The organism is Streptomyces sp. NPDC006458 (genome assembly GCF_040612135.1).
Classification (GTDB): Bacteria; Actinomycetota; Actinomycetes; order Streptomycetales; family Streptomycetaceae; genus Streptomyces.
In genome coordinates this window covers 1-57,671 of the sequence record NZ_JBEXPR010000025.1, presented here as the reverse complement: position 1 = coordinate 57,671, position 57,671 = coordinate 1, and the positions used below count along the sequence as shown (strand labels likewise).

Here is a 57,671-nt window from a genome sequence, read left to right as displayed (position 1 = left end):
CACGGTCTTCGGCAACGACTGGTTCCTCGTCCCCCTGGAAGTGCCGACCGCCTCCCTGACCGTCCTGGACCGGCTCCTGGTGCGTGACGTCTTCGGCCGCCACCACCTGGTCCAGCGCTCCGGGCGCGACGACCCGTCCTGGTCGATGTTCACCCTCGACGGCCCCGACCCGGACCTCCCCGCCGCCTCCGGTCTGCTGGTCCTGCCCTCCGAACGCGGCCAGCCGGGGCAGCCCCTCGAACGGGTCCTGCTCACCCGCGACGAACTGGCCAACCTTGCCTGGGCCGTTCAGCACCACTACACCGACGGCCGCGGCGAACCGGTCGACCGCCGCGACCACTGGGCCCGCACCGCCCCGCCCGAGGCGGCCCCGCCCGGCGAACTGCCCGCCTACGCCGTGCAGACCATCGTCCCGGACTACTGGTTCCCCCTGGTCCCCGAAGCGGTGAGCGCCGACCAGATCCGCTTCCGGCTGGCCACCCTCACCGGCCCCGGCCTCGACTCCCGCCCCGAAGGCCGTCTCATCACCCCCGGACTCTGGTTGCACGAGGAGGAAGTCCCCCGCGACGGTGTCCATCTGACCCGCCGCCCGGTCCTCGCCCGCTGGTTCGACGGCTCCTGGCACAGCTGGGTCCGCCGCGAGAAGGCACCCGGGACGGGGGAGAGCTCCAGCGGGCTGGCCTTCGACACGGTGCGGCCGACGGAGCCGTGGCCGTGACGGCGGCGCCACCGTTTGCGCCGCGGAACCCTGTCGGAAATCCTTACCCGCCGGTAAGGTGCGGACCCGTCCACGATACGGGGAGTGGGATGGGTACCGTCACGGAGTTCGACGCCGTCGCCGAGCACGAAAGTACCCGGGCCGCGCTGGCCGACGCGATCACCCGGCTCGTCGCACTGCTGCGTGAGGTCCCGGACCCGGACGCGGCCTCCGGAGTCCCGGTATGGACGGTGGGAGACGTCGGGGCGCACCTCGCGGCCGTGTACCTGGCGTTCACCTCCGCGGTCCGCACCGAGGAGTCGGTGGACTGGGACGGGCTCCTGCCCCCGGGCGACGTGGCGTTCGCCGACCGGATCACTGCCCTGAACGCCAGGTCGATCGCCCTCTTCGGTGCCGCCGAACGCGCGCGGCCGGGCAAGTTCGTCGCCGAGCGGGGCGAGAGGTTCCTGCGGTCGACCGAAGGGCTCGCCCCCGACACCCCTGTGCCCGCGCCCTGGTACGGGCCCGAGACGGTGCTGACCCCGGCGACGGCGACCGGCATGCTGCTCAGCGAGAGCCTCCTGCACGGCCTGGACATCGCCCGCGGCGCCGAACGCCCCTGGCCCATCGGCCCGGACGAGGCCCGCCTGGTGCTCGGGCAGACCCTGCCGACCATGATGCCGCTCGCCCTGGACAAGGACCGGGCCCGGGGCGTCAGCCTCGCCTTCGACCTCGCGATCAAGGGCGGACCACGCCTGGCGGTCGTCGTCGACGCCGGGACGATGACGGTGACCCGGGACGCCGCGCCGCGTTCCTACGACTGCCGGATCACCGCCGTCCCGACCGCGTTCCTCCTGGTCGCCTTCCACCGCACACCCATGTGGAGGGCGATCGCCCTGGGACACCTGCGCGCCGGCGGCCGCAAGCCGTGGCTCGCCCCACGCCTGAGCACACTGACCGCAACGCCCTGAGCCGCCGCCCGGGAGGCCGATGATCACCCCTCCCGTGAAGCTGGTGACCATCACGCGCCACTGACATTCGCACATCCGTCTACGTCTGGCGTGCGCGGCCGCCGTCGGGGCACTGTGGACCCACCATGCCCCGGCGTACCCGACCGTCGCCGGAGCGCGGTGGCACGACCGTGCGACACCGCCGCCTCAGCGACACAGGGGAGTTGCCCATGCGGCAAGGGGACGTCGAGGACCCGGATCGGGCCGAAGCCGCGTTGCGGCGCGCGGAGGCCGACGGGGTGAGCGGGGAGGCGCTCGCCGAGCGGCTGGACGAGGTGGCCGTGGCGCACCGGCGGCGGTTCTGGGACGCGGGCGACGAACGTCACCTGGAACGGGCGGTGGAGGCGTACCGGCGCGCCATGACCGTGGACGCGGCCAACCGTACGGCGTGGGCCCATGAGTTGGCCCTCGTGCTCACCGATCGCTACGACGTGTCCGGCGACCTCGACGTTCTGGCCGAGGCCCGGCGGATCGCGCGGGAGGCGCTCGACGGGGCCGAGGAGGGCTCCGAACCGTGGGCCCACCGGGCGGCCACCTTGGTGCTGTGCCTGTGGGACCTCTACGACGCCACCGGCGCGCTCACCGAGCTGGACGCCGCCCTCGGCCTCGGTACCCGCGCCCTGGCCGCCCTGCCCCGGACCGCCCGTGGGTGGGCGCGGGTGTGCAGCAACCTCGCGATGCTGCGGCTCGACCGCCATGAACGGCTGTGCGAGGACGAGGACTTGCAGGCGGGAGTGCGTCTCGCCCAGGACGCGGTCACGGCCGCACACGAGGACGATCCGGAGCTGGCGGGGTGGCTGAGCAACCTCGGGACCGCCCTGCTGACCCGCTTCGGCACGCAGTTCCCCGACCGCGCGCTGCCGATGCCGGGTGAGCGTGTCGACCTGACGGACCTGGACGCGGCGATCGCGGCCTACCGCAGGGCGATCGAGGTCTCGGAGTGGGGCATGGCGGGCCGGGCCACCTTCCTGTCCAACCTGGGCAACGCACTGGTCGACCGGGCCGAGATCCTCCGCCTGGGCGGACTGGTGGAACAGAGCGAGCCGGCGCTGCGCGAGGCGGTGGACGCGCTCGCCGAGGCCGTCGCCATCACCGCGTCGGCCGCGCCGTACCGGGCGAGCAGGCTCAACGTGCTCGGTGAGGCCCAGCGCGCGGTCTCCGAAGTGAGCGGCGCCGAGGAGGACGTGGAGGCGGCCCGTACGTCGTTCCGGGAGGCGTGCACGACCGGTCTGAGCATCGCCCCGGAGATGACGCTGGCGGCCGCGGACAACTGGATTCGCTGGTCGGTGCGGCGGGCGGCCTGGGACGAGGCCGGCGAGGCCGACCGGTATCTGCTCCGGGCCGCCGAGGCGCTGCATCGTGCCCAGGCCCTGCGCAGCCATCGGGAGGCGTGGCTCGTGGCGTCCCGGGGCCTCGCCCAGGAGGGTGCGTACGCGCTGACCAGGGCGGGGCGGCCCGAGGCGGCCGCGGTCCGGCTGGAACGGGGGCGCGCGGTGCTGCTCAGCGAGGAGCTCGGGCTGGTGCCCGCGCTGCTGGGCCGGCTGCCGGACGCCCTGCAACGGCGCTACACGGAGGCCGTGCGGCGGGTGCAGTCGGCTCTACGGGATGCCGGGTGACTGGCGGGTGACCCCGGGCGGCGTCGGTGACTCCGGGCCGGGCTGGGTGGCTCCGGGCGGTGTCGGGTGAACCGTGCGGTGTCGGGTGACTCCGGGCCGGGCAGGGTGGCTCCGGGCGGTGTCGCGTGAACTGTGTGCCGCCGGGGCGAACCGTGCGGCGTCGGCCGGAGAGCATCTTGTAGGAAAAGTCCGCTGCCCTGTGGACAATGGCGATTCGGTCCCGGTTCGCCCAGGGTATTCCTTGATACGGACCGCAGGGGGCGTGTCCGGAAAGCGAGGGGGCGGCAATGGACCAAGGCGTGTTGTCCCGCGTGCTCGACCCGTACACCTGGCGGGCGCGTGTCCGCCCGGTGCTGATCGCGGCGCTGCCCGTCGCCCTGCCGTTGGCCGTACTGGTCCCGGCGTGGTCGTCGGCGCGCCGGGTGTGGATGCTCGTCCTGGTGTGCGGACTGCCCTTGCTTCTCGGCCAGTTCAGCCGGAGCCGGGGGCGGCGGCTGGAGCCCGGACTGTTCGACCGCTGGGGCGGGAAACCCACGGTGCAGTTGCTGCGCTGGCGCGGGCCGACCGCCGCCGCCCAACTGGCCTATCTCCACGCCCGTATCGAGCAGATAGCCGGGCCACCGCTGCGCATGCCGTCGGCCGAGGAGGAGCGGTCCGATCCGCGGACCGCCGACGCGGTGTACGAGGCGGCGGGCTCGGTGCTGCGCACACGGGCTCGGGCACTGCCGGGCGCCGACCTGGTGGCGGAGGAGAACAGCGAGTACGGCTTCCGCCGCAACACCCTGGGCCTGCGGCCCCTCGCCCTCGGGGCCGGCGCGGCCGGGCTGCTCGCCGCCCTGCTCCACGCGACCCTGGGCCGACCGCCGTCCGACACCACCCAGGCCGCCGTGTCCGCGGTGCTCGTCCTCGCCGACCTCGCCCTGCTGGCCTTCTGGATACGCACCGTCCGGGTGTCCTGGGTGGAGGAGGCCGCCTGGACGTACGCCCGCCGCCTGATCGAGACGGCCGGGCTCCCGGACCCCGATCCCGGTCGGCCCTAGGACGCGGGCACGGGCGCGGACACGGGCCGTTCCGGCAGGGGCCCGATGGCGGGGCGCAGGACCGTGTCCCCGTTGCAGTACAGGGCGTAGAGCAGCCCCAGCGGATTGCGGTGCTCGGTGACGAAGTGCTCGCGGGTGGCGCGTACGGCCGCCCCGATGCGCTCGCCGGCGAGGAGGCGGTCGAAGAAGGCCGTGGCCCAGGCCGCGGCGAAGGGCGCCGGGATGTCCGCCTCGGTGCCCAGCACGCCGCGGGAGCGGGCGAGGAAGTGAGTGAGGAAACTCAGCGTGGACAGGGAGGAGGCGAAGGTCGTGCCGCACGCGTTGAGCACGATCACGGGCGGGCCGGGCAGGGCACCCCCGCTGTCGTGCAGGCTGCGCAGCAGAATGCCGCCGTCGGTGCCCTCCACGGTGAGCCGGGCGTGCTCGGGGCCGTCGTCGTCCGGGTCGTGGGCGGTGGCGTGGCAGTAGAGATAGACGATCTCGGCCGGTGAGCCGTACCCGCACAGGGTTTCGAGGACGGAACGGTGCTCGTCCTGGACGGTGAGGCCGACCAGACCTTTCTCGACGTACCCGCGCCAGTACGCCTCCTGCTTCGCCACCAGGTCGCGTTCGCCGCCGCGGTCGATGCTGCGGTTGAGGCCCAGGGTGACGTTCACTCCGGGGCCGGTGTCGATGGCCACCTCGGTGACGGCACGGGTGGCGTTCGGCACGAGCGGGACGCAGTCGACCTCGTGCCGCAACCCCAGGATGTGCCGGACGTCGGCGTCGCGCAGGTGCTCGACGGGGCACATCAGATGCCAGGGAAGGAGAGGTTCCTCAGTGATGAACTGCACGCTGCGGGGCGCGTCCGCGGCGAGGTAGCGCTCGATCTGCCGCCCCACCGCCTCCAGTTGGGCGTCCCCGTCGAAGAAGAGGCGGCGGAACATCCGGCAGCCGGCCTCGGCCAGCAGCCTGGTGTGCCGCTCGAAGACGTCCTCGGCCAAGGACGGTCCGGGCCACGGGGAGGTGTCGGACGTCCGGGCGCACGCATCGGCCAGCGCGCGCAGAGGTTCGCGCACTTGCCTGGCGATGTCGTCGAGGTCCCTGTCCTTGAGCGTCAGCGCGGCCCGGCACGCCTGACCGAAGCCGCTCACGACGAGTTGGTGGCCGGTCAGGCCGCGTAACACCTGGATCGTCAGGCCGCGTTCACGGACCTCGGTGGCCGCTGTCCGGGTCAGGCCCTGTGTCCGGGCGCGTACCCCCTGTTCGCCGAGGTTGACGGTCATCCACTGCACGAGGTTGCCGTCGCGGCGGAAGAGGGCCAGGACCTGGACGGGGCCTGATCGGGCCGGTGTCACCAGGAAGTGCGCACGGTCCGGCGAGGGGCCCTGGCGGGGCACGGTGAGCGTGTCGGTGCGGACGTCCACCTGGGCGTCGGTGCTCGCGACCTCCACGGTCAGTGTCACGGGTCCGCCGAGATCGCCGAGCGGCGCGGCCGCGGCCGCGCGCCCGGGTGCCTCGGCGACGGCGAAGGCCAGGGACCAGGACCCCGGGTGCTCCGCCTCGGCGGACTCCGCCTCGGCGGTGAGCCACCGGCCGGCCGGGTTCTCGTCGCCCGGCAGCACGATGCCCGCGCGCCGGGCCAGTTCCAGTGCCGGGCGGCCGCCGGTGCCCGCCCCGGAATCGGCGGAGCGGTCGGTGGGGATCGTACGGCCGATCAGCGCCGGGGCGAGACGCCGTCTGACCTCCGCATGTCCGCGCAGCAGACCCAGCAGCGCGCGAGCCCGACGCTCGTACTCCTCGGGCGGCGCGGTGGCCACCTCCTCCACGGCGGCCAGCAGCCGGGGGCGCAGCTCGGGCCAGGCGTCGCCGACCAGGCCGGGCAGGCGGTACCAGAGGTCGGTGAGTTCGACGAGAGCCGGATCGGGATTCACGGCGCCCTCCCTGCGGTGGTGTCGGTCGGTGCGACCCGGCCGCCCGACACCGTCAGATCGATGCCGGGACGGTCCTCGGGCGGGTGCACGGCGGTGAAGCCGCGTTCGGCCGCCAGCTCCGGGCAGGCGAACTCGGCGGTGCTGGGGGACAGGTAGTTGAACCACAGTGTGGGTCGCTCGCACCGCTCCACGAGCCGGGCCACGGCCCGCCGGTCGGGGTGCCCGAACCGCGCGCCGTTGGTGGAGAACAGCCAGTGACGGCAGTCGAGTTGCGCGAGCAGCAGCGGGCTCAGGTTGCGGCTGCTGCCGTGATGGGGCACCTTGCACAGGTCCACCCGGTACGGCCGCCCCCACGGCGTGCCGTCCAGGCGGCGCAGGCCGGCGCGCAGTGTCTCGGCGTGCGCGTCGGCGGCGAACAGCACCCGGGAGCCGTCCTCGTGCTCGGCGAGGAAGGCGATGCTCGACCTGTTGGGCAGGGACTCGTCGCGTTGGTACGGGGCGTCGGTCAGTTCGTCCCAGGTGAGCCCGGCGTCGCCGCCGCGCAGGACGTCCGGGTCGGCCTCCGGCGTCGGCGCGAGCCGCTGCCGTTCGACCCGGGCCACCTCCCGTGTCCAGTCCCGGCCAAGCCTCACCAGCGTCCTGCTCGTGGGGGAGAGCAGGGTCAGACGCAGGCCAGGCAGGGGGACGACCGGCAGTTCTCCGCTGTCCGGCACCTCGACCTGGCGTCCGGCGAACCACCTGTTCCAGGGCTGGTCCCTGAGTAATCGGGAGAGCGCGTCCGCCTGGGCGTAGCTCAGCACGTCACCGAGGAGCTGCCGGTCGCCGTTGAACCACACGTCCTCGGCGGCGAAGCCCTCGGGCGGGTGCCGGAACAGGGGGATCAGGCCACCGATGTGGTCGGCGTCCAGGTGGGTGCAGACCACCAGGTCGAAGACGCGCTCGGTGACCGGACGGCGGGCGAACCGGGCGGCCAGTCCTGCGGGCAGTGTCCCGCCCCGGCCGCCGCGCCCGCCGTCGACCAGCATGCGGTGGACACGCCCCTGGTGCGTCCACTCCACCCACAGGCAGTCGCCCTCCTGGGCGGGCAGCGCCTCGACTCTGATCATGTCGCTCCGTCACGCCCCGAAGTAGCCGAAACCCGCCCAGGAGTGCAGGGTGTCGAAGCACCGCCCGCCGGGCTCCTGGAACTCCAGCATGAGCAGCAGGCCCTCGGTCGTCTCGTCCCGCGGCAGCCAGGGCTCGCCCGCGTCGAGCGCCTGCTGGAAGAAGGCGAGCTTCTGGCCGTCGGTGGCGTCGCGCAGCCACACCTGGGCGTCGCGCAGCGCCCTGGCCGCAGACACGCCCTCGGTGCGCCAGCGCCGGTAGAAGTCGATCAGCAGCGGCGCGGTCGGCTCATCGGGCAGCGACCACATCGCCGCGGCGACCCCCGCGACGCCGGCCTGCAGAAGCCCGCTGGGCAGCGACACCACCTCGTCCGGCAGCACCGTGCCCGGACGGAACGTCTCGCAGGCCGACAGGACCGCGAGCCGCAGCCGCAGCCGGAGTTCGAGCAGATCGCGCAGGCGCAGCGTGTCCGATCCCGCGAGCAGCAGGCGGCTGTCCAGCGGGGTGAGCAGGTCGGCCCGGCCGTGGCAGGCGAAGTGGGCGGCGTCGGCGACGGCGAGGGCTTCGCGCGTGGCGCGCGCGTTCGCCTCCGGCCCGCGCAGCACCCGGGTCCGCCCGGGAAAGGCGGCGGCCGCCGCCCGCGCCTCGCTCTCCGCCGCGCCCAGCGGGTCACGGCCGTCGTCCCGGGGCGGGTCCACCACGACCAGAAGATGCTCCACGGGCCGTCGGGCGAGGGCGCGTGCGGTGGTCAGGGAGCGTGCGTTGGGAACGTAGCTGACGACGAGGTCGTCGAGGACGTGGCGGCGTCCGGTGGGCGCTGTCGCGTCCTGCGTCCATGCGGCGTGCAGGGGGAGCAGGCCCAGCAGTCCGCCGGCCACCAGCACGGCCTCGTCCGCGTCGGACAGCGCGGCGCACACGGGACCCATGAGGTCGTCCCAGAGCCATTTCGCCGTGTCCTCAAGGGACTTCTCCCACTCGGTGAGCCGCCCGACGCGGTCCGCCCGGTAGGCCGTATGGGTGTCGTCGTGCGTCTGGAAACGCGTGCGTACCGCGTCGGCGGTCAGCCGGGGCAGCTCCACCGGCCGTACGTCGCCCCCGTGCACGACGAGCGCGACACCGCCGCGTTCCGCGGCCGAGAGGTACACCAGGGGCTGTTCGCCCGCCGCGCCGTGGACGTCCTGCTCGGTCGGCTCGGGCAGGAAGCCCTCGAACCCCTCCAGCTGCCGGATCTCCTCCACGACGGCGTCGAGTTCGCGCCGGGCCGCGCGGATCTCTTCGAAGCGGTCCACCCGTCACCCCCTGTTCTCGGGCTGCATGCCGGTCCGCCGGTACTCAGCGTAGAGGAACCCTCAGACTGGGAAGGCGATCCGACGCCCGAAGGGGGACGTTCCCGTGACCGACGACTCCGCCGCCGCCGCGGCGTACCGCGCTCGCGACGCCTACGCGGAGACCGGCGACCCGGAGGCGGCTCGTGAGGCCGTACGGCTGCTGAGGGAACTGCTCCGCGAGCACCGGACCCGGGACTGTCTGGAGGAGTTGGGCGGGGCGCTGCTCGACCTCCACGAGGCGGAAGGGGACGCGGCACTGCTCGACGAGGCGCTCGCCGCGCACGAGGAGCACGCCGCGCTCGCCCCCGACGCCGACTCGCTCAACAACCTGGGCAACTGCCTGCGCGCCTGCCACGCGGAGACGGGCGATCGGTCACAACTGGAGCGCGCACATGAGGTGTTGGCGCGGGCTCTCGTCCTGGAGCCCGGCGACTGCACCGTCCTGGACAATCTGGGCCTGGTCCTGTCCGACCTGTACGACCTCGAAGGCACGCCCGACCTGCTCGACCGCTCCGTGGACCTGCACTCCCGCGCCGTGGCACTCGGCGGACCGCACGAGCCCAACCACCTGCTCCACGTGACGAACCTGGCGTCCGCCCACATGTACCGCTACGGGCGCGACGGCGCCGCGGCCGATCTCGACGCGTGGGTCGAGGGCTGTGGCCGTGCCGTGGCCCTCACCCCGCCCAGGTCGCCCCACATGCCGCTGCGTCAGGCGAATCTCGCCCTGGCCCTGCTGGAACGCCACGAGGACCTCGGCGACCCGGACGACCTCGCCGAGGCGGTGCGTGTCGCCCGGCAGGCCCACGACACCAGTCCCGCCACGGCCGCGGACGGCCCCAGACAGGCCGGAGTCCTGGCGAGCGCGCTCACGCGGCGCTACTACCGGGAGGGCCGCGGCGAGGACCTCGACGAAGCCACCGAACTGCTTCGCCACGCCACCGCGGCCCGCCCCGACGGCTCCGCGGGCGCCCCGCACCACTGGAACAACCTCGCCCTGACCCACCTGGACCGCTATGAACGGTCGGCGGACCCGGCGGAGCTCGAAGAGGCCGTCGACGCCGGGGAGCACGCGCTGGAACTGCTCGACGAGGACGCTCCCCTGATGCCGCTGTGCCTGAGCACCCTCGGTCAGGTCTTCGCGGCCCGCTATCTGCACCACGGCGACGAGGAGGACCTGGAACGCGCCGTCGCCTGCCTGGAGAGCAGTGTCGCCCTCAGCGACGACACGGCCCCGTCCCTCGCGAGCAGACTCACCCACCTGGCGACGGCCCTGGCCTACCGCTACGAACACACCTGGGACCTGCCGGACCTCGACCGCTCGGTGGAACTGTTCGACCGGGCCGCCGAACTGCGGCCGGGCACCGCCACCTCCCCGGGGGACCTGAACAACACCGCACGCAGCAGGCTCAGGCGCTACGAGCGTACGGGCGCGCCGGAGGATCTCTCGTTCGCCCTCGGCCGACTCGACCGCCTGGTGACAGACACCCCACCCACGGCCCCGGCTCTTGCCCTGTACCTGGAGAACCTCGGCTGGGCCCTGCGTCTGCGGCACGGGACGGCCGGTGACATGGCCGACCTGGAGCAGGCCGTCACCGTTCTGCGCCGGACCGTGGACCTGCTCCCGCCGCACGCGTCCCAGCGGCCCGACACCCTCGGAAACCTGGCCAACGTCCTGCTGGACCGCTTCACCCGGACGGGCTCGGTCGTCGACCTCGACGAGGCCGTCGCGCTGCACCGCCAGGCGCTGGCCGCCCTTCCCGACTCCGCGGTCGGCCGGGCCGGGGTGCTTAATGATCTGGCGAACGTCGTCCGCGAGCGCTACCAGCACCTTGAGGAGCGGGACGACCTGGACGAGGCGATCACCCTGTTGCGCGAGGCCGTCGGACTGGTCGTCGCCTCGTCGCCCGACCGGCCGGTCTTCCTCGACAACCTCGGCAACGCCCTGATGGACCGCTACGAAGACGCGGCCGACCCGAGCGACCTCGACACCGGCCTCGCGGCCCATACCGAGGCACTGGAGCTGCTGCCCGGCAAGGCCATGGAACGCGTCCGCGTCGCGGGGAACACGGGAGGCGCGCTGTGGCGGAGATGGCTGCTGCGCGGTGAGGTCGCCGACCTGGAGCGGGCGATCGAGCTCCTGCGCGAGGCGGTGGACGCCACGCCCGTGATGTCCCCGGACCGGCCGCTGCGGCTCAACAGCCTCGGCTGTTTCCTGCGCGACCTGCACGCGCACACCGGTGAGGACGCCCACCGGCGGGCCGCCGCCGCGGCCCTTGAGGAGGCCTGCCGGTCCGGGATCGAGCGCGGGATGCGCTGGGCCCTGGAGGCCGCCCGCAACTGGGGCAGCTGGGCCACATTCCGTGAGGAGTGGACCGAGGCGTCCGACGCCTACCGGCTCGGGCTGGACGCCCTGGCGACGGCCTATCGCCGCCAGGGCGTCCGCCTGCACAAGGAGAGCTGGCTGCGCGTCGCCGACACGCTGCCGGCCGACGCCGCCCACACCTACGTCCGCACCGGCGATCTCTCCGGTGCCGTACGGGCGTTGGAGTCCGGCCGGGCGGTGCTGCTCAGCGAGACGCTGGACACCGAACGCACCGGCCTGGCGCGGCTCGCGGAGTCCGGACACGGCGAGCTGGCCGCGCGCTACCGGGAGTTGACGGAGAAACTCTCCTGGCTGGAGGAGACCCGGGGCCAGAGCTGAAGTTCCAGCGTCACGAGGGCCGGGGTGAGGGAGTTCGGCGCGGCACGGCTCGAACGGCTCGGCGAGACCGCCACGGTCCGGCGCCGCCCGATCTCCAACTGCCGCGGCCCTCTGCGGCATTTCGGGGAACGCTTCCCGGCCTCGGACCAGGTGGCCCGGACCGGGCGCCCAGCACCCGGACGTGTCCGAGGACCGTGTCAGGGCCCTGCTCAGGGAGCGCGCGCCAACCCGGACCGGGGCCCGACCGGCGGAAGCGGCCGCGCCTCACCGGATCGGCGACCGCTCCTCAGCGGGTCAGCAGGTGATCGTGCCCTTGCGCAGGGCGTGACCGCCGTCGTTGGCGTCGTCGGCCCAGTAGACGGGCTTGGAGCCGCCGACGCATGCGTCCGAACCGGCCACGGCGAAGCCCTCGTTGTTGTAGTCGGGCATACCCGTGGGACGGTTGTAGACCGCGACGGTGGCGAGGGCACCCGAGGCGTTGACCTGCATCGTGCGGTGCTGTCCGCCGCACGTGTCGTCGCAGACGACCCACAGGCGGGAGGCCGCGGGCTCCCACTGGAGCTCCATCACACCGCTCATGCCGCTGCTGACGGAGGCGACGCGGGTGAACGTGCCCGAGTCCTGCAGGACGTAGCCGTACACCATGCCGGTGCCCTCGACGCCGACGAAGAACACGCCGCCGCTGTGGGCGCCGTAGCGGGCCGGGTCGTACGGCGCGCCGGTCGAGGCGTCCTGGAACGCGGCGCCGGTCAGGGCGGAGTCCGGGACCCAGGTGACGGCCTCGAAGCCGGCGTTGGAGCCCACCGCCGGGAGGTCGGCGGTCAGGTTCCACTCCTTGGCGGCGGTGAGCGAGGTGCCCGTGCCGCTGACGTCGTACTTCAGGACGGACAGCCGGCTGGTGCCCGAGGCGTCGCCGTTGCGCTCGCTGGCGACGAACACACCGGCCGCGGAACCGCCGCCGGTGACGGTGACGCCCTCGCTGTCGGCGGTGCCGGTGCCGCCGGTGAAGCGCAGGGTCTTGCCGGAGGACCAGCCGTTCGTGGTGTCCGGGGTCCAGCCGCCGGAACCGTTGGGCAGCAGGCGCCACAGTCTGCCGCTGTTCTGGGCGCCCCACAGCACGCCGCCCTCCTGGTGGAGGCCGCTGAGGTCGGTGCCGAAGACGCCTGAGGCGTCGGCGTTCGCGACGGAGCCGCCGCCCGGCCAGGCCACCGGCGTGGGCCCGCCCCCGGTGCCGCAGTTGTTGGCCGCGCCCAGCGTGAGGGCGGCCGACCGGAACGCGCCGGTGCCGTCCGGACAGCGCGACCAGGAGGGCGCGGAGTGCGAGCTCCAGGTGAAGCTGTCGACCAGCGTGCTGCCGTCCGCCAGGTACAGGCGGGCCTTGTCCGAGGAGCCCAGACCGAACTTGGCGTGCACGTCGAAGGAACGGAACGCGCCTGGGGCCAGCGTGGTCCCCGAGGCGATCTTGTACGAGGAGCTGTTGTTGTCGTCCTTGAGGACCCAGCCCGAGACGTCGATCGTGGCGGTGCCCTTGTTGTACAGCTCGATCGAGTCCTCGACGCTTCCGGTGGTCACCACCTCGTTGACGCGGATGTCGTCGGCCGGGGCCGCGTGGGCCGGCGCGGCGGTGAGGGCACCGGCGGCCAGCGCCGGTACCGCGACGAGGGAGAGGGCGAGGTTACGGCGCTTGCGGCGGGTGCGCGCTGCGGTCACGAGGTCCGTCCCGATGTGAGGCATGAACAGGGCGGGCATGACGGTCGCGGTGACGGTGGAACAACACCCCTCCCCCGGGGAGGTGTTCCGTGAACGATGGCCGAAGTGATCGTTCTCCGCGCGGCCGGAGCACCGGCACCGCCGGCGGTGAGGACGCGCGGTGCGCTGCCGCCTCAGGCCAGGACGTTCAGTGCCCCGGGCCGCACCCGTACCGTCACCGGAAGGGCCGCGTCGACCTCTCCGTCCGCGCCGTACGGGACGGTGCGGTCGGCCTCGATGCGGATCTCCTTGCCGCGCAGCACCTCGACCTGGGGCCGCCGCACATGGGCGCCGGTCTTCAGCTCGTTCATCATGGTGAAGAACAGCCGCTTCGGGGCGTGCGAGATGACCACGACGTCCAGCAGTCCGTCGTCGAGGCGGGCGCCCGGGGCGATGTTGCGGCCGAAGCCGTAGTAGCCGGAGTTCGCCGCGACGACGGTGTAGCCGGTGCGCTCGTACGGCACGCCGTCGATGGTGAGCCGGTAGGCGGCGGGCCGCCAGCCGAGGACCGCGCGCAGGCCGCCCGCGTAGTACGACGCCGCTCCGCGCAGCAGCCGGGAGGTGTTGGCGTGGTGGTTGGCCACCGCGTCGACACCCGCGTACACGCTGCCGAGGACGTGGACCCGGTCGTGCACCGCGGACTCCACCTCGATGGTGTCCACGGCGCGGGGTGTGCCCTCCAGCAGCACCCGGGCGAGGCCGGGGGCGTCGGTGGGCAGGCCGAGAGCGCGGGCGAAGTCGTTGCCGCGCCCGGCGGGGACCAGGCCGAACACGGTGTCGGTGCCGCTGAGCGCGCCGCCGACGCAGCCGGCCATGCCGTCACCGCCGACGGCGAGCACGACGTGTCCCCGCGCCCCGGCCCGCCGGGCGAGCTCCTGGGCGTGCTCCAGGCTGCGGCTGTACTCGGTGTCGAGCCGCGCGCCCGCCTCCCGCAGCAGTCTGGCCAGCGGGAGCAGGCCCGCCGCCCCGCTGGAACCGCCTGCGGCGGGGTTGACGACGGCGGTGAACTGTCGCATGGATCAGGCCTCCGGGCGGCAGGGAACGGGACGGACGGCGGGAAGTCGAACGGCGCGGGGAGAGGGAACGGCGCGGGGAGAGTGAACGGCGCGGGGAAGGGGCGCGCCGGGGTCAGCGGACGGGGAGGAGGACGCCGGGGCTGAGCACCCCGGCCGGGTCGACCTCGGCCTTGACGGCCTGGAGCATCCGGATGCCCAGCGGGCCGATCTCCCGGGCGTACCAGTCGCGGTGGTCGGTGCCTACGCCGTGATGGTGGCTGATGGTGCCGCCGGCCGCCAGGATCGCGTCGTTCGCTGCCTGCTTCACCGGCTCCCAGTGGGCGACGGCGTCCTCGCCCTGCGCCGAGACGACCGTGAAGTAGAGCGAGGCGCCGTTCTCGTAGGTGTGCGAGATGTGGCACATGACCAGCGGCGGCGTGCCGGCCGCGGTCAGGGTGGCGGTCAGGGCCTCGCGCACGGCCGCGTACAGGCCCGGCAGCGCGGACCAGAATCCGGCCGTCTCCAGCGTCTCGGCGAACGCGCCGGCGTCGAGCAGCGCGTCGCGCAGGTAGGGGGCGTTGTAGCGGCCGTGCTCCCAGCGGTCGCCGGGCTCCTCGCCGAGGTACTCGCCGCCGCAGGCGAGCAGGACCTCTCGGGCCGCGGCGCGCCGGGCGGCGGTCTCCTCCTCGGTGCCCTCGTAGCCGGTGACGGCCATGCAGCCGGAGGGCTGCGGGGCGTCGGCGGAGCCGATGGCGTCGGGCTGGGCGAGGCCGATGAACGTCTCCGTCTCGTCGGACAGACGCAGCACGGTGGGCCTCGGGCCGTCCTGCGCGAGGCGGCGCAGCGCGGCGGTGCCCTCCTCGAAGGAGGCGAAACGCCAGCCCTCGTAGACCCGCTTGCGCGGCAGGGGGCGGATGCGCACGGTCACGGCCGTGATGACGCCGAGCGCGCCCTCGGAGCCGAGGACGAGCTGGCGCAGGTCGGGGCCCGCGGCCGAGCGGGGGGCCCGGCCGGTCTCCAGGGTGCCCTCGGGCGTGGCGACGGTGAGGGCGAGGACCATCTCGTCGAAGCGGCCGTACCCGGAGGAGGCCTGGCCGCTGGAGCGGGCCGCGGCGAAACCGCCGACGGTCGCCCACTCGAACGACTGGGGGAAGTGGCCGAGCGTGAAGCCCCGCTCGTTGAGCAGCGCCTCGCACCGCGGTCCGCGCAGTCCGGGCTGGAGCGTGGCGGTGCGGGACACCTCGTCGACCGCCAGGAGACGGTCGAGGCGGCGCAGGTCGAGCGCCACGAACGGCCGCTTCGTCTGCGGAGTGAGCCCGCCGACGACGGACGTGCCACCGCCGAACGGGACGGCGGACAGGCCGTGCGCGGCGCAGACACGCAGGGCGGCCAGCACCTCGTCGTGGTCGGCGGGCAGCAGGACGGCGGCCGGGATGTCGTCGACCTCGCCCGCGCGGATGCGCAGCAGGTCGGGGGTGGACTTGCCACGGGTGTGCCGGATGCGGCTCTCGGCGTCCTCGCGCAGCGCGTCCTCCGCGGCGACGGCCGCCCTCAGCGCGGCGCGCGCCTCGTCGGTGAGCGCCGGGGCGGGTACCGCGATGTCGCCGAGGTCCGCCGGGCCGCTCGCGCCGGGGGTGACGCCGAGCAGGTCCCGCAGCAGGCCGGTCACCGAGTCGGGCAGCGGGGCCGCCTTGGCCGGGTCGCCCCAGCCGCTCCACAACATGTCCACTTCGAAAGGTTCCTCACGGTCGGTCCACGGACGGCGCCGGCGCTCGCCCCGCGCTGCATTACACTGTGACACATGACGCCCATTCGTCACAACGCCTCGGACGCCGATCCCGTACTCGACGCCGCCCGCGACTGCGTGCTCGCCGTCGGCGTACGGCGCACCACCCTCACCGATGTCGCCCGGCGCGCGGGCGTCTCCCGGATGACGCTCTACCGGCGCTGGCCCGACGTGCGCACCCTGGTCGGCGACCTGATGACCCGTGAGTGGATCGGGGTCGCCGTCGGCGCCATGCCGCCCGCCGACGAACCCCGGCCCGTGCGCGACCGCATCGTCGACGGACTCGTCGAGGGAACCGCCGCGTTCCGCGCCCACCCGCTCTTCCACAAGATCGTCGACGTCGACCCCGAACTGCTGCTCCCCTACATCCTCGACCGAAGAGGCGCCAGCCAGGAAGCCCTCCTGGAGCTCCTCGCCGCCGCACTCGACGAGGGCCATCAGGACGGATCCGTACGGCGCGCGCGGACGGACCTCCAGGCCCGCTCCCTGCTGCTCGTCGTCCAGTCCTTCACGCTCTCGCTGCGCACCATGACCGACGAGACCGACCCCGAACTGAGCGAAGCCGCCTTCCTCGACGAACTGCGCACGCTGCTGGAGAGGACCCTCACGCCATGAACCCCACGAGCAGCCCCGACCTGCCCGGATCCTCGCTCGACGCCGAACGCCGCCGGCGCGAACTCGCCGAACTCGCCGACGGCACCCAGGTCGACGTCCTGGTCGTCGGCCTCGGCGCGACCGGAGCCGGCGCCGCCCTCGACGCCGCCACCCGCGGGCTCACCGTCGCCGCGATCGACGCCCACGACCTCGCCTTCGGCACCTCCCGCTGGAGCTCCAAGCTCATCCACGGCGGGCTGCGCTACCTCGCCTCCGGACAGCTCGACGTCGCCCACGAGAGCGCCGTCGAACGCGGCATCCTCATGGAACGCACCGCCCCGCACCTGGTCCGCGCCCAGCCCTTCGTGCTGCCCCTCACCCCGCTGGTCGGCCGCAGTCAGGCCGCCCTCGCCCGAGCCGGCTTCCTGGCCGGCGACATGCTGCGCGCCGCCGCCCGCACCTCACGCCGCACGCTGCCCGCCCCCCGCACCCTGTCCGCCGTCGAGACCCGCCACTTCGCCCCGGCCCTGCGCCCCGGCGGCCTGCGCGGCGGCCTGCTCTCCTGGGACGGCCAGCTCACCGACGACGCCCGTCTGGTGACCGCCGTCGCCCGCACCGCGGCCGCCCACGGCGCCCGCGTCCTCACCCGCACCCGCGCCCTGGAACTCAGCGGCGACGGCGCCCTCGTCCGCGACGAGACCACCGGCCGGGAACTGCGCATCCGCGCCCGCGCCGTCGTCAACGCGGCCGGCGTCTGGGCCGGCGGCCTCGTCCCCGGCATACGCCTGCGCCCCTCCCGCGGCACCCACCTCGTGCTGCGCTCCGAGGCCCTCGGCCGGCTCGCCGCCGGACTGCACATCCCCATCCCCGGCGAGACCAACCGGTTCGTCCTCGTCCTGCCCCAGGGCGACGGCCGGGTCTACGTCGGCCTCACCGACGAACCCGTCGACGGCGACGTCCCCGACGTGCCGGAGGTCCCCGAGACCGACATCGGCTTCCTCCTCGACGTCCTCGGCTCCGCGCTCGACGTCACCGTCCACCGAGACGACCTGGTCGGCGCCTTCGCGGGTCTGCGCCCCCTGCTCGACACCGAGGGCGCCCGCACCGCCGACATCTCCCGCAAGCACGCCGTGCTGACCTCGCCCGACGGCGTCGTCACCGTCGTCGGCGGCAAGCTCACCACCTACCGGCGCATGGCGCAGGACGCCGTCGACGCCGCCGTGGCCGCCCGGCGCCTGCTCGCCGGCCCCTGCCGCACCGCCTCCGTCCCCCTCGTCGGCGCCGCCGACCCGGGCACCCTCGCCCGGCTCGACGTCCCCGCCCGCCTCGTACGCCGCTACGGCACCGAGGCCCGAGCCGTGCACGCCCTCGGCCTGAAGGACCCGTCCCTCGCCCGCCCGGTCGTCCCCGGACACCCCGTCACCGGCGCCGAACTCCTGTGGGCCGTCCGCCACGAAGGAGCCCTCGACGAGGCGGACCTCCTCGACCGCCGCACCCGCATCGGCCTGGTCCCGACGGACCGCGCCGTCGCGGAGACGGCGGCCCGGGAGGTGTTCGCGCACACGGCCTGAGCAGTCGCCTGGGCGCACCCGCCTGCGGGCCGGGCGGCCACGGCGGCCGCCTCCGCGCGGTGGAGCGCTCCGGTCGGCTCGCCAACGACCGTGCCACCGCGACCGCCGTCGGCCCCTCCCGCACCAGCTCCAGGAAGCGGGGGTCGGACAGAAGCCCGGCGAAGCACGGGTCGTTCCGCGCGATCCTTCTGGCGGTGTCGTTGACGAGGGCACGGCGCAGATCCTCGATCGCATGGTCCCGCTGCTCCCGGCCGGCCGCCGACGTCACGTCGAAACGCCGTGCGACGAGCATGTTCAGACAAGAACGGCCGCGGTCTCCTGCCCGGCGCCCCGGACCCGTCCGGCGCCCCGGAGTCCGACGCTGTCGATCAGCACGCGGAGTTGGAACCGCACGACGACTTCGAACACGGGCCCGACGAGGCTCCGGACACGGAGGAAGCGTGGGACGGCCTTGATACGGACGGCCCGGGTGGCGAGTGACTGACCTCTCCTTATTCGCTGCCGCTGAACTAGTTTTCAGTGCACCCTCACGGGAATGAAGAACACCTGAATCAAGCGCCCCTCGTGCGAGGGGTGTTGACGGTGGGGGAGCGGAAGGCAGGCCACTTCTCGAGTGGTTGGGGCGACGTGATCTTTTAGTTGCGGACCGGCTCGGACGACGCGGCTCGGCATGCCCTCGTCGGGGCTCAGGGGGACAGTATGAGTGTTTCAACAGGCGTGTTCGTGCCCAAAGTCGTGGTGGCTATTGATTTCGGCACACATGGATCCGGGTTCGCATGGGCGACCGTGTCGAATTTGCAGGACGTGACCAACAATCGCTACATCGCCTACCAGGACTTCGTGAAGCACGGTGGCAGCAGCCGCTATCCGAAGGACCTGACGGCCATCCTGGTGGACGGGCAAGGGGTGGTGAAGGAGTTCGGCTACGAGGCGCGAAGGCGCTGGCAGATCGAGCTCAACCAAAAGAATCCGAACAAATTCGGATACGCGAGCCGATTCAAGATGGCGCTGAGGTCGGACGCCCCTCCCTCCGACGTGCCGCGCTTCCTCGGCAGGCTCGCCCGGGCCGACCGCCGGATCGTGCGGTCACTGATCACCGCCTACCTCGGCAAGCTGTACCGGACGGCGCTGGAGGAGATCGGCGCGACGAGCTACCGCGGCAGTGGCCTCGCCTACGAGGGGGACGACATCCGCTGGTGCATCACCGTTCCCGCGATCTGGAAGGACGCCGAGAAGCGCGCGATGCGTGACGCCGCGGTGGCGGCCGGCCTGCCCGCCGACGAGGAGCGGCTGCTGCTGGTGAGCGAGCCGGAAGCGGCGGCCGTGTACTGCGCGCTCACCTCCGGCACCCTGCTCGGTCCGGCGCGGCCGGAGGGGCGGCTCGACGTCTGGACGGCCGGCAGCAGGTTCATGGTCGTCGACTGCGGCGGCGGCACCGTCGACATCACCAGCTACCAGATCCGCGCCGATGGCGTCGGGGACGACCGGCTGGCCGAGATCGGCCTCGCCGACGGCGGAGCCCACGGCTCGGCGTACATCAACCAGCACTTCGTCGACCGGGTCCTCGCCGACCGGTTCGGGGTCGAGGAACTGAAGGCGTTGACGGTCTCCCACCCGAAGGAGATCGCGCTGCTGGAGGACCGCTGGGAGGAGTGGAAGGTCGGTCTGCACTCCGAGACGGCGCCCGGCGGCGCGCCCGTCATCACCACGCCCTGCGACATCGAGATCCCGGGCCGGCTGTGGGAGGCGCTGCCCCGGGCCACCCGGGATCGGCTCGCGGAGGAGGCCTACGGCGACCCCTATCACCTCGTGCTCACCCCGGCCGAGGTCGCCATGCTGCACGAGGCGGTGGTCGGGCCGGTCCTGGACACCATCGAACGCCAGCGGCAGCTCGTCATCGACGGCGGCCCGCTCAAGGGTGTCAACCAGATCGTCATCGTCGGCGGCTTCGCCCGCTCCACCTACCTGCGTGACCGGATCGCCCACCGCTTCGGTGACGAGGTCGAGGTGCTGATCCCCCAGGACCCCGCGGTCGCCGTGCTGGGCGGAGCCGTCCACTTCGCCTACGACCCCTCGGTGGTCTGGGGCCGCCGCTCGAAGTACACGTACGCCTACGCCTGTTCGAAGCCCTTCCGTGACGGTGTCGACCCCCAGCGCAGGCGCTTCATCGACGAGGACGGCGAGATCATGTGCAGCGGACGGATGCATGTGGTGGTCCGGCGCGGTGACGTGGTCGAGACCGGCGCACTCAAGAACTCCTCCCTGCGGATCCCCCAACGCGACCTCCAGTCCTTCGACATCGGGCTCTACGCCACCTACAGCGACGACCCGCAGTACACCGACGATCCGGGCTGCGAGCACCTGGGCACGGTGGTGGCGGACGTCTCCGGTTCGGTGAATCAGGACTCGTCCAAGCGACTCGTTGATGTGTACTACGCGTTCGGCGGCACGGAGATCGCGGTGGAGACCAGGGACCGCATCAGCGGGGTGCGCCGCAAGGCGACGATCGAGTTCACCGAGCTGTACGGACGTCACGGCAAGGCGGGGAGCTGACCCATGCACGAAGACACGTACAGAACCGGCCAGGAGGGTGAGGACGAGGCGAGTCTGTACGCCGACACGCGCGTCTGGCGGGGAGGCAAGGGCGCTTCATCGTCCAAGCGGGACAAGGACCAGCGTGACCTGGAAACCGGGTTCCACTCGCTGCGCACCGAGTTGCACGAGGGCCTGCAGCGGCAGAGCGAATTCCTCGTCACGCAGACGCGCCTCAGGGGAGAGGCCGTGCTCAAGGCCGTGGACGCCCTCGCCGAGCGGCTCGACGGGGTGGCCCAGAAGTTGGACCTGCTGCTGGACGCCCTGCGGGACAAAGGGGTGCGCGACGCGATCGACGACGGCCGAGCCACCTCGGACAAGCACCACCGGCACCTCGAACTGGCCCAGAAATACCAGACGCTGGTCCGGCAGGACCTGCTCACCCTGGGGCGCCTGCTCTGTCCGAAGCAGGCCGAGGAGGACGACATGGAGCTGGCGCGGCGCCGTGCCCGGGCTGTCGCCCAGCTCGTGGAGCAGCTGTTCCAGCCGCTCGGCGAGCCGCTGACCAAGCAGCCGGAAGACGTCCTCGCCCGGCTGCGCGAGCTCGGGCACGCAACCGATGAGGCCCAGTTCAGGGGCCAGTTCAGCGCGGTGTTCCGCAAAGCGGCCGACCTGCGCGGCACCGTGGCCGACCTCTCGCTCACGGCCGAACTGGACTTCTCGGTGGACGTGACGGACCTGCCCACGGGTGAGTACCAGGTATGGAACCCTTCGCCGCCCGAGGGCGCCTCGCCCGAGTTCCTGGTCGCGCCCTCCTACGGCGTCGTCGGCGACCGCCCGCAGACCTACAGCGCCCCCTTCGTGTTCGTGGCACCGGCGGTCGGCCCGTGAAGAGAGCGCTGAACCCGTCCGACGTCGCCAGCGGGGTCCCCCTCGTGGGCGACCGGCTCCTGCTCGAACTCCTCAACGACCTGCACACCGCCGACGACCTGGTACGCGCCACCGTGCGTGAGGGCTTCTTCGCCAGGTTCCTGGGCCAGGTCACCGGCCACAGACGCCGCAGGGACCTCATCGTGAAGGGCTCCCTGATCGGCGCCCAGCGCGACACGCTCTCCTGGGTGTCCAGCCTCACCGGACGACTGGCGGTCACCGACCTCGCGGTCGCCGAGGTCGCCGACGAGGTCGGCCGGGTCGGCGGCCGGACGGAGGAGCTCGACGCGCGCCTGCGGGGGACGGAGAAGGGCGTGCAGGAACTCGCGTTCGTGGTCGCGGAACTGGCGGAACGCACCGGGCACGCCTTCGGGGAGCACGACGAGCGGCTGCGCAAGATCGAGAGCAGCCTGGCCATCGACAACGCCGTACGCCGCTGGCGCCACCCCCTGCCCGATCCGAAGCTGGGGTGGCTGTTCGGCGCGGTGCTGCTGGCCCGTGAGGTCGCCACCGGCCCCGCCGGGGAGCTCTCCACCGACAAGGGCGGCGGGCACATCGAGCGCGAGCTGGTCGGTCGCATGCTCCAGGACCCGCCCACGCCGTGGTACCAGGGCGTGCGATCCGTCGCGGGGATGCTGGCCGAGGCGACCCGCCATCTGCCCAGCGACGACCACCGGCTCATGGTGGCCGAACTGCTGGGCGAGGGCCTGCCGGACGGACTGTCCTGCGAACGCGGCCCGTTGAGCGCCGCGCTGAGCGGAACGGCACAGGCGAGCGCGGCGTCGGAGGCGGACCCCGAGGCCGTCGCGGGAACGGCACTCAGGAGAGCCGTCGGCAACGGCAGCAGCTATGTCGCCGCCAGCCTGACCGTCGAGGAACTGCTCCGCCAGGTCGTCAGGGAGCAGTTCACGGAGGCCGCTGCCCGCCGCTCCCGGCTCCGGGGGCTCGGAGGTGCCCCATGACCGGGCCGGGGGACTTCGCCCGCCTCGGACGCGAGGCCCTGGCGGTGGCCCGTGACCCGCTGTCCCCCCGAGCTGCCCCGTCCCCCGGCCCCGCCGACCGGACACGGCCGCCGCGCGCCCCGCGCACGCCCGTACGCATCGGCCTGGTGCTGGCGGGCGGCGGGGCCAAAGGCGCCTATGAACTGGGCGTCCTGGACTACATGGCGGAGCGGGGCGCCCAGGTGTCCGCGATCGCGGGCACCAGCATCGGCGCCCTCAACGGTGCCGTCCTGGCCGGCGCGGAGTCGTTCCTCCACGGAGTCGAGCGGCTCGCCGCCTTCTGGGAGCGCTTCACGACCCGCATGGGCATCGCGCCGTCCGACAGCCGGGGGCTGCCGCTGGACGAGGCGGGCGTCGCCGTGGAGGGCACGGCACGGCAGATGCGACGCCTTCTCCCGCGCCTCCTGGCACTCAAGGAGCGCACCGCCCTGCTGGAGGAACTGATCGACGAGGCGGTCGACCCCGAACGCATCCGGGCCGGGCTGCCCGTGTGGGTCACCGCCTATCCGCTGATGGACCACCAGGGCCTCCCCGAGGAACTGCGCCACCTCGTGGAGATCGCCCGGTGGATGGGCGGGTCCCGCGCCAGCATCATCAGGCTGAACGACCTCGCGGCGTTCCAGGTCCGTGAGGCGGTGCTGGCCAGCGCCGCCCTGCCGTTCATCTTCCCGACGCGCGTGATCGACGGCTGCGCCTACCTCGACGGAGGGCTCGGCCGCGGGGACCGTACCCCCGTGCGCGCCTTCGCCTCGGCCGAGCACTGCGACATCCTCGTCGTCCTGCATCTGCACCCCGACGCCCCCGTGGCGCCGGGCGCGGCGACCGGTCTTCTGCGGGTCGACATCCGGCCCAGCGTGCCGGTCGTCCCGCCCGGCCCCTTCGGACCGCTGACCGGCCTGATGGATTTCGCCCCCGACCGGGTCGCGGCCCTGCGCGCCCTGGGCTACCGGGACGCGACCGTGCGCTTCGACGAGATCGAGCACCTGCTGTCCCGCCGGGGCGCCCTGGACGAGGCCGAAGCCACGATGCTCGCCGCCGTGCAGCGTCTCAGAAACGGATCACCCGGACCCGGCCCGGACACGCCGTGACCTGGCCGCGCGAACCGGCCGACAGGCGCGGCCGAGGGGCCCGCGGCAAACCGGAGCGGTCCGCGCGGACCTCGTGAAGACCGCCGGTCCCGTCGACCGAGGAGACCTCTTGTCCGACCGCCTGCACGTGCTCACGGCCATCTACCAGTCCGACCGCGCCGACCGCTCCAGCACCCTCACCGTCAGCCTCGCCACAATGGGCGCCGCCGTCACCTATCTCGTCGGCACCATCGCCTTCTACGACAAACTCGACCTGCTGGGCTGGGCGATCAGCCTGCTGCCCTTCCCCCTGGTGTGCGTACTGGCGTTCCAGGCGCAGCTGGTCAACCTGGCCGGCGTGCGGGCGCGTTCCATCCTCACCCTCGAACAGGCCCTTCTGGACGCGGTGGAGCCCGCCACCGGTTCCGGGCTGGACCGCACCACCATCGGCGTCACGGCCAGCGAGCGGGCCCTGAACCTCCACACCGCCGTCCGCTGGCAGCGCGCCGCGATCCTGATCGCCTATGCGGGCGTCGGCCTGATCGACGTGCTGTACATCGTTCTGATGCTCGTCAAGGCCGCCCCGTATCTCGACGGGTGGATCGCCGTCCCCGCCACCTCCTACGGGGTGTTGCTGGTCCTCATCGCCCTGGCCTGGCATCACAGCGTCGCCAATCTCGACCTCGGCGCGATCGGCGGCCCCTGACCCTCGGCGGCTCCTGACCCTCGGCGGCTCCCGGGCCCTGGCGGCCCCCGAGCTCCGGCGGACGCGCGTGACCTGCGCGGCGGAAGGGTTTCCGGTCGATTCCCGTTTCGATTGAACACTCGGGCGCACCACCGCGTATGACACCCCAGGGGGAACTCATGACCGCGTAGACCAACGCGTAGGAGTACGAACGTGGGACGCAACACGCGCAGACGCCCGACCGGTGCCAGACGCGCGACCTTTGCAGCCGTCGCCCTGATGCTGGGCGGTGGAGGACTGGTGGCGGTGAACGTGTACGCCTCCGCCACGGACAGTGGCGCGGGCGGCAACGCCGTTGAGACGACGAGCGCGTGGGGCGCCGCCACGATCGACTGCCCCGACGTGGGCGAACGGCTCACCTCGGTGCCGGCCGCCGCGCGCGAGGCAGTGGACAAGGAACTCGCCCTGCTGGACCAGCAGATCGCCGACGCGTACCGGCAGCTCCAGGAGCAGAGCGGAGGTTCGGCCTCGGGTTCGCCCGAGGAACTGATCGTGAAGCCGCTGTCGGACCAGCGGGCGGCGACGATCGAGCGCATCGCCGCGGTGCTGGAAGGCGCGGGCGAGCGGCCGGAAGGCCTCGAACCGCTGGCCGCCTGCACCCTCAGAGAGGCCGAAGGCGCGCAGGACTCAGGCGCGGCGGACGGATCGGACGGCCAGGACGAGGACAACTGGCAGGCGGACGGCGGCGAACAGGGCGACGGCGGACAGGGCGGGATCGGCGGGCAGGGCGGCAACGGCCCCGTCGCCGCGGACTACGCCGACATCACCACCGTCCAGCCTGCCGCGGCCGACCCGCCCCAGTCGGAGGGCGCTTCGCGCGGTGCGTTCGCCAGCAACTGCGGCGTGAACGCGCAGGGCCTGTTCAACTCGGACAACGTGATCGTCGCGCCCGGAGTCGCCAACGGCGCCCACCACTTCCACGACTACATCGGCAACCAGGACAACGACGCCTTCGCGAGCGACGACGACCTCGCGGCCGCCGGCACCAGCTGCGTGGACCAGGGCGACAAGTCCTCGTACTACTGGCCCGTGCTGCGGCTCCAGAACGGCGACCAGGAGCAGGACGCCCAGTCGCCCGGCGGCGGCATCGAGGGCAACGCCGGAGAGATCGTCACGCCCAGGGACGTCACTCTGACCTTCGTGGGCAGCCCGGTGAGCGAGGTCACCGCGATGCCCCGGCTGCTGCGCATCATCACCGGCGACGCCAAGTCCTTCGTCAACGGCCCCGGCAACGCCAACGCCTCCTGGAGCTGCACCGGTTTCGAGGACCGTCAGCTGAAGGACAAGTACCCGCTCTGCCCGTCCGGCAGCGACGTGGTGCGCACCTTCAAGTTCCAGAGCTGCTGGGACGGCCGCAACATCGACAGCGCCAACCACCGCACCCATGTGGCCTTCGCCGACGGCTCGGGCAACTGCCCCTCCGGGTTCCGGGCGATCCCGCAGCTGGTGCAGCGCATCGTCTACGACGTCGACGCGCCGAGCCTGAACGACGGTGGCCGTACGACCCCGTTGTTCGCGGTCGACTCCTTCCCCGAGCAGCTTCACAAGCCCCAGACCGACCACGGCGACTTCATCAACGTCTTCGCCGAGGACCTGATGGGGGAGATGGTCGACTGCATCAACGGCGGCCGTCAGTGCGGCGCCGGTGCCGGAGGCGGCGACGACGGTGCCGGGGAGCAGCCGACCGCCGCTCCGGAGGACCCGCAGGGCGGTGGCGACGGCGGCGTGGAGCCGCCGGCCGAACCGGGCGACGGCACCGAGGAGCCGCCCGGTGGGGATGCCGGTGACGGCGGCGGCCCGACCGAAGCCCCGGGCGAGGAGCCTTCCGAAGCGCCCGGCTACGAGCCGTCCGAGCCTCCCCGCGACGAGCCCACGAAGGCCCCGGTCGAGGAGCAGCCGCAGGCGCCCGGCAACGAGCAGCCCGAAGCCCCCGGCGTGGAGCAGCCCGAAGCCCCCGGCGGTGGCCCGACCGAGGCCCCGGCCGGTGACACACCGGTCGTGGAGCCCAAGTCGGCCGGCACCCCGAACGCCGCGGCCTCCCCGGCCGCCACCGCGACGGAAGCCGGTGGTCAGCCCGACTACACCGATCCGGGCTCCGCGGGCGGTCAGCAGGTCTCGGCGCCGCAGGGCGAGAGCGGCCCGCTCGCCGAGACGGGCGCCAACCTGTGGCCCGCCGCGGCCGGTTCGGCCCTCCTGACCGCCGGAGGTGTGCTCCTGATGCGCACCAGGCGCCGCTCGACCCGCCGCTGACGCCTCCGTCCTCCTGTCCGGAGGCCAGGACGCGACGTGCCCCGGTGCCCCGCTGTGCGGGACCCCGGGGCACCGGCGTGTCCGGCCGCCCCTACCGCGTGCGGAAGCCGCGTACACCGCATTGCAGAATCGTTCCCTCTTTGTGTGACAGATCCGCTGATGTGAGAACCCGGCGGGGTCCGGCTCGTTGAACGACGCATGAACGACTTGGGTTCATCCGGAGTGTTGCTGCGGGGTCGGCTGCTGGGCGCCTACTGGATCGAGGAGGCCGCCGGGGACACCCGCGGCTGCGACTGCTGCCCGCCCGACACGCCGGGTGGCCGGGCCGACACGGCCGTCCGGGTCTGGCTCACCGCCGTCGGCCTCCTGTGCGTGGCCGCTGCTGTCGTGATGGCCGTCATCGACTCCGCCGCGGCCTCCGCGGCCGCACCCCCGTGTCCCGCCGACATCGTCGCCGAAGCCCGTGCGCACCGGGACCTCACGCGTGCGGGCGGCGGCGAGGACGAGGCCACCCGCTGCGACGCGACGAACGCGGCCGCGGCCTCCGGCGCGCGAAGGCCCTGACCCGCTCTTCGTGAGAGTGAAGGGCACACGACCATCCGGACGCCGCGCGCGTGGCGCGCACCCCTGCGCGTGGGGGCTGGTGTGCCCTGGGGGCAGGACGCATCACCCGCGAAGGAGACACTCGGATGCTCGGACAGACGCAGGCGTTCAGCGGCTTCTCGGTCGACGACCTCGACCGGGCCCGCCGCTTCTACGGTGAGACGCTCGGTCTCGACGTCGAGGAGTCCGGGCAGGGGGACATGCGGATGCTGACCCTCAAGATCGGCGGCGGAGCGCGGGTCCTGGTCTACCCGAAGGACAACCACACGGCCGCGACCTTCACGATCCTCAACTTCCCGGTCGACGACATCGACGAGGCCGTGACCTGGCTGGAGCGGCGCGGTGTGAGCCTTCAGCGCTACCCCGGCTTCGAACAGGACGACAAGGGCGTCGTCCGCGGCGGCGGGGGCGACGACGGCCCGGCCGCCATCGCGTGGTTCACGGACCCCGCCGGGAACGTCCTCTCCGTGATCCAGGAGAACTGACCGTCCCCGCGAGGGGAATGGAGCGCCCCTCCCGGCGAGGAGCGATGGCGCCAGGGTGCACGGCGCGGCGGCTCCGGCGGACGGGACGACCGTCCACCGGAGCCGCTTTTCGCCCAGCCGGGCGGACAGGCCGGTGTGTCGCCGCGCTCGTCCACGCGGCGGCCGACGAGCTCCGCCGGGCCGAGGACGCCCCCGGCCCACTCGTGCACGGTGACCCCGACGGGGGGTGTACGCCGCCCGGGGCGCGAGCGCGCCCCGCATGCCCTACCACCGGCCGCCGTGCTCGCCGAGTGCCGCCCCGCAGCGCGCGGCGCCGACAGCAGGCGCGTGTGCCATCCGGCGGCCGGGACCACGGACCCGCTGCGGGCGGTCGTTCCGGCCACCTCGGCGACGGCGGCACTCTCGGCCACGTCGCTGACCCGGATCCGGTGCTCGAAGCCCAGCACGAGCGTCACGACACCGTCGGGCGCCTCAGGCGTCTGCGCGGCTCCCGCGACGGCGGCCAGGCCCCCGGCACCGCATCAGCACGGGACGTAATCGCCGGTCAGGGCGTTGCCAGACCATTTCCAGGCCACGTTCCGGATCCACGGAGCAGCGCACCGCGCACCTCCGCACCCAGCATGCGGCGCCCGGCCTCGTGACCACCGCCCGAATTCAGCCGTTGAGTCCGGGACGGAGACCGGTGGCGAGGGCAGCGGCCGGTTCCGCGGAGGAGGCACGGAGCCCGCGCCGATCGGCGCTTTCCTCCTTATCGTGGACAGGCACAGCGACTGCGGGGCCGAGGTGGGCGGAAATGCGCGATCCGGAGATCGACTACGAGGCGGTCTTCCACGCCCTCCCCGGCATGATCGCCCTGCTCACCCCCGACCTCGTGTACGTCGACGTCGACGACGACTTCGTCCGGCAGACCGGCCGTACACGGGAGCAGCTCATCGGGCAGTACATCTTCGACGCCTTCCCCGAGAACACCGACGACCCCGCCGCGGCCGGCGGCATGCGGGACGTCGAGGCGTCGATGAACCGGGTGGTGGCGACGGGGGAGCGCGACACGATGGCGCTCCAGCGCTACGACATCGCCGATCCGGAACCGGCCGGACACTGGCGGGAACGCTACTGGAGTCCCGTCAACGCCCCGGTGCTCGGGCCCGACGGGCAGGTCGCGCTCATCGTGCACCGGGTGGAGGACGTCACCGAGCTGATCCGGGCCCGTGGCGGGGCGGGCGACAACGGCGGTGGAGCCGGCGGCAACGGCAGCGGGGCCGGCGACAACGGCCGTGCCCAGGTCCTGGAGGCCGAGCTGTACACCCGGGCCCGTGAGCTTCAGCAGGTCAATGAGCGCCTGCGCACGGCGCACGCCCGCGAGCGTGAGGTCGCCCTGCGGCTCCAGGAGGCGATGATGCCCCCGCCCGGACCCGTCGGACATCACCGCGCCGCCGTGCGCTACCGGCCCGCCGTCCGTGACCTCAATGTGTGCGGCGACTGGTACGACCTGGTCGACCTGCCCGGCGATCGTATGGCGGTGGCCGTCGGTGACGTGGTCGGGCACGGGCTCGCGGCGGCCTGCGTGATGGGCCAGCTGCGCAGCGCCCTGAGCGCGGCCACCCGGATCGCCGGCGGCCCGGCCCAGGCGCTGGACGCGGTGGAGGTGTACGCGCGTTCCGTCGACGGGGCCCTGTCGACGACGGTGGCGACGGTCTTCATCGACTGGGAGGACCACAGCCTCGTCCACAGCAACGCCGGGCACCCGCCGCCCGTCCTGCTCGACGCCGACGGCACCGTGACCCTCCTCGACGAGGCGACCGACCCACCCCTCGGCGCCCGCCCCGAACCGCTGGCCCGCCCCCAGGCGCGGGTGCCGTTCACCCCGGGTGCGACGCTGCTGCTGTACACCGACGGTCTGATCGAGCGCCGGGGCGAGGACATCGACGTCGGTCTCGACCGGCTGACCGCGACCCTGGTCCGGCGGCGGACCGACGACTGCGAGGCCCTGGCCGACGCGCTCCTCGCGGATCTGCTCCCCGCCGGGGCGAGCACCGACGACACGGCTCTGGTGGTCATCCGCCTGTGAGGACGGGCGGGCCGGCCCTCGGACGCGCCGGTCCTGGGCGGGCGAGGTGCTCGTCCCTCGGTACGGCAGCCCCTCCGACGCGGCGCACAGCGCGGCGTACAGGCTGCCCGCGAGTTCCTCGGCCGGGGAGTCGGCCCGGCCGCGAAGCGCACGGCGAAGTCCTCGGCACCCGCGCGCAGGGCCGAGTTCAGGGTCGCCGTGTGCACCCGTACGCGAAGGTCCGTGCTGTCCCTTCCGGAGCGCGCCGGGCGAGCAGGTCGGCGAGGACCGGGAGGGCGTCGCCGTGAGCCTCAAGCCAGACCAGCCGCAGAGCCGGTTCCGTGCGGGTCGTGCGGATGAGGTTGAGCACGGCGCGGTCGGCCCCGGGCAGGTCTCCCGTGTCGAGAGCACCTCACCGTGCTCGCGCCCCTCGGTCCGGACTCAGGCCGGCTCGCCGAGCCACAGGTCCGGGCCGAAGACCTCGTAGTGGATGCCGGCGGCCGGCACCCCCCGGCGCAGCAGGTCGCCGCGCACGGCGCGCATGAAGGGCAGCGGCCCGCACAGATAGGCGACCAGGCCGTCGGGAAGGGGCACCGCGTCCAGGTCGGCCTGTCCGAGCCGGGCCCCGTCGGGCAGTTCGCCCGAACGGAGGGTGGAGAACCTCACAGCCCCTGTCGGCGACATGGGGCCGAACGGCCCTGGACACCAGGGTGGTCCCAGCCCACGGCCGCCGTGGGATCCGCCGGCCGTCCCCGACGCCGTCTCCCTGCTGCCCGAGTGGACCTCACGGGCGCTGCGGTTGCCCCGGGTCACCGTTGCCGAGGACGTGTGCGTGCGGCCGCTCGGCACGGCGGTGACCGCCGGAATCCGCTGGGCGATGGCGCCCTCGCGCACGGGCCCGGGCGGGCCGCGCCCGACCGCGACAGGGTGCCGGACGGTCGCCCTCGTCCGACCGCGAGGGCGCGAAGTCGGCGACGGTCATGACGTGGCCGAGCAGTTCGATACCGAGGTACGCGTTCCCCACGCCGGTCAGGGCGGTCGCGACGGGGGCACGCCGTGAACCACCTGCGAGGCGGCGGGGGAGCCGTAGGCGAGGAACAGCACGACGGCGGCGACGGTCACGCCGACGATCTCGGCGATGCCGCCGGGGGAGTCGGTGAGCGCGATGGCGTTGCCGCCGAGCTCCACCCGGAGTCCGTCGGCCTCGGCGGCCTTCGCGGCGGAGACGACGCCCTCGGCCCGGCCTGCGTCGAGGTCCTCGGCCGAGTGCTCGGAGGTGACCGTGGCGTGGCCGGTACGGCGTCGTCGCCGATGCGGGCCGTGCCATGGGCGTCGTAGGGGCCCTTCACACCGGCCAGGCCCGGCGGGCGATCTTGTGACCCAGGTCCGAGAATGACCGTGGCGGCGTACCCTCAGACGTCCCCTGAACCGCTCCCGGTCAGGGAGGCCCCCCTCGGGTGGGCTGTCGGCCCGAGCCGGAGGGATGGACAGCGATGGCGGACGACAGGACCGGTCCACCCTCCGATCCTGGTCCGCCGGACGAAGGGCGGGAGCAGCGCCCGGCCCCCGCCCGCGGCACGATCCTGACCCGGCTGGGCTCCGTCCCCGGAGTCCGGGCCGCGACGGCGTACCGGCGGGAGTGGCTGCCCAAGGACGTGGTCGCGGGCATCGTCCTCACCACGCTTCTGGTCCCGCAGGGCATGGCGTACGCCGAACTAGCGGGGCTGCCCCCCATCACCGGCCTGTACACCACCATCCTCTGCCTGCTCGGCTACGCGGTGTGCGGACCGTCCCGGATTCTCGTCCTCGGCCCGGACTCCTCGCTGGGGCCGATGATCGCCGCCACCGTGCTGCCCCTGGTGGCGGCGGACGGCGACCCCGGCCGGGCGGTCGCCCTGGCCTCCATGCTCTCGATCATGGTGGCGGGGATCATGATCCTGGCCTCGGTGGCGAAGCTCGGCTTCATCGCCGACCTGATCTCCAAGCCGACGATGATCGGCTACATGAACGGCCTGGCCCTCACCATCCTGATCGGCCAGTTGCCCAAACTGCTCGGGTTCAAGGTCGACGCCGACAACCTGGTCGGGGAGTGCGTCGGGCTGGTGCGGAAGATCGCCGACGGGGCCGTGGTGCCGGCCGCAGCGGCCGTCGGCATCTCCGGGATCGTGCTGATCCTGCTGCTCCAGCGGCTGGTGCCCAAGGTGCCCGCCGTGCTCGTCATGGTGGTCCTGGCCATCGCCGCCGTCACGGTCCTCGACCTCGGCGAGCACGGTGTGAGCCTGGTCGGCGAACTGCCCGAGGGCTTCCCCCCGTTCACCCTGCCCGAGGTGCGCGCCTCCGACCTCGCCCCGCTGGTCGGCGGGGCGCTGGGCATCGCCCTGGTGTCCCTGGCCGACACGATCTCCAACGCGTCCGCCTTCGCCGCCCGCACCGGCCAGGAGGTGCGCGGCAACCAGGAGATGATGGGCGTCGGAGTCGCCAACCTGGCCGCGGGCCTCTTCCAGGGCTTCCCCGTCAGCACCAGCGGCTCGCGCACGGCGGTGGCGGAACGCGCCGGAGCCAGGAGCCAGCTCACCGGAGTCGTCGGCGCCGCGCTGATCGTCCTCATGCTGCTGCTCGTGCCGGGCATGTTCCGCAACCTGCCCCAGCCCGCCCTCGCCGCCGTCGTCATCACCGCCTCGCTGTCGCTCGCCGACGTGGCGGGCAGCGTACGGCTGTGGCGCCAGCGCCGGATGGAGTTCCTGCTGTCGGTCGCGGCCTTCCTCGGGGTGGCCCTGCTGGGCGTGCTGCCGGGGATCGCCATCGCCGTGGCCCTGTCCGTGCTCAACGTCTTCCGCCGCGCCTGGTGGCCGTACGCGACCGTCCTGGGGAGGGTGGCGGGCCTGGAGGGCTATCACGACGTACGGTCCTATCCGCGGGCCGAGCGGCTGCCCGGGCTGGTGATCTACCGGTTCGACGCGCCGCTGTTCTTCGCCAACGCCAAGACCTTCCGCGACGAGGTGCGGCGGCTGGCCCGTACGGAGCCCCGGCCCGAGTGGATCGTCGTGGCCGCCGAGCCGATGACGGACGTCGACACCACCGCCGCCGACGTGCTGGAGGAACTCGACGAGGCCCTCAACGCCGACCATGTGCACCTGGTCTTCGCCGAGCTCAAGGATCCGGTCCGGCGCAAGATCGAGGCGTACGAGCTCACCCGCACCATCGACCCGCGCCACTTCTTCCCGACGGTGGAGAGCGCCGTCGCCGCGTTCCGCCGACGCACGGGGGCCGAGTGGACGCCGGCCGATCCTCGCCGGGCGGCGCCGCCGGGCGAGGACGAGCGGTGAACGGGGCGGGGCCGGCGTCGCGTTGGGCGCACCCGGCCCCCGGGCCCTGGCCCCCGGCCCCTGGGCGCGTCAAGGGGCCGACGCCGGCGCCCCGACCCGGCCGTCGCGCACCACCGGGCACACCGCGACCGTCAACTGCCGCCTCACCCAAGTCTATCCGGACGGCGCGGCCCCCTACTTCACCGTGGCCGTGGCCGGCCGTCCCGGCGACGAGGTCGCGGTCTGGGACGACATCAAGTCCGTCGCGGCCGACGTGCTGCACCGCCACCGCGTCACCATCACCCACCACCACGCCGTCGGCCGCGACCACCGCCCCGGCTACGACCTCCAGCGTCCGGAGCCCTTCGCCCTGGCCCTGCGCGCGGCGAAGGACGCACTCGACCCGCACGGCATCCTCAACCCCGGTGTCCTGCTCGGCTGACCGGGGCGTACGGCGCCCTTCCCGGCGCCTGCCCGCCCAAGGGCCGCACGGCGGTCAGCCCCTGCGCGGGCGCCGCGCTCCCCGCCCGGGGCGGACACCCGACCGGCCGTCCCCCGGCCCGCCCGCCCGCGGGGCCCTGTCCCCGCACGGGAGCATCCTGGGGCCGTGTCCCCGCGCGGGAGCATCCGTGCGCGGAGCCCGCCGGACGGTACCGGCCGGGACGAGGGCGGTCGAGACCGGGTGACGGCCGATACGGCGTTAGGGTCGCGGCATGACCGACAACACCCTTCGCTCCGTCACCGTCGAGCGCACCGGCACCGGCCGCTTCGTCGCGACGAACACCCGGGGCGGCACCATCGCCTTCGGCAGCGCCTCTGAGCCCGGCTCGGAGACCGAGTTCACGCCGGTCGAACTGCTGCTCGCCGCGCTGGCCGGCTGCAGCGCCGTGGACGTGGACGTCGCCACCGGCAGGCATGCCGAGCCGGACCGGTTCACCATCGTGGCGAGCGGCCACAAGATCAGCGACGATCTCGGCAACCGGCTGACCGGCCTTCAGGTCACCTTCTCCGTGTCCTTCCCGGACGGCGAGGGGGCCGAGCGGGCCCGGGCGATCCTGCCGCGGGCGGTGAAGACCTCCCACGACCGGCTGTGCACGGTCAGCCGGACCGTCGAGACGGGAACACCGGTCACCGCGACGGTCGAGGAGAGCTGAGCACCTCCTCGCCCCCGGCCGAAAGCGCGTCGGCGTACGTCCACAGGCGGGACACCCCCTCGGCGCCCCGCCCTCAGCCCTGGTCCGGCGGCGGGGACGGCAGCGAGGTCAGGCCCGGAGCCGGCTCGGGCCAGACCAGCAGTACCGGGCACGGGGCGTGATCGACGACGAAGCGTCCGGCCCGGCCCAGGCTGTGCGGGCCCAGATGGGTGTGGTCGCCGTCGCGGGCCAGGATCAGCAGATCGGCGTCCCGCGCGGCGGTGACGACCTCGTGTTCGACGCGGCCGGTGCGCTCGGTGAGGGTGCAGGGGCGCGCCAGCCGGTTGGCCGCCGCCTGGAGGAGCTGACGGGCGGAGGTGGCGGCTAGGTGTTCCATCCGGGTGCCGGGGTCGCGCTCGGGGTGACCGCGGCCGAGGAGCCCCGCGAAGGCGCCGTGTGCCGCGCCCGGGACGTCCGCCGGGGTGACATGCAGCAGGACGATGTCGGCGTCCCCCGGCACCAGGGTGAGTGCGGCGTCCACACAGGCGGGCCAGGTGCCCTCGACGATCCAGACGACCACGGACATGGAGTCAGCCTCCTCCGAGCACGGCGAGTGAGGCCCACAGTGCCGGTACCGCCGCGCCCAGGCTCGCCGGAACGGCGTACAGACCCAGCCGGGTGAACTCCCTCAACTCCACCTCGCCGTCGTGCGCGTGGACGATCCGCCGCCACAGCAGCGTGGCCAGCGACCCGGCGTAGGTGAGGTTCGGCCCGATGTCGACCCCGAGCAGCACCGCCAGCACCGCCCCCCGGTCCCGACGGAGCCGTGGGCAGCGGGCACGGCGCAGGCGCTCCTGCTCCGCCCGCATCTCCTCACGGACGAAGTACCCGTACCAGAACGGCATGCGCTGGGACAGGTCCTCGCCGTTCCGCTTCACCCCCCAGGTGAACACGGGATGCCCCGAACGTCCGCGGTACAACGCCCGCGCGGCGGACGCGTCCGGCGTGTAGCCCCCGTCCTCGCGCAGCAGGAGACGCTGCCGCTCTGTCAGGCCCGCCTCGGCCGTCTCCCACGCGGCGCGCAGCCCGGCGGCCTCCGCCAGGTCCAGCAGCGCCTCCCAGTCCCACTTGGGCAGGGTGAGACCGAGGCGGCCGCCTTCGCCGGGCGCCGTCCAACGGTTCGTCACGGCACCGACGTACACCGCGAGACCAGCGCGGTTCCACGCGCTTACGACGTCGTGCCACATCTTCGCCGCGACCGCGGGAAGGTAGCCGACCCGCTCCCCGTCCACGTCGCAGGCCACCGCCCATCCGTCCCACGGATTGTGCGGCTCGGGCACGAGTTCGGCCTCGACCCGCCGTCCCTCCGGGAACCGGCTCAGCGACGGCTGGAAGTAGTACGTCCCCGAGGCGTAGAACTCCCCGGACGTCTCGAAACAGTCGTCGAGCAGTATCCGCCCGGCAGGCCTGACGTATTCGCCAGGACGACGAGCATGAACTCCCACCGCCCCGCCCCGCCTCTCCCTCTCCGCGACAGCGACATGTCCCCCCGAAGGCGGCCCCCACCGGCCCCCGGGCACGGTCCCGCCAGGCCCGGCATCCCCCTGCCGACGGCTCTGACCTGCGACCTTTCGGTGATCATACGCCCGCCCGCGCCCCGCCCCGCGAGGGCCGCCGCACCACCCCGCTCGCGTCCGCTGCTGCGCCTTCGCACGGACTGACGCAGACTGGTGGGGTGACTGGAACGCACCTCGGTCGTGGTGGGACCACGACCTCGGGACGCTCGGCATCACAGCAGACGGTGGCACTCGCGGCCATGATGTTCGCGGTCGCGATGACCTTCATCGACCAGACCATCGTCTCCATCGCCGCTCCCGACATCGTCCGCGAACTCGGCCTCTCCGCCTCCGGCATGCAGTGGGTCGTGAACGCCTATCTGCTCGCCCTGGCCGCGTTCTTCGCCCTCGGCGGCCGTCTCGCCGACCTGTACGGCCCACGCCGGATGGTCGTGATCGGCACGCTCGTCTTCGTGATCTCGTCGGTGCTGTGCGGCTGCGTCCCCGAGGGCGACGCGGCACAGCCCTGGATGATCACGTTCCGCGCCACCCAGGGGCTGGGGGCGGCCCTGCTGTTCCCCGCCGCGCTGGCCGTGGTGGTCGCGGTGTTCCCGACCGAGCGGCGCGGCCGCGCGCTGGCCCTGTTCTTCGGTCTGTCCGGCGCGCTCACCGCGCTCGGACCGCTCCTGGGCGGCTGGCTCACGGCCTGGACCTGGCGCGCGGTGTTCTGGGTCAACGTCCCCGTCGCCGTGGTGGCGCTGGTGCTGACCGCCATGGCCCATATCGCCGACCGCAGACGGCCCGGCAGCCTCGACATCCCCGGCGCCGCCCTGATGGCCCTCGGTATGGGCCTGAGCGTCCTCGGCTTCCAACAGGCCTGGTCCTGGGGCTGGGACAGCGCCGCCACCTGGATCTGCGTCGTGGGCGGCCTGGCGATCCTCGGCGTGTTCGTACGCTACGAGCGCGGGGTCCGCTCCCCCCTGATCGACCTGCGTGTCTTCCGCGACCGGGCGTTCTCCGTGGACGCGGCGGTGCTGTTCTTCGCGATGCTCGCCTTCGTCCCGCTGTTCTTCTTCGCCTCCGTCTACGCCCAGGTCTCGCTGAGCGCCTCACCCAACCAGGCGGCCCTGTTCCTGCTGTACTTCTTCGCGGGCTTCGCCATCGCCTCGCAGTGGGGCGGCCGGATCCTCGACAAACGAGGGGCGCGACCCGCGCTCAAGACGGGCGCGGCGCTGGGCGCGGTCGGGTTCGCGCTGTGGGCCGGCAAGCTCACCGACCTGTCCATGCACGACCAGTGGCCCTACGCCGCCCTGGCCGGCGCCGGTATCGGCCTCATCCTCGCCCCCGCCTCCACGGACGCCGTCAACCGGGCCATCGGACCCTCGTACGGGGAGGTCACGGGCGTCACCCAGACCGTACGCAACTACGCGGCGAGCGTCGGCCTGGCCGTCTTCGGCACCGTGCTCACCCATGCCACCAACACCCAGGTGACGAACACCCTGGAAGGCCGCGGCGTGCCACCGGCCGAGGCCCGCGACACGGCCCGCACCATCAGCGAGTCCATCATGGGCGCGGGTGACTCCAGCCCGCCCACGGGCACCGGTCCCGCCGCCGAGACGATGCGGGACGCGATGGGCGCCGTCCGCATGGACTTCGCCGAGGCCAACCAATGGGTGTTCTACGGCATGGCCGTCGCCCTGGGCATCGCCTTCCTGTGCGCCCTGCGGCATCCGGGCGACCGCGTGGTGGAGGCGCCGGCCGACGCGGAGACGTCCGCCGGGCAGCGGTGACGCCGAGGACATGCCTTCCGCGTGCCCGACAGCACTTGACCCCCGTCCGGCGCGCCCGCTGTATGTCCGGCGGCGGTTCCAGGCTCACCCCGCCCGCTCGCGGGAACCCGGCTGGCCGGCTGGACGGGCCGCCTGTCCCTCACCCGCGCCGGACGGCTGGACGAGCCGTCCGTCCCTCACCCGCCCCGGGCACGGACTCCCCGCCGGCGATCCGCGTCAGATCGGCCGCCAGGGAGTCCAGCCACGCCACGGTCGCGTAGTACAGCCGTGGCGCGCCCGGCGGCTCCGCGAGGAACTCCGCGCGGTCCGGCGCGGTCCGCGGTGGCGGTGCGGTCGGGGTGTCCGCGCCGGGGTCCAGTGCCGCCGAGACCAGCAGCATCCGCGCGGCCACCCGGTCCCCGAGCCGGGCCAGCGAGTCGGCCGGAGCGCCCGACAGTCCGCTCGGGGGCGGTGCCAGCAGGCGCTCGGAGCCCCACAGGGTGTGGTGACCGGCGATGAGGGTCGCCTGCCAGTCCACCGCGGCCGCCGCGGTGGCGCGGCCGGCGCTCATGTGCCCGGTCCCGCCGAAGTGGGTCGGCTCGCTCAGGAACTGCGCGTAGGCCGACTCGGCCAGGATCAGCGCGCGATGCAGCGACCCATGACCGGACGACCCGGTCGGCAGGGCCATGGCTCCGCCACCCGTCAGCGACGCCTCGGTCGCCACCACCACCTCGGCCGCCCTGCGCAGGAGTCCGGCGGCCGAGCGCCGCAACTCGTCGTGCGCCCCGCGGGGCCAGGCCAGCACACCGAAGACCGCGCCGATCATGCTGCCGACCAGCACGTCGAGCATCCGCACCTCTGCCAGCTCCCAGGTGGGAGGCGCCAGTTGAGCGAACACCAGCGACACGAGCACGGTGAACAGCCCCTGCGCCCAGCCGACACCGCGGACCGGTCCGACGGTGAAGGCGAACAGCATCCACAGAGGCAGCGCCACGGCGTAGAACGAGGTGTCGGTGCCGACGAGGGTCAGCGTCACGGCGGTCAGCAGGGCCCCGGCCAGCGTGCCCGTCAGGGCGATACGGATGGTGTGCCAGGTCTCGTCCATGGTGGTCCTGGTGAGGGTGAGCGTCGCCAGCATCGCCCAGAAGCCGTGCGGCAGCGTGTCCACCCCGGCCACGAGCCGGGCCGCCGTGAGGGCCAGCGCGATGCGCACCGCGTTCTGGAAGAGGACCGAGCGGCGGCCCGCGTGGCCGCGCACCCGGTGCCACCACAGGACCGGCGCCCGGACCCCGGTGTACCAGAAGCGCTCCGGGGACACCTTCACCGCGGCGTGCCGGCCCCCCACCGCCCGGTCGGCCGCCGCGCCCATGGCCAGCGCGGCATCGGCGATCTCCAGCACGGCGGCGTGCTCGCGCAGCACCACGGGCGGGAAGCCGGGCGCGCGAGCGGAGGCCGCACCGTCCGCGGACGCCACCGCCGGCAGGTCCGAGAGACGGCCACGCGCCACGGTCAGCGCCTCGAACGGCGCCGTCGGCGACGGCCCCGCCCGCAGCCGGGCCGCGGTCGCCCCGGCCAGCTCCGCCACCGCGCCCAGCACGGCGGTCACCTCGCGTTCCGGCGTGCGGGGCGGCGCGGGCAGCCGCGCGAGGCGGTTGAGGAGGGTCCGGGTGGTGAGGCCGGTGTGCGCGAGAGCGCGAGCGTGGACGCCGGGTCCCGCGGGGCGTTCCGCCTCGGGCACCTTCAGCGCCCGCAGCGCCGGTGAAGCCTCCTGCGCCGCCCTTCGGTCCCCGTCGGGCAGGACGTACGGCGGTGCGGCGAGCAGCCGCGCGCAGCGCCCGGCGGTCAGCGCGGCACGGGCCGCCCGCTCCCGGTAGGGCACCGGGGTGGGCTCGGGGAAGAGCAGCGCCTCGGCGGCGGCGAGAAGCACCAGCCCGGTGGTCGTGCCGATCAGCCGGTCGTCGAGCGAGCCGGGGTCGTACGGCGGGAAGGACGGCAGGATGTACAGCAGTTGCAGCCCGGGTGCCACCCCCGCCGGACGGGGACCGCCCACGGCGGCGAAGGCCAGCGCGAAACCGACCACCAGCATGCCCGCGACGGCACTCCAGGTGCGTACCGACAGAAAGGTACCCACGACCACCAGCAGCCAGCAGACCGGCAGTACCCGCAGGACGAGCTCGGCCCGCTGCCGCCCGGTGCCCGGAATCCTGGACAGCCCGCCCAGCGCCACGGCCGCGAACAGGGCGTAGGTGGCCGCGACGGGCCGGTCGAGGCCGTAGCGGAAGACGTAGAAGCCGGCCGCGGCGGCCAGCGCCACGCGCACCGCCCGACGGCCGGAAGCGGCGTAGGCCTCCAGGGTCCACCCGGCTGGGACACCCCACACCCCTCCAGGATCACCCACCTCGTCCGTCACGGCACCCGCCGCCGGGCCCGCGGTGTTCCCCGGGTGACCGCGCGCGGGCATGACGGCACGCCGGGCGGCGCCCGGCGACCGGCCCGTCAGACCCGTGGCATACCCAGCTCCCGCAGGGCCTCGTTCAGCGCCCGTCCGCGTTGCGGGTCGTCGTCGAGGACGACCACGGCTTCGAACAGCTCCCGCAGTGCCTCCGGGCCGAGGCGGGTCACAGTCCTGAGGATGCCGAGGACGTCGACCCGGCCTACGGGGGAGCGGGGCAATGATGCGCTGATGCGCGGGCTCATCAGGTCGACCAGGTCCTGCCGTGTCCTGCGGTCGGTGGCCAGTGGATAGGCGAGGAGCGCGTCCGCGGCGCGCGCGAGGTCGGCGACAGGGGGAACCCGGACGCCCGGCTCCGGTGAGGAGGAGGTTGGGTCCGGACCGGTGATCGTCAGCATGCTGCCGTCCGGTGACGGATTGCCCCCCGTGCCGATCGGCATCCATCGCGAACGGGCATCCGCGAACAGCTCGCCCGGGTCCGGTACGGCGGGCAGCACCGCGGCGCGCTCCGCCAGCAGGTCCAGCAGCAGGTCCGAGAAGCGTTCGCCGCCAGGTCCCGGAGCTGCCGCTCTGATTACGGCCTGACGGCGGCTCGGAACGGGCGGGCCCGCCGACATGGTGTCCGGTGGCAGGGGCTCCGAGAGCCTTTGATCGCTCTCGCGCGAGGCGCCGGCTGTCACGATCCACAGCTGCTCGGACAGCTCCCTGACGGTGTCACCGGCGAAGCGGGCCCGCATGGACTCCAGGTCGACGCACCGCATGTCCGTCGCGGTGGCGTCGGCACACAGGAGCCGGAGGCGCTCCTGCCTGTCGATGATTCCGTGTCCGGCCCACCACACCCACAGGACATCGCCCTCGGCCTTGGACAGATCGTTCACCAGAACCCGGCGGATCGTGGCCGCGTCGGCCGGTGAATGGGCGATGTCCGGAGGAACTGGATTCAACGAGGCCAGATGCAGCCGGAGTTGACCTTCGGGCACACCCGCTCGGCGCAGTGTGTCGTAGAAGCGCAGAGCCTGTTGGGCGGGACCTGGAAGGTCCCAGGAGGGGCCTGCCTCGTAGGACTCGATTCCGACGATGAGTGCGTGCACGCGGGCCGGGTTCACCTTGCCTGCGGCGACCGGGGCCGACGCGCGGTCGCTCGCCGGGGAAGCCGCACCGAACAGCGGCACGAGGGGAATGGGCGAGGGGAGGTGCTCCCGGACGGCCGTGGTGAAGTCCGAGTCGCGTGCCAGCCGGTCGATGGGGGTGACCAGGTAGCCGGACCGGTCCACGCTCGTGGTCAGGCCGACGAGGATGTCGTCGCAGAAGACCGGGGCTCCGACCAGGTCAATGACGAGGGGTTCCTGCGGGACTCCGCGGAATCGGTGCCGGGTGTGGCCGCGGACCACCTGCAAGGTCCCGGCCATCCGCAAGGTCCCGCCGGGGCGCCAGGAATCGGCCTCCGCACCGGAAGGCAGGACGACTTCGCACGTCAGCACACCCTCCCGTCCCGCGGTGTCGCCCCAGCGCGGTGGCGCGAAGGAGGCGCCCCGGGTCGGTTCGGTGTCGTGCCGCGCACCGAACGGCGCCGCGTTGGTCAGCAGGAGAGCCGCGCCGAAGACTTCGTTCGCCCACACGACACGGCAGCCGCGGCCAGCGGCGTCCGCCGCCGCTGCCCGTCGCCCTGGTAGTACGGCCTCAGGCGCGGGCGTGTCACCACGATGTCGTCCCGGTCCCAGAAGTTCAGCCATCGCTCGACCGATTCGGGTGTGCGCGCGGGCCGCGGCCGCACCCGCTGCAACACCGCGGCCCCCGTCGCCAGAGGCGACCCCAGCGTGACGAACAGGTCCACGCGCCCCAGGTACGAATGCAGCGCCTCGAAGGCCACGACCGTACCCAGGGAATGCGCGACCACCACCAAGGGGCGACCGGGATCCGTCCCGTGCAGCAGCCGTGCGCGGATCCGTGCGTCCAGCCCCGTCCCCTCCTGGTCGGCCTCGGCCCGGTTCAGGTAACGGCTCACCTGGGCCAGATGCCCCAGCAGCGGCTGACCGCTCGACCACTGAGCCGCCCGCCGCAGCCCGGGCACCTGCAGGACCGTGGTCAGGATCCTGGCCAGCAGCCTCACCGGTTGCGCGAACCCCTGGGCCTGCCCACTCGCCTCGGGCAACTGGGCCCGCGCGTGCTCGATCGCCCTCAGCGTGCGCTGATCCCCTCGTTCGACGGCCTGTGCGCCGAGCTCGTCGATCAGGTCCCGGACCAGGGCGTCGAGGAAAGCGACCTGATCGTCGAGATCCCCCGACCCGGCGCCCTGGCCCTGGTCGGGCAGAAACAGATCGCTGTAGTCGGCGAACCGGACCTCGGCCAGCCACCCCTGGGTCAGACCGGACACGGCATGGGCGTGCCCCGCCCCGCGCGCACCCTCGGCCAGCGCCCGAAGCCAGTCGCGCCGCTCGGTCACCGCGTCCCGTAATCCGCCGATGCCGTGCACGAACACCAGCTGCGGCCCTTCGCTACCACCCACCCGCGCGCCCCCGTGCTCCCCATGCGGCCCCCGTGAGTCGAGCCGCCCCGCATCAGCTTTACCAGAGCGGTCGTGGGCGCAGGCGGATACCGCCGAGTAGCTCCCCGGCGGGCAGAGATCCCCGTGCCACTGTCCCGTCGGAGTTCACCCCCGCCCACCCCGCCCTGTGCGTCGCCTTTAACTCCTCAAGATCAGATCAGGAGACATCGACGTAATAAGCGCTCCGTACCGTCGGGACCAGTGGCACAGGACCGAGTACAGCAAGGGAGGCGCCCGTGACCGTGCCGGGCTCGCGGAGCGAGGGGACGACGAAGGTGCGGACGGTCTGCTCGTACTGCGGGGTGGGCTGCGGCATGGTCCTCGACGTGGGCATGGGACCGGACGGGCGTCGTACGGTGCTGAAGGCGAGCGGGGACAAGGAGCACCCGGCGAACTTCGGGCGGCTGTGCACCAAGGGCGCGACCACGGCGGACATGCTCGCCGCGCCGGGCCGGCTGAGCACCGCGCTCGCGCGGTCGGACCGGGGCGAGGAGCCGCATCCCGTGCCCGTGGCGGACGCCGTCGCCGAGACGGCACGCCGGCTGCGTGCGATCGTCGACGAGCACGGCCCCGACGCCATCGCGTTCTATGTGTCGGGGCAGATGAGCCTGGAGGCGCAGTACCTGGTCAACAAGCTGGCCAAGGGCTTCGTGCGGACCAACCAGATCGAGTCGAACTCCCGGCTGTGCATGGCCAGCGCCGGCACCGGCTACAAGCTGTCGCTCGGGGCCGACGGGCCGCCCGGCTCGTACCAGGACCTCGACAAGGCGGACGTCTTCCTCGTCATCGGCTCGAACATGGCCGACTGCCACCCGATCCTGTTCCTGCGGATGATGGACCGGGTGAAGTCGGCGGGCGCCAAGCTGATCGTCGTGGACCCCCGGCGCACCGCCACCGCGGCCAAGGCCGACCTGTTCCTGCAGATCAGACCCGGCACCGACCTCGCTCTGCTCAACGGTCTGCTGCACCTGCTGCACGCCGACGGCCACACCGACCCCGCCTTCATCGCCGCGCACACCGAGGGCTGGGAGCAGATGCCCGGCTTCCTCGCCGACTACCCGCCCGCCACCGTCGCCGAGATCACCGGCATACCGGAGCAGGACATCCGCGAGGCCGCGCGGCTGATCGGCGAGGCGGGGGAGTGGACGAGCTGCTGGACCATGGGCCTGAACCAGTCCACGCACGGCACCTGGAACACCAACGCCCTGGTCAACCTGCACCTCGCCACCGGTGCCATCTGCCGCCCCGGCAGCGGCCCGTTCTCCCTGACCGGACAGCCCAACGCGATGGGCGGCCGCGAGATGGGCTACATGGGACCCGGGCTCCCCGGGCAGCGCTCGGTGCTCGCCGACGCCGACCGGGCCTTCGTCGAGGAGCTGTGGGAGCTGGAGCCGGGCACCGTGCGCGCCGACGGCGTCGGCAAGGGCACGGTCGAGATGTTCCGGAAGATGGCCGACGGCGAGATCAAGGCGTGCTGGATCATCTGCACCAACCCGGTCGCCTCCGTCGCGAACCGCAAGACCGTCATCGAGGGCCTGGAGGCCGCCGAGTTCGTCGTCACCCAGGACGTCTTCGCCGACACCGAGACGAACGCGTACGCCGATGTCGTCCTGCCCGGCGCGCTGTGGACCGAGACCGAGGGCGTCCTGATCAACAGCGAGCGCAATCTCACCCTCGCGCGGCCCGCCGTCGACCCGCCCGGAGAGGCGATGGCGGACTGGCGGATCATCGCCGCGGTGGCCCGCGAGATGGGCTACGACAAGGGCTTCGCCCACGACAGCGCCGAGGAGATATTCGAGGAGCTCAAGCGCGCCTGGAACCCGGTCACCGGCTGGGACCTGCGCGGGGTGAGCTACGAACGGCTGCGCGCCACGCCCGTGCAGTGGCCGGCGGCGGGCGAGGACGGCCCCGACCGCAATCCGATCCGCTACCTCGGTGCGGACGGCACCCCCACCTTCCCGACCCCGAGCGGCCGAGCCGTCTTCCACGCCCGCCCGCACCTGCCCGCGGCCGAGATGCCCGACGACGACTACCCGTTCGTCCTCAACACCGGCCGCCTCCAGCACCAGTGGCACACCCTGACCAAGACGGCCAAGGTCGCCAAGCTGAACAAGCTCAACCCCGGCCCCTTCGTCGAGGTGCACCCGCAGGACGCCGCCGAACTGGGCCTCGTCGACGGCGACTCGGTCGAGGTCGCCTCGCGGCGCGGGCGGGCCGTCCTGCCCGCGGTCGTCACCGACCGGGTGCGGCCGGGCTGCTGCTTCGCGCCGTTCCACTGGAACGACCTGTTCGGCGAATACCTGAGCGTGAACGCCGTGACGAGCGACGCCGTCGATCCGCTGTCCTTCCAGCCCGAGTTCAAGGTGTGCGCGGTGTCGCTGACGAAGGCGGCCACCCCGGTGACGGTGCGGGCTCCCGAGCTCACGGGGGAACCGGCCCTGGCAGCCGCGCCCGTGCCCGTACCGGCGCTCGCCGCGGGCCCCGCCCTCTCTTCCCCGGCGTCCGCGGCTCCCGCCCCCTTCGGGCTGGAACTCGCCCCGCCGCCCCCCGTCCTGGCCGACCACGAGCGCCTCTATCTGACCGGCTTCCTCGCGGGCATCCCCTTCGGCGCCCCGGGCGTCCCCGTCCTGCCGCCCGACGCCCCGTTCAGCCCGGAGCACGCCCTGTGGGTCAACGGCGTACTGGCCGGGATGTACGCCAGGACCGACACCTCCGCCGCCCCCGGACCCGGCACCGGCGGTCTCTCCGGCGGGTCCGTCCGGCCCGACGGCTCCCCGCGCCGCCAGGTGCTCGTGCTGTGGGCGTCGCAGACCGGCAACGCCGAGGAGTTCGCGAACGCCACGGCCGAGCGGCTCACCGCGGACGGCCACCCGGCCTCCCTGCTGCCCATGGAGGAGGCCGACCCCGCGGCGCTGCCCTCCGACGCCGACCTGCTGCTGATCACCAGCACCTTCGGCGACGGCGACGCCCCGGACAACGGCACCGTCTTCTGGGACGCCCTGGCCGCGGCCGACGCCCCGCTCCTGAAGGGCCGCCGCTACGCCGTGCTGGCCTTCGGGGACTCCTCCTACGACGACTTCTGCGGCCACGGCCGCCGCCTGGACCTGCGGCTGGCGGAACTGGACGCGATACGCCTGGCCCCGCGCACCGACTGCGAACCGGACTTCGAGACGGAGGCGGCGGCATGGCTGGACCAGGTGAGCACCGCCCTGAAGACCTCCGAAGGGCAGTCCCCCCAGGCCCCCGCCACCGGACCGCAGGCCCTCGCAGCCGTGCCTCAGGCCCCCGCGGCAGCGCCCCAGGCCCCCGCCGCGGCGACGGCACCCAGGCCCGGCCGCCCCGCACCCCTCACCGCCCGCCTCACCGGCAACCGGCTGCTGAGCCTGCCCGGCGCGGGCAAGGAGGTCCGGCGCTTCACCTTCGACACCCGTGACAGCGACACCCCGCTGGTCTACGAGGCCGGCGACGCCCTGGCGGTGCATCCGGCCAACCGGCCCGACCTCGTCACGGAGTGGCTGGCCGTCACCGGGCTGAACGCGGACACGGCCGTCCAGGTCAGGAACGTCGGCGAAATGCCCTTCGCCGAGGCCCTGCTCCGCCATATGGACATCACCCGCATCACACCCGACCTGCTGCGCTTCGCCGCCGACCGCACCCGCGACCCGCGCGAGCTGCGCAAACTGCTGCGCCCGGACAACAAGAACGAGTTGGCCCAGTGGTCCTGGGGCCGTCAGGCCGTCGACGTGGCGGGCGAGTTCGGTGTCCGCGCCGGGGCACAGGAGTGGGCCGAGGTGTTCGGACGCCTCCAGCCCCGGATGTACTCCATATCGTCCAGCCCGCTCACCGACCCCCACCAGGTGTCGCTCACGGTCTCGGTCGTCCGCTACGAGAACCTGGCCGGCCGCCCCCGCCAGGGCGTGTGCTCACCCTTCCTCGCCGACGCCGAGTCCGGCACACCGGTGCCGGTCCGTGTCCAGCGCGCACCGCACTTCCGGGCGCCCGCCGACCCGGCCGTCCCCGCGGTGATGGTGGGCCCCGGCACGGGTGTCGCGCCGTTCATCGGCTTCCTGGAGGAGCGCCGGGCCCGTGGCCACCGCGCCCCGAACTGGCTGTTCTTCGGCGAACAGCACCGGGCGACCGACTTCTACTACGAGGAGGAGCTGTCCGCCTTCCTCGCCGAGGGCACGCTCACCCGCCTGGACACCGCCTTCTCACGGGACCAGCGCGCCAAGGTCTACGTCCAGGACCGGATGCGCGAACACGGCCCGCTGCTGTGGTCCTGGCTCCAGGGCGGCGCCCACTTCTACGTCTGCGGCGACGCCTCCCGCATGGCCAAGGACGTCGACCGGGCCCTGCGGGACGTCGTCTCCGCGCACGGCGGCCTGGACGAGGCCGAGTCGGCGGCGTACGTCAAACAACTCGCCGCCGACAAGCGCTACGTGCGGGACGTGTACTGAAGCCCCTCCCGTCATACGGTCGCGAGGGAGACCTCCGTCGACTTGAACAGGGCGGTGACGGTGGAGCCCTGTGTCAGCGCGAGGTCGGTGACGGCGTCCTTGGTGATCGAGGCGGTCAGTTCGGCGCCTTCGACGGCGACCCGGACGGTGGCCATCGCGGCGCCCGTCGTGACCTCGCGCACGGTGCCGGGCAGCCTGTTGCGGATGGACAGGCCCTCCACCGGGCCGGTGGCCAGCGCGACCTCCGTGGCCTTGACCAGGGCGTGCACGGCGGAGCCCGCGGCGAGACCCAGTTCGTCGACGGCGTCGACGGTGATGGCGGCGGTGACGTCCTGGCCGCCGGTGAGGCGGACCTTCACGGTGGCCATGGCCTCGCCGGGGGTGACGGAGGTGACGGTGCCGGGGATCTGGTTGCGGATGCTCAGGCTCATGGTCGGACGCCTCGCAGAGTGGGATGATTCAGCCGATTTGGGTGTTTTGCGCGTTTCGTGATGCACCCTAGCCTGCGAGGCCCGCTCGACCCGCTCCCTCAGGCGCGGTACGCGTGCGTCTGGGCCGCTTTCACCGTCGCCCACACCGTGACCCCGGGGTGCAGGCCCAGTTCGGCGGCGGCGACCGTGGTCAGGTCGGCCGTCAGGGGGAGTTCGCCCGTGAGGTCGGCGCGGATCTGGTCGCCGTGGGTCTCCAGGCCGGCCACCTCGCACCGCCAGAGGTTGCGGGCGCTGGAGCCGGTCGGGCGGTCCTGGTGCAGGGTCACGGCGCCGGGCGGGAACGCGACGAACACCGGACCCGTCAGGTCCTCGGTCGTCGTGATCTCGGGCCCGTCCGCCACGCGCACGGTGTGTCCCCGGGCCTGCCCCCGGTAGAGGTTGAGTCCGACCAGTCGGGCGATGTAGTCGGTGCGCGGGTGACGGGCGATGTGGGACGGGGTGCCCTCCTGGACGATCCGGCCGTCCTCGACGACGACCAGGCGGTCGGCCAGCACCATGGCGTCCAGCGGGTCATGGGTGACGAGCACCGCGACCGCCTCGAAGTCGGCCAGATGGCGGCGGAGTTGGGCGCGCACGTCCAGGCGGGTGCGGGCGTCGAGGGCGGCGAGCGGCTCGTCGAGGAGCAGCAGCCGGGGACGGGTGGCCAGCGCCCGCGCCAGGGCGACGCGCTGGGCCTGGCCGCCGGAGAGCTTGCGCGGCTTGCTCCCGGCGTGCTCGGCGAGCCCCATGCGGGCCAGCCACTCGGCCGCCTGCGCACGGGCCTGCGCCTTGCCGGCGCCGTGGCAGCGCGGCCCGAAGGCCACGTTGTCCAGCGCGGACAGATGGGGGAACAGCAGGTAGTCCTGGAAGACGACGCCGACCGGGCGGGACTCCGGCGGCCTCCCGTCCAGCTCCACGCCGTCCAGCCGCAGACGGCCGCCGGACAGCGGGACCAGACCGGCGAGGGCCCGCAGGGCGGTGGTCTTGCCGGCCCCGTTCGGGCCGAGCAGCGCGACCACGTCGCCGGGAGCCGCCGTGAGCGTCACGTCGAGCTGGAAGGAGCCGCGGTCGACCACCAGGCGGGCGTCCAGTCCCTGGCCGGCTCCGACGGTGCCGCGCGTGGTCTTCCCGGTGTCGGTCATGAGGTGGTCATCCAGCGCTCCCGGAGCCCCGCGAGCACCGCGATCGACACGGCGAGCAGGACCAGACTGAGTGCGATCGCCGCCTCCGGGTCGCTCTGGAGAGCCAGGTAGACCGCGAGCGGCATGGTCTGGGTGCGGCCGGGGAAGTTCCCGGCGAAGGTGATCGTCGCGCCGAACTCGCCCAGCGCCCGCGCCCACGCCAACACGGCGCCCGCCGCGATGCCGGGCGCGATCAGCGGCAGCGTGACCCGGCGGAACGCGGTGAACCGGGAGGCGCCCAGGGTCTGCGCCGCCTCCTCGTAGCGCGGGTCGGCGGCCCGCAGCGTGCCCTCGACACTGATGACGAGGAACGGCATCGCCACGAACGCCTCGGCCACCACGACACCCGCGGTGGTGAAGGGCAGGGTGATCCCGAACCAGGAGTCCAGCCACCGCCCCACGACCCCGTTGCGGCCGAGGGCCATGAGCAGGGCCACGCCGCCCACCACCGGGGGCAGGACGAGCGGCAGCGTCACCAGGCCGCGCACCAGACCGCGCCCCGGGAAGTCGGCCCGTGCCAGCAGCCAGGCCAGCGGCACCCCGAACACCACGCTGACCGCGGTCGCCGCCGTCGCGCAGACCAGGGACAACTGGAGCGCCTGCCACACCTCGGTACTGGTCAGCAGCTCGGGCATGCTCCGCCAGGGGGCCCGTACCAGCAGGGCCACGAGCGGCAGGACCAGGAAGGCGAGGCCGATCAGCGCGGGCACGAGGAGCGCCGGCGGGGCGCCGGCGCGCGGGCGGCGGCGCCGCGGCCGACCCGTGCGGGGGTCGGTCGCGGCGCCGGTCGGGTCGAGCGGGGTCACGGCTTCAGGAACCCGGCCTCGCTCAGGACCTGCTGGCCCTCGGCCGACCGCACCAGGGCGATGAACGCCTCCGCGGTCTCGGTGTTCCTCGACTCCTTGAGCAGGGTGATCGGGTACTCGTTGACGGCGTCGGCCGATTCGGGGAAGTCCACGCCCTCCACCTTGTCACCCGCGGCCTTCACATCGGTCTTGTAGACGACGGCGGCGTCGGCCTCCTTCAGGACGACCTTGTTCAGGGCGGACTTGACGTCCTCCTCGTAGGAGACCGGCGTGAGCTTGAGCTTGCCCGCGTCGAGGGCCTTCTGCGCGGCGGCGCCGCAGGGCACCGTCCTGTCGCACAGCACGACCTTGAGGTCCGAGCCCGTCAGGTCCTTCAGGGAGGAGATCCTGTCCGGGTTGCCCGGCAGGGTGGCGATCTCCAGCTGGTTGCGCACGAAGGTGACGGGCGTGCCCGCGGCGTCGCCCGCGTCGGTGACGATCTTCATCGTCTTGGGGCTGGCCGAGGCGAAGACATCGGCGGGGGCGCCACCGGTGATGCTCGCGGCGAGGGCGTCGCTGCCGCCGAAGCTGAAGGTGACCTTCGTGCCGGGGTGCTGCTTCTCGAACTCCTCGCCCAGCTCGGTGAAGCTCTCCTTGAGCGACGCGGCGGCGAACACCGTCACCTCGCCGGACAGCTCGTCGGAGGCGGAGGCCGACGCCCTGGAGTCCGACTTCGCGGAGGCGTCCGAGTCCGACGACGAGCAGGCGCTGAGGGCCAGCAGTGCGGCGGTGCCGGCACCGGCCACCTGAAGCGTGTGGTGGGTCCGGCGCGCGGTACGGGTCATCACGGGTCACTCCCTCTGGTCCTCAACGGACTCTCTGCAAATCGACGACCACACGGGTCGACTCGATCACGGTCACGGCCGCTCGCCCCACGGTGTCGGCGCTGACACCGGGCGAGGCGGCCGCGTCCCTGATCCGAGATGCGCATGCGTCGATCATATTGCCGCAAGTGCGAGGAGAAAGTCTCCTGTCGCTTCGCATGAGCCGACCATTCCGAGCATTGCCCTTGCATGTGCGTTTGTACGGGACGGCGGCTCGGGTGCGGTCACGCGGGGGGTGCTGGCCTGCGGCCCCGGTTGCTCGGGCCGCCCGTACGTCCGCAAGTGACCCGGCGGAGATCGTCAGCACCGGCGATCCGCCCCGACCGGCGGCCTTCCCGGTGGCGGTCATCGGCGGGGTTTCGGCGATCTCCACGAGACGCGGGTACTTGTGGCCCGCCATCTGCCCCCGGCACCACGCGACCGGTTCCTCCAGCAGGATCGACAGGTTCAGCATGGCGCCTGCCGGAGACGGGAAGTCCGGGCCGCGGCGGCTTGCGCCGGGCGGCCCGGGCCGGGGCCGGACGAGGGACGGACGCGGAGCGTCGTGCTCCCAGACTGCCGATGTCACCCCCGGGGGTGAGTGGAGCGCCGCGCGCCGGTCCGAACGGCTGGTGAATCCCGCCCGCCGACGGCCCGGCGTATCGGTGCAAACCCAGGCGTGTCGGCCGTGACCTGACACACGAGGGGCTCAGGCGCCACGCGACAGGCCCGGCCTTCGCATACTCGGTGGTGCAAGCGACCGTCGCATCCCGGACGAAACGCGGAGGAATGCTCCATGCGGACATTCGGCTACACATCCCATCCCTCGCGGGTCGTCTTCGGATCCGGCACGGTGGGCCGGATCCGCGAGGAGGCCGAACGGCTCGGCTGCTCCCGGCTCCTGCTGCTGTCCGGCCCGGCCGTGGCGCGGACCGCCGCGCGCCTTCGCGAAGTGCTCGGCGACCTGCTCGTGGCGGAGTTCGACGGCGCGGCCATGCACACCCCCGTCGAGGTGACCGAGCGGGCGCTCGACGTGCTCACCCGGGCCCGCGCCGACGGCATCGTGGCCGTCGGCGGCGGATCGACGACCGGCCTCGCCAAGGCCCTGGCCGTCCGCACCGATCTGCCGCAGATCATCCTGCCGACCACCTACGCCGGCTCCGAGGTGACCCCGGTGCTGGGCGAGACCCAGGACGGACGCAAGGTCACCCGGTCCTCCCAGGCGATCCTGCCCGAGACGGTCGTCTACGACGTCGACCTCACCCTCGGCCTCCCCCTGCCCCTGACCGTCACCAGCGGGATCAACGCCCTCGCGCACGCCGTCGAGGCCCTGTACTCCGCCGAGGCCAACCCGGTCACCGACCGGCAGGCCCTCGACGCGATCTCCCGCATCGCCGGCGCGCTGCCCCGGCTGGCCGCCGATCCTGCCGACCGCGAGGCCCGCGCAGACCTGCTGCAGGCGGCCTGGCTCTCCGGCACCTGCCTCGCCACGGTCGGCATGGGCCTGCACCACAAGCTGTGCCACACCCTCGGCGGCAGCTTCGGCCTCCCGCACGCCGAGACCCACACCGTCGTCCTGCCGCACGCCATGGCCTACAACGCGCCCGCGGTCCCCGAGGTGATGCGCCGCGTCGCCGACGCGCTGGGCGTGCCCGACGCCCCCAGCGGTGTCCACGACCTCATCGCCTCCCTCGGCGGACCCACCTCGCTGCGCGACCTCGGCATGCCGGAGTCCGGCCTGGCCCGCGCCACCGAACTGGCCACCTCGACGCCGTACCCCAACCCCCGCGCACTGACCGGCGAGGGCATCGGCGAACTCCTGGCCGGTGCCTGGCACGGGCACCGCCCGGAAGGCCCGCCCTCGACCGAGGCCAAGCTCGCCAGGCTCACCGACGAGGTAGTGGCGAGCTTCGCGCGGACCCCCGACCCCCGAGTCCGCACCCTCCTGAGCGGCCTCGTGCGGCATCTGCACACCTTCGTCGCCGAGAACGACGTCACCGACGCCGAATGGCAGTACGCCGTCGACTTCCTGACCCGGACCGGGCAGAAGTGCGACCCGACCCGCCAGGAGTTCGTGCTCCTGTCGGACACGCTCGGCATCTCCAGCGCGGTCGACCTGCTCACCAACTCCCGTACCCCCGACACCACTCCGTCGGCGGTGCTCGGCCCCTTCTACGTCGAGGGACCACCCGAGGCCGTACACGGCAGCGACATCTCCGGAGGACTGCACGGCACCCCGCTGTGGGTGGACGTCCTGGTCACGGACACCGACGGGGAGTTGCTCAAGGACGCGGTCGTGGACGTGTGGCAGTCCAACGAGGACGGCTTCTACGACGTCCAGCTCCCCGACCTGGACGGGCCGGTGCTGCGCGCCCGGCTGCGCACCGACTCCGACGGGCGGATCACCTTCTGGTCCATCCTGCCCTCCGAATACCCGGTCCCCGGGGACGGCCCGGTCGGGCAGATGCTCGACGCGACCGGACGCCACCCCTACCGGGCCCCGCACCTGCACTTCATGCTCGACGCGCCGGGCCACCGCAGGCTGGTCACCCAGCTGTTCGTGTCCGGCGGCGCGTATCTGGACAGCGACACCGTCTTCGGCGTCAAGAACGAACTCGTCGTCGACTTCACGTCGCGCAGCGGCCCCACCCCCGACGGCCGCAAGGTCGACGGCGAGTGGCGCCGGCTCGACTACACCTTCCGTCTCGCCCCCCAGGCCGGATGACCGAGGAGCGCCCGCCCATGACTTCCATCGACACGTACGACACCGACGTCCTCGTCGTCGGCAGCGGCCCCGCCGGCGGCGCCGCCGCCCTGCTGCTCGCCACCTACGGCATCCGCACCCTGCTGGTCACCAAGTACGGCTGGCTGGCCAACACCCCGCGGGCCCACATCACCAACCAGCGCACCATGGAGGTCCTGCGCGACCTCGGCGTCGAATCCGAGGCGCTGAACTTCGGCAGTCCCTCCCGCATCATGGGCGACACGGTGCTGTGCACGGCGCTCGCCGGGGACGAGATCGGCCGGATACGCAGCTGGGGCACCGGCCCCGCCACGGCCACCGAGTACGGCGCCAAGAGCCCCTGCGAGATGATCGACCTCCCGCAGACCTATCTGGAGCCGATCCTGGTGAACAACGCGGCGGCGCGCGGCGCCAAGGTCCGCTTCGACACCGAGTTCCTCAGCTTCACCCAGGACGAGCACGGCGTCACGGCCCTGCTGCGCGACCGGGTCCGCGGCGACGAGTTCACCGTGCGGGCCCGCTACCTCATCGGCGCGGACGGCGGGCGCAGCGCGGTCGCCGAGCAGCTCGACCTGCCCTTCGACGGGCGCATGGCCAAGGCCGGCAGCATGAACATCGTCTTCAAGGCCGACCTGACCCGTTACGTCGCGCACCGCCCGAGCGTCCTGTACTGGGTGCTCCAGCCGGGCGCGGAGACCGGCGGCATCGGCATGGGCCTGGTCCGCATGGTCCGGCCCTGGAACGAGTGGCTGCTGGTGTGGGGCTACGACATCGAGCAGCCGCCCCCGGAGGTGGACGAGGAGTCCGCGCGGCGGATCGTGCGCGACCTCGTCGGCGACTCGGAGCTGGAGGTGGAGATCACCTCCACCTCGCTGTGGACGGTCAACCACGCCTACGCCAGCGCGTATGCGTCCGAGCGGGTGTTCTGCGCCGGTGACGCCGTGCACCGCCACCCGCCGTCCAACGGCCTCGGCTCCAACACCTCCGTCCAGGACGCCTACAACCTCGCCTGGAAGCTCGCCATGGTCATCCGGGGCGAGGCCGGGGCCGCACTGCTCGACACCTACAGCGCCGAACGCGCCCCCGTGGGGCGGCAGATCGTCGAGCGGGCCAACCTCAGCCGGGACCAGTTCGGCCCGATCTTCGAGGTGCTCGGCGTGGCCGGCGGCGGCGACGCGTCCGCCATCGCCGAGGGCCTCGCGGGCATCCGGGCGCAGACGCTGGAGGGCGCCAAGAAGCGGCGGCTCCTCGAAGAGGCGATCCAGCTCAAGAACTACGAGTTCAACGCGCATGGCGTCGAGATGAACCAGCGCTACGTGTCCTCCGCGGTGCTCCCCGACGGCTGCCCCGACGAAGTGTGGGAGGAGGACCGCGAGTTGGTGCACCAGCCGACCACCCGGCCCGGCGCCAAGCTCCCGCACGCCTGGCTCGTCGACGCGCACGGCGAGAAGGTGTCCACGCTGGACGTCGTCGGTGGCGGGGTCTTCACCGTGCTGACCGGCCTGTCGGGCGGTGTGTGGGACACGGCGGCGGCCGCCTGCCGCGACGACCTCGGTGTCGCCCTGCGGCTGGTGCGGATCGGCGACGACACCTCCCGTGACGCGTACGGCGAGTGGAGCCGTGTCTCCCAGATCGCCGAGGACGGTGTGCTGCTCGTCCGCCCGGACGGCCATATCGCCTGGCGGCGGGCCACCGCCCCCGGAACCGGGGACGCGGCCCGGGACGAACTGCTCGGCGCCCTGCGCCGGGTGCTGTCGCGATAGGGGCGGACGGATGGACAAGCAGGTGGCCACGGCCGCTCAGGCGCTGGCGGACGTGAGGGACGGGCAGTCGTTCGCCGTCGGCGGCTTCGGACTCAGCGGGGTTCCCGAGGTTCTGATCGGCGCGCTGTACGAGAGCGGCGCGAGCGGTCTGGGCGTCGTGTCGAACAACTGCGGCGTCGACGGCCGCGGCCTCGGCATCCTGCTGGCCGCGGGCCGAATCGCCCGGGTCACGGCGTCGTACATCGGCGACAACAAGGAGTTCGCCCGTCAGTACCTCGCGGGCGAACTGGAGGTCGAGCTGACCCCGCAGGGCACGCTCGCCGAGCGGCTGCGGGCGGGCGGCTGCGGGATCCCGGCCTTCTACACCCCGGCCGGCGTCGGCACCCAGGTCGCCGACGGCGGTCTGCCGTGGCGCTACGCGGCGGGCGGCACCTGCGGGTCCGAGTCCGGGGGAGGGCCGGTCGCCGTGGCCTCGCCGCGCAAGGAGGTACGGGTCTTCGACGGCGCCGAGCACATCCTGGAGCACGCCATCACGACCGACTACGCCCTGGTCAGGGCCGCGCGCGGAGACCGGCACGGCAACCTCGTCCTCCGCCGCTCGGCGCGCAACTTCAACCCGCTGGCCGCCATGGCCGGGCGCATCACGGTCGCGGAAGTGGAGGAACTCGTCGAGCCAGGGGCACTCGACCCCGACGAGATCCATGTGCCGGGCGTGTTCGTGCAGCGGGTCGTGGCCCTGAGTCCGGAGCAGGCGGCCGACAAGGGAATCGAGAAGAGAACGGTGCGCGAGCGATGAGCTGGACCAGGAACGAGATGGCGGCCCGCGCCGCGAGCGAGCTGCGTGACGGCGACTACGTCAACCTGGGGATCGGACTGCCCACCCGGGTCGCCGACTTCCTGCCACCGGGCGTCGACGTCGTCCTGCACTCGGAGAACGGGCTGCTCGGCGTCGGACCGTACCCCACACCCGAGGAGGTCGACCCCGATCTCATCAACGCGGGCAAGGAGACCGTGACCGTACGACCCGGCGCGTCCTTCTTCGACTCCTCGCTCTCCTTCGGCATGATCCGCGGCGGCCACATCGACACCGCCGTGCTGGGCGCCCTCCAGGTGTCCGTCCGCGGCGATCTGGCCAACTGGGCGGTGCCCGGCAGGATGGTGAAGGGGATGGGCGGCGCGATGGACCTGGTCCACGGCGCCCGCCGGGTCGTCGTCCTGATGGACCACACGGCGAAGGACGGCAGTCCCAAGATCGTCGAGGAGTGCACCCTGCCGCTCACGGGCCGGGCCTGCGTGGACCGGATCATCACCGACCTGTGCGTGCTCGACGTGACCCCGAACGGGCTCGAACTCGTCGACTGCGCCCCGGGGGTGACGCCCGCCGAGGTCGCCGCCGTCACACCGCTCGGCACGAGGTACGCCGTCTGAGCGCGGTCCCGGGCCGGGCGGGGTGCGGGCACGCCGAGGGCCCCGGGCCCTGATCCGGCCCGGGGCGGCGGGCCTCCGCAGTCGGTGAAACGGGGGCGGACCGCTCACCCCGGCCGGGCGCGGGCCGGGCGCGGAGGCGGGGCAGAGCGGGCCGGCGGGCGACCGGTCAGGTGCCGGACGAGGGCGGCGGCGGGCGCGCCGGGCGCGGCCGGTGCGGAACCCTGCCGGGAGCACCCGCACCAGGCACGCCCTGCCGGAGCACCCGCACCAGGCACGCCCGGCCGGCCCGTCCCCGACGCGGCGGCCGTGGCCGCCAGGACGTTGCTGCCCCCGGCCCGGCCGGTGACCGTCACCAGCCGTTGGCGGCCGAGCAGTTCACCGGTCGCCGGCGTCTCCCGCTCCCGGCCGACCACGATCCTCTGCTCCCGGCCGACCACGATCCTCAGCCCCCGGCCGCGTCCGGACCGACCCCCCTCGACGCTCGCCCACCCTCGCCGCACTCCTCGCCTCCGCGCTCATCACGGACGGGGCGCGCCTCACCGCTGTCGGCCCGCCGTCGGACGAACCGTCACCTCGCGCGCGCCACGGCAACCCCGACTCGACCGCCGTACGCGGGTGGCGGCACCGGCGGCGCCCTCACGCTCCTCGACGAAACGCAGGAACGGCCGTGCGAATACAGGGGTGTTCCGCGACCGGGTACGGAGTCGGCCCTCTGACCTGGGCTTGTCGGCGGGTCGTACGGACCCGGACGGCGGCGGGCGGAAGCGGGGTCGCGCCGGGGGTGACGGTTCGGTGGCCCGGTGCGCTGCAACCACTGATGAGCATGTACTTCCATCTCCGCGCGGTACCGCCCCCGGCCCTGCGCAACAGCGCCGCCTGGATGCAACGACTGTTCGAGGACGACGGGGACGCCGTCCGGGAACGTGTCGGACGCCACCGCGAGAAGGTGCTCGACCGCTACTACCTCGACCACGAACTCCTCTACGCCGGGACCCCGCCGCACCACGCGGCGCCCGGACCCCACGCCCAGGTGGTCCTGGGGGGCCGGCCGGTCTTCCACCCCGATCCGCACAAGCCCCCGTTCCTGCTGCTGTCGGCGGCCCGCACGGCCCGGGTCGCGTCCTACCTGAGCGCGGCCGACTTCGACGTGCTGTGGCAGCGGGCGCGTGTGCCCCTCACCGTCGGCGCGGAGGCCACGGCGCCACGGATCCGCGCGATGCTGGCCGAGGTGCACAGCGATCTCACGGCCTTCTACACGACCGCCGCCGGTCACGGCGACGCCGTGGTGAAGTGGCTGGTGCTCCAGGGCCTGGCCGACAGACGCTAGTGCCCCGACAGGCAACGTTCGCCCCGTCGCGGCGCCCGGCACGCCCTCTCGCCGCACCGGGCACAGACCCAAGTACATCCAGTACGAGGGCCTGCACCCGGCACACCGAGAGCACGCGCCGGACGCC

At 73.3% G+C, this 57,671-nt stretch carries 39 protein-coding genes and 4 pseudogenes (1 of these 43 running past the window's edge); 26 read left to right on the top strand and 17 right to left on the bottom strand.

What is annotated here, in order from left to right; all coding sequences use genetic code 11:
* From ABZZ79_RS29520 to ABZZ79_RS29505, 4 genes are all read left to right on the top strand, one after another.
* Positions 1-718, top strand: partial view of a hypothetical protein gene (locus ABZZ79_RS29520; RefSeq protein ID WP_356693822.1) — the 3' portion only. It extends 5,393 nt beyond the left edge of the window; 718 of the gene's 6,111 nt are visible here — the last part of the coding sequence; its start codon lies beyond the left edge, outside the window; it ends in the stop codon at positions 716-718.
* Between the two features lie 89 nt (positions 719-807).
* Positions 808-1,668 (top strand): maleylpyruvate isomerase N-terminal domain-containing protein, encoded by an 861-nt coding sequence (locus tag ABZZ79_RS29515; RefSeq protein ID WP_356693820.1) that lies wholly within the window; start codon positions 808-810, stop codon positions 1,666-1,668.
* Between the two features lie 209 nt (positions 1,669-1,877).
* Positions 1,878-3,323: a hypothetical protein gene (locus ABZZ79_RS29510; protein ID WP_356693818.1), complete on the top strand. Its 1,446-nt coding sequence runs from the start codon at positions 1,878-1,880 to the stop codon at positions 3,321-3,323.
* A gap of 287 nt (positions 3,324-3,610) precedes the next feature.
* Complete coding sequence (locus ABZZ79_RS29505) at positions 3,611-4,363, top strand: hypothetical protein (RefSeq protein ID WP_356693816.1); 753 nt, start codon at positions 3,611-3,613, stop codon at positions 4,361-4,363.
* Here ABZZ79_RS29505 and ABZZ79_RS29500 read toward each other — a convergent pair.
* From ABZZ79_RS29500 to ABZZ79_RS29490, 3 genes are read right to left on the bottom strand one after another with little or no spacing between them, the layout of a single operon-like run.
* A complete protein-coding gene (locus ABZZ79_RS29500) occupies positions 4,360-6,276 on the bottom strand; it encodes a CHAT domain-containing protein (protein WP_356693814.1) in 1,917 nt (638 codons plus the stop codon). The two genes, ABZZ79_RS29505 and ABZZ79_RS29500, sit on opposite strands and share 4 nt — an antisense overlap.
* The gene (locus tag ABZZ79_RS29495) at positions 6,273-7,382 is read right to left on the bottom strand and encodes an MBL fold metallo-hydrolase (protein ID WP_356693812.1); all 1,110 of its coding nucleotides are present in this window, start codon (positions 7,380-7,382) and stop codon (positions 6,273-6,275) included. Before ABZZ79_RS29495 ends, ABZZ79_RS29500 begins: the two co-directional genes overlap by 4 nt.
* 9 nt (positions 7,383-7,391) lie before the next feature.
* Entirely contained in the window at positions 7,392-8,669 is a 1,278-nt protein-coding gene (locus tag ABZZ79_RS29490) for a CHAT domain-containing protein (protein WP_356693810.1), read from the bottom strand.
* A gap of 103 nt (positions 8,670-8,772) precedes the next feature.
* Here ABZZ79_RS29490 and ABZZ79_RS29485 point away from each other — a divergent pair, with 103 nt between their 5' ends.
* A complete protein-coding gene (locus tag ABZZ79_RS29485; RefSeq protein ID WP_356693808.1) occupies positions 8,773-11,412 on the top strand; it encodes a tetratricopeptide repeat protein in 2,640 nt (879 codons plus the stop codon).
* A 294-nt stretch (positions 11,413-11,706) separates the two neighbouring features.
* Here ABZZ79_RS29485 and ABZZ79_RS29480 read toward each other — a convergent pair whose 3' ends face one another.
* The 3 genes from ABZZ79_RS29480 to ABZZ79_RS29470 all read right to left on the bottom strand — a co-directional run bounded on the left by ABZZ79_RS29480 (position 11,707) and on the right by ABZZ79_RS29470 (position 15,885).
* Complete coding sequence (locus tag ABZZ79_RS29480) at positions 11,707-13,122, bottom strand: lamin tail domain-containing protein (protein ID WP_356693806.1); 1,416 nt, start codon at positions 13,120-13,122, stop codon at positions 11,707-11,709.
* Positions 13,123-13,295: 173 nt separating this feature from the next.
* Positions 13,296-14,177: a diacylglycerol kinase family protein gene (locus tag ABZZ79_RS29475; RefSeq protein WP_356693804.1), complete on the bottom strand. Its 882-nt coding sequence runs from the start codon at positions 14,175-14,177 to the stop codon at positions 13,296-13,298.
* Positions 14,178-14,289: 112 nt separating this feature from the next.
* Positions 14,290-15,885: an FAD-binding oxidoreductase gene (locus ABZZ79_RS29470; protein WP_356693802.1), complete on the bottom strand. Its 1,596-nt coding sequence runs from the start codon at positions 15,883-15,885 to the stop codon at positions 14,290-14,292.
* Positions 15,886-15,957: 72 nt separating this feature from the next.
* On the opposite strand from ABZZ79_RS29470, the gene ABZZ79_RS29465 reads away from it, so the two are divergent.
* The 11 genes from ABZZ79_RS29465 to ABZZ79_RS29415 all read left to right on the top strand — a co-directional run bounded on the left by ABZZ79_RS29465 (position 15,958) and on the right by ABZZ79_RS29415 (position 29,788).
* Entirely contained in the window at positions 15,958-16,557 is a 600-nt protein-coding gene (locus ABZZ79_RS29465) for a helix-turn-helix domain-containing protein (protein ID WP_356693800.1), read from the top strand.
* The gene (locus tag ABZZ79_RS29460) at positions 16,554-18,107 is read left to right on the top strand and encodes a glycerol-3-phosphate dehydrogenase/oxidase (RefSeq protein WP_356693798.1); all 1,554 of its coding nucleotides are present in this window, start codon (positions 16,554-16,556) and stop codon (positions 18,105-18,107) included. The genes ABZZ79_RS29465 and ABZZ79_RS29460 overlap by 4 nt, the downstream gene beginning before the upstream one ends.
* Before the next feature lie 804 nt (positions 18,108-18,911).
* The gene (locus ABZZ79_RS29455) at positions 18,912-20,660 is read left to right on the top strand and encodes an Hsp70 family protein (RefSeq protein WP_356693796.1); all 1,749 of its coding nucleotides are present in this window, start codon (positions 18,912-18,914) and stop codon (positions 20,658-20,660) included.
* Between the two features lie 3 nt (positions 20,661-20,663).
* The gene (locus ABZZ79_RS29450) at positions 20,664-21,530 is read left to right on the top strand and encodes a hypothetical protein (protein WP_356693794.1); all 867 of its coding nucleotides are present in this window, start codon (positions 20,664-20,666) and stop codon (positions 21,528-21,530) included.
* Positions 21,527-22,531, top strand: coding sequence for a hypothetical protein (locus ABZZ79_RS29445; RefSeq protein WP_356693792.1), 1,005 nt, complete (start codon positions 21,527-21,529; stop codon positions 22,529-22,531). The genes ABZZ79_RS29450 and ABZZ79_RS29445 overlap by 4 nt, the downstream gene beginning before the upstream one ends.
* Positions 22,528-23,658 (top strand): patatin-like phospholipase family protein, encoded by a 1,131-nt coding sequence (locus ABZZ79_RS29440; RefSeq protein ID WP_356693790.1) that lies wholly within the window; start codon positions 22,528-22,530, stop codon positions 23,656-23,658. The genes ABZZ79_RS29445 and ABZZ79_RS29440 overlap by 4 nt, the downstream gene beginning before the upstream one ends.
* 109 nt (positions 23,659-23,767) lie before the next feature.
* Complete coding sequence (locus ABZZ79_RS29435; protein ID WP_356693788.1) at positions 23,768-24,343, top strand: hypothetical protein; 576 nt, start codon at positions 23,768-23,770, stop codon at positions 24,341-24,343.
* Between the two features lie 258 nt (positions 24,344-24,601).
* Positions 24,602-26,632 carry a DUF1996 domain-containing protein gene (locus ABZZ79_RS29430; RefSeq protein ID WP_356693908.1) on the top strand — a complete coding sequence of 677 codons (2,031 nt, stop codon included), beginning with the start codon at positions 24,602-24,604 and terminating at the stop codon, positions 26,630-26,632.
* A 198-nt stretch (positions 26,633-26,830) separates the two neighbouring features.
* Positions 26,831-27,196 carry a hypothetical protein gene (locus ABZZ79_RS29425; protein WP_356693786.1) on the top strand — a complete coding sequence of 122 codons (366 nt, stop codon included), beginning with the start codon at positions 26,831-26,833 and terminating at the stop codon, positions 27,194-27,196.
* Between the two features lie 125 nt (positions 27,197-27,321).
* A complete protein-coding gene (locus ABZZ79_RS29420) occupies positions 27,322-27,720 on the top strand; it encodes a VOC family protein (protein ID WP_356693784.1) in 399 nt (132 codons plus the stop codon).
* A 793-nt stretch (positions 27,721-28,513) separates the two neighbouring features.
* Positions 28,514-29,788 carry a SpoIIE family protein phosphatase gene (locus tag ABZZ79_RS29415; RefSeq protein WP_356693782.1) on the top strand — a complete coding sequence of 425 codons (1,275 nt, stop codon included), beginning with the start codon at positions 28,514-28,516 and terminating at the stop codon, positions 29,786-29,788.
* A 420-nt stretch (positions 29,789-30,208) separates the two neighbouring features.
* Here ABZZ79_RS29415 and ABZZ79_RS29410 read toward each other — a convergent pair.
* A pseudogene (locus ABZZ79_RS29410) lies at positions 30,209-30,382 on the bottom strand (hemin transporter); the annotation flags it as partial.
* A gap of 343 nt (positions 30,383-30,725) precedes the next feature.
* Positions 30,726-31,131 (bottom strand): annotated as a pseudogene (locus ABZZ79_RS29405) (MMPL family transporter); the annotation flags it as partial.
* Positions 31,132-31,260: 129 nt separating this feature from the next.
* On the opposite strand from ABZZ79_RS29405, the gene sulP reads away from it, so the two are divergent.
* The 3 genes and pseudogenes from sulP (at position 31,261) to ABZZ79_RS29390 (ending at position 34,226) form a co-directional block, all read left to right on the top strand.
* Positions 31,261-33,093: a sulfate permease gene (gene sulP / locus ABZZ79_RS29400; protein ID WP_356693780.1), complete on the top strand. Its 1,833-nt coding sequence runs from the start codon at positions 31,261-31,263 to the stop codon at positions 33,091-33,093.
* Positions 33,094-33,205: 112 nt separating this feature from the next.
* A pseudogene (locus tag ABZZ79_RS29395) lies at positions 33,206-33,514 on the top strand (FAD-linked oxidase C-terminal domain-containing protein); the annotation flags it as partial.
* A 271-nt stretch (positions 33,515-33,785) separates the two neighbouring features.
* Positions 33,786-34,226 (top strand): OsmC family protein, encoded by a 441-nt coding sequence (locus tag ABZZ79_RS29390; RefSeq protein WP_356693778.1) that lies wholly within the window; start codon positions 33,786-33,788, stop codon positions 34,224-34,226.
* Between the two features lie 73 nt (positions 34,227-34,299).
* Here the strand turns inward: ABZZ79_RS29390 and ABZZ79_RS29385 are convergent, their stop codons facing one another.
* Entirely contained in the window at positions 34,300-34,791 is a 492-nt protein-coding gene (locus ABZZ79_RS29385) for a universal stress protein (RefSeq protein WP_356693776.1), read from the bottom strand.
* A 4-nt stretch (positions 34,792-34,795) separates the two neighbouring features.
* Positions 34,796-35,030 (bottom strand): annotated as a pseudogene (locus ABZZ79_RS29380) (arsenic transporter); the annotation flags it as partial.
* 991 nt (positions 35,031-36,021) lie between these two features.
* Here ABZZ79_RS29380 and ABZZ79_RS29375 point away from each other — a divergent pair.
* Positions 36,022-37,551: an MFS transporter gene (locus ABZZ79_RS29375; protein ID WP_356693906.1), complete on the top strand. Its 1,530-nt coding sequence runs from the start codon at positions 36,022-36,024 to the stop codon at positions 37,549-37,551.
* A gap of 139 nt (positions 37,552-37,690) precedes the next feature.
* Here ABZZ79_RS29375 and ABZZ79_RS29370 read toward each other — a convergent pair whose 3' ends face one another.
* The 3 genes from ABZZ79_RS29370 to ABZZ79_RS29360 all read right to left on the bottom strand — a co-directional run bounded on the left by ABZZ79_RS29370 (position 37,691) and on the right by ABZZ79_RS29360 (position 42,461).
* Positions 37,691-39,910 (bottom strand): FUSC family protein, encoded by a 2,220-nt coding sequence (locus ABZZ79_RS29370; RefSeq protein ID WP_356693774.1) that lies wholly within the window; start codon positions 39,908-39,910, stop codon positions 37,691-37,693.
* A gap of 116 nt (positions 39,911-40,026) precedes the next feature.
* Complete coding sequence (locus tag ABZZ79_RS29365; protein ID WP_356693772.1) at positions 40,027-41,601, bottom strand: hypothetical protein; 1,575 nt, start codon at positions 41,599-41,601, stop codon at positions 40,027-40,029.
* A complete protein-coding gene (locus tag ABZZ79_RS29360) occupies positions 41,562-42,461 on the bottom strand; it encodes a hypothetical protein (protein WP_356693770.1) in 900 nt (299 codons plus the stop codon). Before ABZZ79_RS29360 ends, ABZZ79_RS29365 begins: the two co-directional genes overlap by 40 nt.
* A gap of 302 nt (positions 42,462-42,763) precedes the next feature.
* Here ABZZ79_RS29360 and ABZZ79_RS29355 point away from each other — a divergent pair, with 302 nt between their 5' ends.
* Positions 42,764-46,984, top strand: a complete 4,221-nt coding sequence (locus ABZZ79_RS29355) for a bifunctional nitrate reductase/sulfite reductase flavoprotein subunit alpha (protein ID WP_356693768.1) — start codon at positions 42,764-42,766, stop codon at positions 46,982-46,984.
* Positions 46,985-46,995: 11 nt separating this feature from the next.
* On the opposite strand, the gene ABZZ79_RS29350 is transcribed toward ABZZ79_RS29355, so the two are convergent.
* The 4 genes from ABZZ79_RS29350 to modA all read right to left on the bottom strand — a co-directional run bounded on the left by ABZZ79_RS29350 (position 46,996) and on the right by modA (position 50,265).
* Entirely contained in the window at positions 46,996-47,415 is a 420-nt protein-coding gene (locus ABZZ79_RS29350) for a TOBE domain-containing protein (protein WP_356693767.1), read from the bottom strand.
* Positions 47,416-47,513: 98 nt separating this feature from the next.
* Complete coding sequence (locus ABZZ79_RS29345) at positions 47,514-48,596, bottom strand: ABC transporter ATP-binding protein (RefSeq protein ID WP_356693765.1); 1,083 nt, start codon at positions 48,594-48,596, stop codon at positions 47,514-47,516.
* Positions 48,593-49,441: a molybdate ABC transporter permease subunit gene (modB, locus tag ABZZ79_RS29340; RefSeq protein ID WP_356693763.1), complete on the bottom strand. Its 849-nt coding sequence runs from the start codon at positions 49,439-49,441 to the stop codon at positions 48,593-48,595. Before modB ends, ABZZ79_RS29345 begins: the two co-directional genes overlap by 4 nt.
* Positions 49,438-50,265 carry a molybdate ABC transporter substrate-binding protein gene (gene modA / locus ABZZ79_RS29335; RefSeq protein WP_356693761.1) on the bottom strand — a complete coding sequence of 276 codons (828 nt, stop codon included), beginning with the start codon at positions 50,263-50,265 and terminating at the stop codon, positions 49,438-49,440. Before modA ends, modB begins: the two co-directional genes overlap by 4 nt.
* Positions 50,266-51,079: 814 nt before the next feature.
* Here modA and ABZZ79_RS29330 point away from each other — a divergent pair.
* From ABZZ79_RS29330 to ABZZ79_RS29310, 5 genes are all read left to right on the top strand, one after another.
* A complete protein-coding gene (locus tag ABZZ79_RS29330) occupies positions 51,080-53,008 on the top strand; it encodes a maleylacetate reductase and hydroxyquinol 1,2-dioxygenase domain-containing protein (RefSeq protein ID WP_356693759.1) in 1,929 nt (642 codons plus the stop codon).
* Positions 53,009-53,025: 17 nt separating this feature from the next.
* The gene (locus ABZZ79_RS29325; protein WP_356693757.1) at positions 53,026-54,789 is read left to right on the top strand and encodes an FAD-dependent monooxygenase; all 1,764 of its coding nucleotides are present in this window, start codon (positions 53,026-53,028) and stop codon (positions 54,787-54,789) included.
* Positions 54,790-54,799: 10 nt separating this feature from the next.
* Positions 54,800-55,585, top strand: coding sequence for a CoA transferase subunit A (locus tag ABZZ79_RS29320; RefSeq protein ID WP_356693755.1), 786 nt, complete (start codon positions 54,800-54,802; stop codon positions 55,583-55,585).
* Positions 55,582-56,217 (top strand): CoA transferase subunit B, encoded by a 636-nt coding sequence (locus ABZZ79_RS29315; protein ID WP_356693753.1) that lies wholly within the window; start codon positions 55,582-55,584, stop codon positions 56,215-56,217. The genes ABZZ79_RS29320 and ABZZ79_RS29315 overlap by 4 nt, the downstream gene beginning before the upstream one ends.
* A gap of 817 nt (positions 56,218-57,034) precedes the next feature.
* Positions 57,035-57,544, top strand: a complete 510-nt coding sequence (locus ABZZ79_RS29310) for a DUF1877 family protein (RefSeq protein ID WP_356693751.1) — start codon at positions 57,035-57,037, stop codon at positions 57,542-57,544.
* Positions 57,545-57,671 lie beyond the last annotated feature (127 nt).

Coding starts and splice junctions, on each gene's coding strand:
- ABZZ79_RS29345 (WP_356693765.1), bottom strand. CDS start 48,596: ATGACCGACACCGGGAAGACCACGCGCGGCACCGTCGGAGCCGGCCAG.
- ABZZ79_RS29325 (WP_356693757.1), top strand. CDS start 53,026: ATGACTTCCATCGACACGTACGACACCGACGTCCTCGTCGTCGGCAGC.
- ABZZ79_RS29310 (WP_356693751.1), top strand. CDS start 57,035: ATGAGCATGTACTTCCATCTCCGCGCGGTACCGCCCCCGGCCCTGCGC.
- ABZZ79_RS29420 (WP_356693784.1), top strand. CDS start 27,322: ATGCTCGGACAGACGCAGGCGTTCAGCGGCTTCTCGGTCGACGACCTC.
- ABZZ79_RS29460 (WP_356693798.1), top strand. CDS start 16,554: ATGAACCCCACGAGCAGCCCCGACCTGCCCGGATCCTCGCTCGACGCC.
- ABZZ79_RS29320 (WP_356693755.1), top strand. CDS start 54,800: ATGGACAAGCAGGTGGCCACGGCCGCTCAGGCGCTGGCGGACGTGAGG.
- ABZZ79_RS29315 (WP_356693753.1), top strand. CDS start 55,582: ATGAGCTGGACCAGGAACGAGATGGCGGCCCGCGCCGCGAGCGAGCTG.
- ABZZ79_RS29390 (WP_356693778.1), top strand. CDS start 33,786: ATGACCGACAACACCCTTCGCTCCGTCACCGTCGAGCGCACCGGCACC.
- ABZZ79_RS29475 (WP_356693804.1), bottom strand. CDS start 14,177: ATGCGACAGTTCACCGCCGTCGTCAACCCCGCCGCAGGCGGTTCCAGC.
- ABZZ79_RS29330 (WP_356693759.1), top strand. CDS start 51,080: ATGCGGACATTCGGCTACACATCCCATCCCTCGCGGGTCGTCTTCGGA.
- ABZZ79_RS29430 (WP_356693908.1), top strand. CDS start 24,602: ATGCTGGGCGGTGGAGGACTGGTGGCGGTGAACGTGTACGCCTCCGCC.
- ABZZ79_RS29505 (WP_356693816.1), top strand. CDS start 3,611: ATGGACCAAGGCGTGTTGTCCCGCGTGCTCGACCCGTACACCTGGCGG.
- ABZZ79_RS29465 (WP_356693800.1), top strand. CDS start 15,958: ATGACGCCCATTCGTCACAACGCCTCGGACGCCGATCCCGTACTCGAC.
- ABZZ79_RS29495 (WP_356693812.1), bottom strand. CDS start 7,382: ATGATCAGAGTCGAGGCGCTGCCCGCCCAGGAGGGCGACTGCCTGTGG.
- sulP (WP_356693780.1), top strand. CDS start 31,261: ATGGCGGACGACAGGACCGGTCCACCCTCCGATCCTGGTCCGCCGGAC.
- ABZZ79_RS29510 (WP_356693818.1), top strand. CDS start 1,878: ATGCGGCAAGGGGACGTCGAGGACCCGGATCGGGCCGAAGCCGCGTTG.
- ABZZ79_RS29350 (WP_356693767.1), bottom strand. CDS start 47,415: ATGAGCCTGAGCATCCGCAACCAGATCCCCGGCACCGTCACCTCCGTC.
- ABZZ79_RS29450 (WP_356693794.1), top strand. CDS start 20,664: ATGCACGAAGACACGTACAGAACCGGCCAGGAGGGTGAGGACGAGGCG.
- ABZZ79_RS29375 (WP_356693906.1), top strand. CDS start 36,022: ATGATGTTCGCGGTCGCGATGACCTTCATCGACCAGACCATCGTCTCC.
- ABZZ79_RS29515 (WP_356693820.1), top strand. CDS start 808: ATGGGTACCGTCACGGAGTTCGACGCCGTCGCCGAGCACGAAAGTACC.
- modA (WP_356693761.1), bottom strand. CDS start 50,265: ATGACCCGTACCGCGCGCCGGACCCACCACACGCTTCAGGTGGCCGGT.
- ABZZ79_RS29385 (WP_356693776.1), bottom strand. CDS start 34,791: ATGTCCGTGGTCGTCTGGATCGTCGAGGGCACCTGGCCCGCCTGTGTG.
- ABZZ79_RS29425 (WP_356693786.1), top strand. CDS start 26,831: ATGAACGACTTGGGTTCATCCGGAGTGTTGCTGCGGGGTCGGCTGCTG.
- ABZZ79_RS29440 (WP_356693790.1), top strand. CDS start 22,528: ATGACCGGGCCGGGGGACTTCGCCCGCCTCGGACGCGAGGCCCTGGCG.
- ABZZ79_RS29415 (WP_356693782.1), top strand. CDS start 28,514: ATGCGCGATCCGGAGATCGACTACGAGGCGGTCTTCCACGCCCTCCCC.